The 57,671-nt window shown below is 36.1% G+C and carries 39 protein-coding genes, 2 tRNA genes and 1 pseudogene (1 of these 42 running past the window's edge); 5 read left to right on the top strand and 37 right to left on the bottom strand.

Features of this window, described 5'->3' with window-relative positions:
* The 5 genes from CC92_RS0108290 to CC92_RS0108315 all read right to left on the bottom strand — a co-directional run.
* Positions 1–2,008, bottom strand: the 5' portion of a protein-coding gene (locus CC92_RS0108290) for an RCC1 domain-containing protein (protein ID WP_029503364.1). 317 nt of this gene lie to the left of the window's left edge; 2,008 of the gene's 2,325 nt are visible here — the first part of the coding sequence; the start codon lies at positions 2,006–2,008; its stop codon lies beyond the left edge, outside the window.
* Between the two features lie 2 nt (positions 2,009–2,010).
* Positions 2,011–2,502: an RNA polymerase sigma factor gene (locus tag CC92_RS0108295; RefSeq protein WP_051650760.1), complete on the bottom strand. Its 492-nt coding sequence runs from the start codon at positions 2,500–2,502 to the stop codon at positions 2,011–2,013.
* A 358-nt stretch (positions 2,503–2,860) separates the two neighbouring features.
* Positions 2,861–4,663 carry a glycerophosphodiester phosphodiesterase family protein gene (locus CC92_RS0108305; protein WP_029503361.1) on the bottom strand — a complete coding sequence of 601 codons (1,803 nt, stop codon included), beginning with the start codon at positions 4,661–4,663 and terminating at the stop codon, positions 2,861–2,863.
* 12 nt (positions 4,664–4,675) lie between these two features.
* Positions 4,676–5,416 carry an HAD family hydrolase gene (locus tag CC92_RS0108310; protein WP_029503360.1) on the bottom strand — a complete coding sequence of 247 codons (741 nt, stop codon included), beginning with the start codon at positions 5,414–5,416 and terminating at the stop codon, positions 4,676–4,678.
* Between the two features lie 19 nt (positions 5,417–5,435).
* Positions 5,436–6,308, bottom strand: coding sequence for a patatin-like phospholipase family protein (locus CC92_RS0108315; protein WP_029503358.1), 873 nt, complete (start codon positions 6,306–6,308; stop codon positions 5,436–5,438).
* A gap of 640 nt (positions 6,309–6,948) precedes the next feature.
* On the opposite strand from CC92_RS0108315, the gene CC92_RS0108320 reads away from it, so the two are divergent.
* Complete coding sequence (locus CC92_RS0108320; RefSeq protein WP_029503357.1) at positions 6,949–7,461, top strand: hypothetical protein; 513 nt, start codon at positions 6,949–6,951, stop codon at positions 7,459–7,461.
* Positions 7,462–7,609: 148 nt separating this feature from the next.
* On the opposite strand, the gene CC92_RS0108325 is transcribed toward CC92_RS0108320, so the two are convergent.
* The 11 genes and pseudogenes from CC92_RS0108325 to CC92_RS0108380 all read right to left on the bottom strand — a co-directional run bounded on the left by CC92_RS0108325 (position 7,610) and on the right by CC92_RS0108380 (position 24,635).
* Positions 7,610–7,682 (bottom strand) — tRNA-Thr (locus CC92_RS0108325).
* Positions 7,683–7,713: 31 nt separating this feature from the next.
* Positions 7,714–7,787: transfer RNA gene (locus CC92_RS0108330), tRNA-Pro, on the bottom strand.
* A gap of 201 nt (positions 7,788–7,988) precedes the next feature.
* Entirely contained in the window at positions 7,989–8,858 is an 870-nt protein-coding gene (locus CC92_RS0108335; RefSeq protein WP_029503356.1) for a DegV family protein, read from the bottom strand.
* 30 nt (positions 8,859–8,888) lie between these two features.
* Positions 8,889–9,722: a DegV family protein gene (locus CC92_RS0108340; protein WP_029503355.1), complete on the bottom strand. Its 834-nt coding sequence runs from the start codon at positions 9,720–9,722 to the stop codon at positions 8,889–8,891.
* Positions 9,723–10,256: 534 nt separating this feature from the next.
* A pseudogene (gene tnpA / locus CC92_RS20880) lies at positions 10,257–10,726 on the bottom strand (IS200/IS605 family transposase).
* Between the two features lie 265 nt (positions 10,727–10,991).
* Positions 10,992–12,218 carry a 6-phosphofructokinase gene (locus tag CC92_RS0108350; RefSeq protein ID WP_029503354.1) on the bottom strand — a complete coding sequence of 409 codons (1,227 nt, stop codon included), beginning with the start codon at positions 12,216–12,218 and terminating at the stop codon, positions 10,992–10,994.
* 379 nt (positions 12,219–12,597) lie between these two features.
* Entirely contained in the window at positions 12,598–13,959 is a 1,362-nt protein-coding gene (locus tag CC92_RS0108355) for an NCS2 family permease (protein WP_029503353.1), read from the bottom strand.
* A 577-nt stretch (positions 13,960–14,536) separates the two neighbouring features.
* Complete coding sequence (ilvB, locus tag CC92_RS0108360) at positions 14,537–16,219, bottom strand: biosynthetic-type acetolactate synthase large subunit (protein ID WP_029503352.1); 1,683 nt, start codon at positions 16,217–16,219, stop codon at positions 14,537–14,539.
* A 206-nt stretch (positions 16,220–16,425) separates the two neighbouring features.
* Complete coding sequence (gene ilvD, locus CC92_RS0108365) at positions 16,426–18,099, bottom strand: dihydroxy-acid dehydratase (RefSeq protein WP_029503351.1); 1,674 nt, start codon at positions 18,097–18,099, stop codon at positions 16,426–16,428.
* A gap of 867 nt (positions 18,100–18,966) precedes the next feature.
* Positions 18,967–20,190, bottom strand: a complete 1,224-nt coding sequence (pepT, locus tag CC92_RS0108375; protein WP_029503349.1) for a peptidase T — start codon at positions 20,188–20,190, stop codon at positions 18,967–18,969.
* Positions 20,191–20,750: 560 nt separating this feature from the next.
* Entirely contained in the window at positions 20,751–24,635 is a 3,885-nt protein-coding gene (locus CC92_RS0108380) for a phosphoribosylformylglycinamidine synthase subunit PurQ (protein WP_029503348.1), read from the bottom strand.
* Between the two features lie 383 nt (positions 24,636–25,018).
* Between CC92_RS0108380 and CC92_RS0108385 the strand changes: the two genes are divergently transcribed.
* Both CC92_RS0108385 and CC92_RS0108390 read left to right on the top strand, forming a co-directional pair.
* A complete protein-coding gene (locus CC92_RS0108385; protein ID WP_029503346.1) occupies positions 25,019–25,981 on the top strand; it encodes a phospho-N-acetylmuramoyl-pentapeptide-transferase in 963 nt (320 codons plus the stop codon).
* 229 nt (positions 25,982–26,210) lie between these two features.
* Complete coding sequence (locus tag CC92_RS0108390) at positions 26,211–27,101, top strand: LysR family transcriptional regulator (protein ID WP_029503345.1); 891 nt, start codon at positions 26,211–26,213, stop codon at positions 27,099–27,101.
* Between the two features lie 228 nt (positions 27,102–27,329).
* On the opposite strand, the gene CC92_RS0108395 is transcribed toward CC92_RS0108390, so the two are convergent.
* From CC92_RS0108395 to CC92_RS0108425, 7 genes are all read right to left on the bottom strand, one after another.
* Positions 27,330–27,638: an AzlD domain-containing protein gene (locus CC92_RS0108395; RefSeq protein WP_029503344.1), complete on the bottom strand. Its 309-nt coding sequence runs from the start codon at positions 27,636–27,638 to the stop codon at positions 27,330–27,332.
* Entirely contained in the window at positions 27,635–28,357 is a 723-nt protein-coding gene (locus CC92_RS0108400) for an AzlC family ABC transporter permease (RefSeq protein WP_029503343.1), read from the bottom strand. The genes CC92_RS0108395 and CC92_RS0108400 overlap by 4 nt, the downstream gene beginning before the upstream one ends.
* Positions 28,358–28,376: 19 nt before the next feature.
* On the bottom strand, positions 28,377–29,312 hold the full coding sequence (locus tag CC92_RS0108405) for a M14 family metallopeptidase (RefSeq protein WP_029503341.1): 936 nt from the start codon (positions 29,310–29,312) through the stop codon (positions 28,377–28,379).
* Entirely contained in the window at positions 29,313–30,248 is a 936-nt protein-coding gene (locus tag CC92_RS0108410) for a M14 family metallopeptidase (RefSeq protein WP_029503340.1), read from the bottom strand.
* 409 nt (positions 30,249–30,657) lie between these two features.
* Positions 30,658–31,518, bottom strand: coding sequence for a carbohydrate ABC transporter permease (locus CC92_RS0108415; RefSeq protein ID WP_029503339.1), 861 nt, complete (start codon positions 31,516–31,518; stop codon positions 30,658–30,660).
* Positions 31,511–32,509 carry a carbohydrate ABC transporter permease gene (locus CC92_RS0108420; protein ID WP_029503337.1) on the bottom strand — a complete coding sequence of 333 codons (999 nt, stop codon included), beginning with the start codon at positions 32,507–32,509 and terminating at the stop codon, positions 31,511–31,513. Before CC92_RS0108420 ends, CC92_RS0108415 begins: the two co-directional genes overlap by 8 nt.
* 107 nt (positions 32,510–32,616) lie before the next feature.
* Positions 32,617–34,086, bottom strand: coding sequence for an ABC transporter substrate-binding protein (locus CC92_RS0108425; RefSeq protein WP_029503336.1), 1,470 nt, complete (start codon positions 34,084–34,086; stop codon positions 32,617–32,619).
* A gap of 358 nt (positions 34,087–34,444) precedes the next feature.
* Here CC92_RS0108425 and CC92_RS21570 point away from each other — a divergent pair, with 358 nt between their 5' ends.
* Positions 34,445–35,422 carry a helix-turn-helix domain-containing protein gene (locus tag CC92_RS21570; protein ID WP_051650759.1) on the top strand — a complete coding sequence of 326 codons (978 nt, stop codon included), beginning with the start codon at positions 34,445–34,447 and terminating at the stop codon, positions 35,420–35,422.
* Positions 35,423–35,541: 119 nt separating this feature from the next.
* Here the strand turns inward: CC92_RS21570 and CC92_RS0108435 are convergent, their stop codons facing one another.
* From CC92_RS0108435 to mutY, 9 genes are all read right to left on the bottom strand, one after another.
* Positions 35,542–36,552, bottom strand: coding sequence for a LacI family DNA-binding transcriptional regulator (locus tag CC92_RS0108435; protein ID WP_029503334.1), 1,011 nt, complete (start codon positions 36,550–36,552; stop codon positions 35,542–35,544).
* A 398-nt stretch (positions 36,553–36,950) separates the two neighbouring features.
* On the bottom strand, positions 36,951–37,487 hold the full coding sequence (locus tag CC92_RS0108440) for a cysteine hydrolase family protein (protein ID WP_029503333.1): 537 nt from the start codon (positions 37,485–37,487) through the stop codon (positions 36,951–36,953).
* A gap of 60 nt (positions 37,488–37,547) precedes the next feature.
* Positions 37,548–38,045, bottom strand: a complete 498-nt coding sequence (gene leuD / locus CC92_RS0108445) for a 3-isopropylmalate dehydratase small subunit (RefSeq protein ID WP_029503332.1) — start codon at positions 38,043–38,045, stop codon at positions 37,548–37,550.
* 170 nt (positions 38,046–38,215) lie between these two features.
* The gene (leuC, locus tag CC92_RS0108450; RefSeq protein ID WP_029503331.1) at positions 38,216–39,481 is read right to left on the bottom strand and encodes a 3-isopropylmalate dehydratase large subunit; all 1,266 of its coding nucleotides are present in this window, start codon (positions 39,479–39,481) and stop codon (positions 38,216–38,218) included.
* Positions 39,482–39,493: 12 nt separating this feature from the next.
* Entirely contained in the window at positions 39,494–39,844 is a 351-nt protein-coding gene (locus CC92_RS0108455) for a hypothetical protein (protein WP_029503330.1), read from the bottom strand.
* A gap of 269 nt (positions 39,845–40,113) precedes the next feature.
* Positions 40,114–41,196 (bottom strand): 3-isopropylmalate dehydrogenase, encoded by a 1,083-nt coding sequence (gene leuB / locus CC92_RS0108460; protein ID WP_029503329.1) that lies wholly within the window; start codon positions 41,194–41,196, stop codon positions 40,114–40,116.
* Positions 41,197–41,685: 489 nt separating this feature from the next.
* On the bottom strand, positions 41,686–42,441 hold the full coding sequence (locus CC92_RS0108465) for an HAD family hydrolase (protein ID WP_051650758.1): 756 nt from the start codon (positions 42,439–42,441) through the stop codon (positions 41,686–41,688).
* Positions 42,423–43,346 carry a LysR family transcriptional regulator gene (locus CC92_RS0108470; RefSeq protein WP_029503326.1) on the bottom strand — a complete coding sequence of 308 codons (924 nt, stop codon included), beginning with the start codon at positions 43,344–43,346 and terminating at the stop codon, positions 42,423–42,425. Before CC92_RS0108470 ends, CC92_RS0108465 begins: the two co-directional genes overlap by 19 nt.
* 123 nt (positions 43,347–43,469) lie before the next feature.
* Entirely contained in the window at positions 43,470–44,522 is a 1,053-nt protein-coding gene (gene mutY / locus CC92_RS0108475; protein WP_031420300.1) for an A/G-specific adenine glycosylase, read from the bottom strand.
* Positions 44,523–44,797: 275 nt separating this feature from the next.
* On the opposite strand from mutY, the gene CC92_RS0108480 reads away from it, so the two are divergent.
* Positions 44,798–45,826 carry a hypothetical protein gene (locus tag CC92_RS0108480; protein ID WP_029503324.1) on the top strand — a complete coding sequence of 343 codons (1,029 nt, stop codon included), beginning with the start codon at positions 44,798–44,800 and terminating at the stop codon, positions 45,824–45,826.
* A gap of 221 nt (positions 45,827–46,047) precedes the next feature.
* Here the strand turns inward: CC92_RS0108480 and CC92_RS0108485 are convergent, their stop codons facing one another.
* The 5 genes from CC92_RS0108485 to CC92_RS0108505 all read right to left on the bottom strand — a co-directional run bounded on the left by CC92_RS0108485 (position 46,048) and on the right by CC92_RS0108505 (position 57,180).
* Positions 46,048–48,432: a transglutaminase-like domain-containing protein gene (locus tag CC92_RS0108485; protein WP_029503323.1), complete on the bottom strand. Its 2,385-nt coding sequence runs from the start codon at positions 48,430–48,432 to the stop codon at positions 46,048–46,050.
* Between the two features lie 457 nt (positions 48,433–48,889).
* Complete coding sequence (locus tag CC92_RS0108490) at positions 48,890–50,059, bottom strand: DUF58 domain-containing protein (protein WP_029503322.1); 1,170 nt, start codon at positions 50,057–50,059, stop codon at positions 48,890–48,892.
* A gap of 17 nt (positions 50,060–50,076) precedes the next feature.
* Positions 50,077–51,027 (bottom strand): AAA family ATPase, encoded by a 951-nt coding sequence (locus CC92_RS0108495; RefSeq protein WP_029503321.1) that lies wholly within the window; start codon positions 51,025–51,027, stop codon positions 50,077–50,079.
* A 304-nt stretch (positions 51,028–51,331) separates the two neighbouring features.
* Entirely contained in the window at positions 51,332–54,292 is a 2,961-nt protein-coding gene (locus CC92_RS23345; RefSeq protein ID WP_029503320.1) for a glycoside hydrolase family 9 protein, read from the bottom strand.
* 125 nt (positions 54,293–54,417) lie between these two features.
* Positions 54,418–57,180 carry a glycoside hydrolase family 48 protein gene (locus CC92_RS0108505; RefSeq protein WP_029503319.1) on the bottom strand — a complete coding sequence of 921 codons (2,763 nt, stop codon included), beginning with the start codon at positions 57,178–57,180 and terminating at the stop codon, positions 54,418–54,420.
* Between the last annotated feature and the right edge of the window lie 491 nt (positions 57,181–57,671).

A 57,671-nucleotide genomic window follows, 5' to 3' on the forward strand; every position in this document is an offset into this window, starting at 1 on the left:
GATCCTCTCTATATTCAGATAGTGTAGCCTTACCATTGGTTAATCCAAATTCTTTTATAATTGGCGGAATTCCCATAATCTTATCCTGTTCTGATTGATATGACCGCTCTTCAACACTACATAGCTTCTCCATAATTACTAGAGGTAAGATAGAATACTTATTTATTGTAATCTTTGTTACAGCATCATCTCTGCTTATGATCTGAAGATATCCATTTGGATAGGCATACTGCTTTATTATACTACCATTGCTCCTGGTAATGCTTAAGTTCTCTTTCCCGTAAGCTTTCTGAACTTCTTCCAACGAACTTTGTACTCTGATTTTACCATCTGGTGACAAACCAAAATCAATGTTTATCGTTTCTAACGTGCCACTGTCTGAAAATTCAAGCAAGCTACAAGCATATTGCTTTCCAAAGTATTTATGGCTAATCTCAATTTTATTACTAACGTCGTATGCTTCATATGAAATCTGATTTTCCTTTAGATACTGAATCACATCGAAATAAGTTGTACCTAATGGAAACTCTCCGAGTTCCAGGTTCTTTATTTGACTTTCTTTATTTGATAACGTGGCAGGCACTAAGGTAGCCGATATTTTAATTACTTCTCCGTTCACCGTTTTCTCATAATTACCAAATCCTACTCCACAACCAAAGATGGTTCCATCTTTCTTTTGAATTATCATCTGTGGAAGGGAAAGCCTTGCTTCATTAGGTCTCATTCCATAGGTTATCTTCGTAACCATAGAGTTAAATGCAACCTCACCAAGCCATACCATAGATACCTCGGTTGCCACCTGCTTTGGTATTTCTACAGTGCCCTCTTCAAAGTTTCCTGTGCCTAATACACCTTTACTGTTATCACCCCAAGTCCATAATGTTCCATCCGAGCGTATCGCAGCACATTGGAAACTATCTGTAGTAATATAGATCGCATCCTCAAACATCTTCTTTGGCTTCGATGCTTGGGTACTTTCGTACCAGTCGATTAATCCCATGGAATTCGGTTTTTGGCTAGCATCCTTGGTATTTCCGATTTTCCATACCGTTCCATCCTTCTTAAGAACTAGGATATGGTATTCTCCACATCTTGCATAAGCAACCTCTTTCATTAATAGTACAGGGCTTATCGCACAGACATCCATAGAATGATTGAAATAAGAGCCTACCTTCTTTAACCCCATAAGTCCATCAAAATTAGCACCCATTCCATAAAGACTTCCATCTTCTGTCAAGTAAACTGCAAAATAGTTACTACTAGCATCTACATGGACAACATGTTCTGCAATTTTTACCGGTTCCTTAGTAAAATCAACATATGCCTCCCCGTAATATCCTTGCACACCCTGACCTAGCTGCCCAGCACGATTATCACCTAATCCCCAAAGAATACCTGTTTCATCGATACTATATTGATTTTCTGGTTGAACAACATTGGTAAGGTAGAAATTCTCTAGTTGAAATTCTCCGCTAAGATAAAGGCTTTCCATAGGAACTCTGACAGGAATTTCTATTTCTTTTCCTAAGAAATTATTTTTCCTACTCTCTTCTTTTTCCAGTATGTCAGAGCTTCCTTGTTCTTTCTCCCAATCTTTAGAATAATCCTCTCCTTGGCTATTATCCTTTTGCTCTGTATTCTGTCCTTCTATTTGCTCCTGTTTTTCTTTTATATCTACCGCTGCTTCTTTTTGTTTTTCTAATCTCAGATGGACTCGATAGGTCAATACACCAGCAAAAAATAATAATACTGCGATTGCCACAATACGTGCCCCTAACTTTAGAAAGGATACTCCTTTTCCTTCTCGCATCTTTCGATCTGCTTTCAAATAGATATAATCGCATGTTTCTTCAGCATCGATGTTTTTCTTCTTCTCCATCTGCGAAAGACGTGATAATAGCTCTTGCTTTGATTTTGATTGGTAATTAAGTCCTTCATAGACTGCTTTGATATTTTGTTTAAACTTATTTTCTTCCTGTTCTTCATACGTTTTTACCCCTTTCTTCATCACTACTTCCCTCCTTCCATATGAAATTTAAGTTTCTCCCTGGCCCTTCGTATCTTCGTTGCAACGGTATTACTATTCATCTCCAATATTTTTGCTATTTCAGCTAGTGTATATTCTTCATAGTAATATAGATAAATTATTGTTCGCTCCAACTCCTTTAGTTTCATCAGTTGATGATAAAGTTCCTTTTGCTCCAAGGTATACATGGTCCCGCTGTTATATGGAATATCTTCTGTCAGTTCCGTGATTTTCCGAAACCAACCTGACTTTAAATAATTTTTACAATAATTAATTGTTACTCGAATTAACCATGCTTTTTCATGCTGTGTGGACTCAAACGAGATTGACTTTTCCAATAGTTTTAAGAAAACCTCTTGTGTAATATCCTCTGCAACTGCAATGCTTCGAACGGAATTAAGCGCAATGCGGTAAACCATATCCGAATACTGATGAAAACTTTCCGTTATAGAATGTTTTTCATAGGAACACTCCACAGCCACTCCCCCCAATCTATATGATGATTACAGAATCAAATCTTAGAATTAATCCCTTTAATAATAATACAACGCAGCTACCAATATTTGTTCATTGTAATTTACTTTCAGTAAAATTCTATAACATATACTACGAAATACATGACTGAAATCCTTAACAAGCTATCATCCATTTCCCTATGCATGATATGGAGAAAGAAGTTACTGTTGAGTATGTTAAAATAGGACTGAAAAAGGTTATTCCATCCACCTTTTTCAGTCCTAACTTTGATATCGATATGTCCTTTATTTAATTGAGTTGCTTGGAATAAAACAGCGTTAAGAGCCAACTTTTCCTCATTCTCGTAAGCATAATTACCTACTTATTAATCAGTCGATTAATGAAATCTACAATATTCTCATTTAAACTCTTAGAATATATTAATTCACGAACCATCACAGGATCATCTGTAATAATATTATTAACACCTAAATCAATCATTTTCTGGACATTAGTCTCGTTATTCACTGTCCAAGCATAGATTTCCTTTCCTTGACGATGAATATCATTTACCAATTTACTTGTAATAAAGGAAGCTTCAATGCTATAGACATCCGCATACTCTAAGGTTAGTAAAGAACCATAGGCAACGGTCATTACATATACTGTTTTTATATCAGGTGCATACTCTTTCACTCGTTTTAAACAGTCATAATTCATAGAGGCGACGACACAATCATCTTCTACTCTATTCTCTTTTATTATATCGACAACACTTTTTTCAAAATCAACCTCATGTCCATTTGGCTTGAGTTCAATATTTAAATTTATCTTACCCTTTGTTTCCCTAATTACTTCTTCTAATGTTGATAATCTAACCGTCGAAAAATCACTGTGAAACCAACTTCCAACGTCAATATCTTTAATCTCTTCGTAGGTAACATCCCATATATTTAGATTTTTTCCAGAGATTCGTTTTAAATTAGAGTCATGCATTACTACAATAACCCCATCCTTCGTCTGTTGGACATCAAGTTCGATATAGTCCGCTCGTTGTTCTATTGCACTTTCAAAGGCAGGTAGAGTATTTTCCGGCGCTACACTGGAATTACCACGATGTGCTGATACCTGGGTATGTTCAAATAATTGAACATTCCAATCAAAATCCTTGTCAGTTACAACGGATAAGTAGAATATATTAATCACTGCTGCCACCAATACACCAAATACTAAGACCTTTTTTAGTTTAGGGAAGGTAATAGATGATGAATGATAAGTTGGAATCTCCTCACCTGAATATCTCTTATGTTTATAATATAATGCACTGATAAATGCAAACGAGATTGCTACTGCAAAATTGGCAAATACAATTAATAATAAAAGCAGAGCACCTGCTACGATTGCTAGTGTCATCGAGTAGGCTATTGTTGAATTACTAAATGCTTTAATGACAAGAGTTACTGCACCAATTGAAAGAGAAGTGATGGCTAACACAAGTACGCTTATTGTAATATTCCAGACAATCAGCCCAATTGCATTCTTGCTATAGCGGCCTCGATTCATTCGAAGACTCTCTTTTCTTGCCCTTTTATAATTACAGCCTTCTAATGTAAATACATGAATGCTAAATATCCATCGCATTGCAATCACTGCAAAAAACACCATACACAGAAGAAATAGTATCGATAATACCTGATTCTTATTGATATAATCCATAATAAATTCCGGTACATTGATGCTGGAAATGTAGCCTGATACTAAAGCAAAATTAGTGATTGGTATAATAAATAGAACAAAAAGAATAATTAGCCCATTTCTCCCCCGAAATAAACGAAATGCAGATCGATAACCAGCTTGGAACATCTGTGAGACTGTCATTTTATTATTATAAAAGGAAGCATGAAAACATTGAACCAATGCCGTCATCTCAACTAATGTAAATAATGTCACAGCTAGTAATATGATTAAAACAATAACAATCGTTGTTGGTCTTCTTAAAAAATCAAATAAATTATCATTGGTCAGATACTGTTCTCCAGAAAGCTTTAGGGCAAGATTTAACATACCAAATAATAAAGGAGTGAATACCGTTGACCCTACTAATTTGTAAAATATCTCAAATAGTAGTACTGTTTTAAAGTTCTTTTTTAGTAGCCGAAATGCTAAGGTATATTTATTCACAGGCTTTTCCTTCTAGTTCTCAATAATTTCCGTTATAATACTTTCTATTTCCTTAGGAGAAGTTACCGTATATTCTGGTTTTACTCCCCAAGTGGATGCATCCGAACCACTGTAATTTACTCCAATGGTAATCACTTTTACAGTACTATTACTATTTTTATTTCGTAGCTGTTCTAACAAGCACTTCTCTGCATTCTTAGCAAAAACAACATCTTCTGCATGGTCACCAATATAAATTAGTAGAGAATCTTCATAATCTATTCCTAACTTCGATAAACACTTTAAAAACCCCGCAGGATTTGGCTTTTGTTCTCCAAAACCAACTTCATCCACGCCTATAATTGCCGGAAAAAACGTTGCTAATTCATAGGAAGCTAATGTATTTTCTATACTTTTTGCACCATTTTGAGAGCATATTCCTTGTACTTTCACTGGTAGCCTTGGTATTATGTCAACTAATCCATCAAATAACTCTGGTATGGAATCATCCTGTAACTGATAAGGACTCCAAAGCTTCCCAGCATCTTCAATCTGTTCCATAGTTAGACCATATGCGTGTTCATATAGCTCCTTCCAGTTCTTATACTTATAATTTGCCTTCTGATATTCTTCGATTGATGTCAGCGCTTTTGGCATATTACGTTCAATCTCTGGTATGAAGTGTTTTAATACTTCTTTCGTAACGCGTATATTTTTCTTGGTGCTGTCAACTAACGTGCCATCATAATCCCATAGGATCGCTGCTAATTTCATAATGATTCCCCCATTTTTTCTATATCATATCAAGATAATCCTTCAAGCGATCGAGGTCCTCTTCCATCCGATTTCTTCCTCGCTTATAAAGCTCTTCTAGTTTATCAATATCTTTTTCCAACCTTTTTATCGTAATCGGATGTTGTGGTCGAATCACATAGATTCTTCCTTCCTTTTCTAGTTGTTCTATCTCCTTTTGCATCTCATTATAATGCTGCGGTATTTGGTGTAATTTTTCTAGTAGTTTTGGGTACTTCGAGTAAAGCTTTTCATAAGCATGAAATAGCGATCTTTTCTCTGGGCTTTTTTGATATCCAGCTTCTCTAGTTAAAACCACTATAACTTTTTGATAGCCTTCTTCTAATGCTTTTTGATACGCTATCGGTAAAGCAATACCTCCATCCAAGTAATATTCTTCCTGTATTTTCACCATCTTTGATAGCATTGGCATACTACTTGATGCTCTAGTTGCTAAAAATATTTCATCACAACTCCCGTTCGCACAGCTATCTTTTTCAAAAAACTCTGCTTCTCCTGACTGACAGTTCGTTGCAATAGCTGTAAATCTTTGTTTCGAATTTAAAAACTCTTCTTTATCAAATGGATGTAAATGATCCGTAATATCACTAAATAAAAAATCAAAATTAAAAATTCCACCATGACGAAATAGATTATGAACCCCGAGATACCGTTTATCATTCACATAATTAAGATTAATATCCTTCGTTCTTCCAATCTGCTTTGAGACATAATTTAAACCGCACATCGAACCGGCAGATACTCCATTCACATAGGATAGTTCAATTCCATGTTCCATTAAAACATCTAATACTCCGGCTGTAAACAGGCACCGAAGGGACCCTCCTTCAAGTACTAAAGCTCCTTCTATCATTGTTACCTCCACATGACATAGGTTTTATTTCTAATTATTCCTTTTATTAGTATGATGACCAAAGAGGAAAAGCTAGGATATTTGTGCGATTGCTCGACTTTATATGAAGCGATTTCCTACTTAAATGATAACCTAATAATTTGCCAAGAAATCAACTGATTTAAACTTTTATTATAATCGTATGTTTAGATTAAAAATTTCACCCTGGATATTCTATCGATATACGAAAGTTAGATTAGAAAAGACTTTTCTTTCCATAATCTTCACATACAACCATAATAACATGTTTCAAATCAGTGTCAATGCTAATTACAAAACTAGAAGGAGCAAATAAGTGTCAATAACTTAAATTCAATCTGACTATTTTATATCATCAACTTTATCTTTTCATCATTAATTATTTTTAACCTCTGTTTTTTAAGATTCTTATTTCTACAAAGGTAAAAATGGGAGGAAAGAACAATAGCGATCTTTCTTCGATACATTATTTGTAACATATCGAATAGTTATTATTAAAATATCGAATAGTTATTTTTTTAATATTGATACTATCTAAGTATTACGTTGCAACTTATAATAAAGGAAATTGAATTAATTTTATTAGCACGCATTGTAATATAATAAGCTACAAGGAGGTACTATGAAGTTCATTAAGAATAATAAACTATTTGTTTCTCTGGCTTTCATCCTTTGCATAATCATCCTTATGATATTTACAATACCACAACTTCAAGGCTATCTATATTTCGGAGATCGTATTAATGTGATTGTTCATGTATATATCAACGAGAAGGAAATAAACCTAGATGACACTTCTGTTTTCATGATGCATAAAGGAAATACAGAAGAATTGAGTTTTGATCAAAATACAATTCAAACAAAAGGCGGAGAATATGGAGAATATACTTTTAAAGTTCACATAGATAAAAATCAGACTGGGTTTGATAAGGATATTGAATTATATCTAAGATATATTAATACAAATAAATGGTATATCTCAAGTAGCACCTGTAAGATTTATCTAACTTCTAAAAATGATACTATTTCTGGGAATTCCAGTATTAATGTTCAATATAATGATAAAACCAGCAACCTTTATGAACAACGGTTTGAGGTTATTGAGGATGAGGTATCTATTACTTGGGGTAATTAAATAATGTAAGAAGAAGTTTTACATTAGAGACTAGCACAATTAAAAAAATAGAAACTCCACTATTAGTAAGCATGAAAAAAAGCACCCTCTTAGGTGCTACAACTTTCTTCCAATGGCTACAGCAATTAATTTTACCAGATTTTCAAAAAGCCGTTAATCGGAATCGAACCGATGACCTATTCATTACGAGTGAATCGCACTACCGACTGTGCTATAACGGCATATTATGATATGGGTAACAAAAACCCATCATCGAGGCGACAAGATTCGAACTTGCGGCTTCTACGTCCCGAACGTAGCGCTCTACCAAACTGAGCCACGCCTCGAATTGAGACTACTGTATGTACAAAAGAAGCAGGTCGCTATGATATTATGCTACTATTTTTTAAAATTGTCAAGACCAAGAAAAGAAAATCCTCACAATAAAATAGAGTAAAACCAAGGAAGATTTATCACAAAAATAATACTTTTTGCTCTATCTCCTTGGTTTTTTAATTTGTTATATTATAAAAAAACTTTGTATCTATTTATCGATGCTCACCCATATAACAGATACCGATTGCTCCAGGACCCGAATGAGCTCCAATACTTGGACTTACTGTATTCACAACAATATTGTCGGTATGTAGCTTTTCCTTAATTAGATTCACTAAAAAATTAGCATCTTCTTCGACATCTCCGTGAACAACACAGATTACATTTTTTTCGTCCTTATATTTTCCCATCGTAGATAGCATATTATCCACTAAGGTAGCAAGTGATTTCTTTCTTCCACGTGTAGTTCCATTGGATACAAGCTGACCTTCGTTATTAACCACTAAGATAGGCTTAATATTAATCATAGAGCCTACGATTGCTGTCGCCCTAGAAACTCGACCACCTCTATGAAGATGATATAAATCATCGACCGTAAATTGGACACAGAATTCTAATTTATGTTCTTCAATCCATGCTGCTACTTCATCAATACTCTTTCCCTGTTCTCTCATGGCAACGGCTTTCATGATAACCATGCCTTGACCTAAGGATACATTAAGAGTATCAATTACAATAATCTTAGCACCTTCATTTTCTTCACAAATTTCTTTTGCACCTACCATTACGTTGTTACAGCCACCGCTTAGTGCTGAAGAAAAACTAATATGAAGTACATCATAGCCCTCACTGACATACTTTTGAAAGGTTTCTCGAATTACGGCTGGATTACTTGCCATTGTTGTTGGCATAACCCCTGCACGCATCTTATCATAAAATTCTTTCGCAGATAATAAATGGTCCTCCCCGTAAGTTATGCCTTCTAAATCGTAATAATGTGAGATAATCCCAATGTTTTTTTCTTTAATGTAGGATGGCAATAAATCCGAATTGGAATCTGTTGTAATGACAAACTCTTTCATTTGGTCCCTATCCTTTCCTTTCTCTCCCGATTAGTAACAAACAATGATGCCGCCTTCATTTGCATATAAGCTAGAAATACCGCCCGTGTTTGCTATGAAACATTTTGCAAAAGGAATACACTTCATAATTTCGTCTTTTACATAGATTGCACGTTCAAAATTATTACAGTGTGCGATACCAAGAACACGGTTCTTCGCATCAATCACATCCTCTTCCATATATTTTACCATCTTTAGTAGTGCTTTTTCAATCCCACGAGCCTGATCAATTTTAATTATATTTCCATCGTCAGATCCCATGATAGGTTTTATATTAAGTGCACTGCAAATTACAGCAGTTAAGTTACTTAATCTGCCGTTCTTTCTTAACGTATCTAAGGTCTCTAACACAAATTTTGTCTTCAAATTATCACGAAAATCATTTACTTTTTTTACTACTTCAGAAAAAGATAGCCCTTTTGAGACTAATTCTTGAATCTTCATAGCAATTAATGTCTGTCCCACCGATGCAGATTTTGAGTCAAATACTTCGATGTTTTTATTCGGATGGTCTTCTAAGTAAAGCTTCTTAGCAAGTTCCGCACTGTTATAAGAACCACTCAATCGAGAGGATAAAGTTACCACATAGATATCTTCCGCTTCATCAAAATGAGACATATAACTATCTGGTGACGGACAGGATGATTTCGGACAATTTTTGCTATCATTCATTTTGCGTAAAAAATCAATCTGATTAAATGTCTCGTCGTCAATAATATTTTCTTCTTCTATTTGAATGGACAATGCTACTTTTACAATATGTTCATCCTGCTGTAACTCCTTTGGTAAATCAGTACAACTGTCGCATAAAATTATATAAGACATAATAGTCCTCCTGTCAATTGTAAATATTGTGATGATGTCTTTATCACGTAGTAATTATCTATCGCATAACGTAGTTTTAAATACTATATACAATCATAGCATAGTTTTTTCATTTTGAAAAGTGAAAATTTTATAAATGAAGTACAGTAATTCAAAATAATATACAGCTCCTCTTTCATAAAAAAATGCAAATCATGATGTTCTTACTTCTTGTTTTATTCTGCAGTTTTTTCTAACTACATAAATTAGGAAGAACAAAGTGGCTTCGCCACTCTAGGCTCCCTGAATCAACAAATTCAGAGCGGTGCCACTTTGTCGCGACGAAGCATCAGCGGAGTGAGCATCCCTCGGAGAGTTTTTTAATTAATAGGAGATTACTCGTAGAATAATTTCCTATTAATCAGCACCACCAGTGTGAACTGGTGGTTTGCTCTGCCCCTGTAAGGGGCTATTGCCGGCATGGACCTCAAAGGTCCTTCGAAAGTAAAGGCCCCAACCGCACCACTTTCTCTGGCTAACCCTTACAAGGGTTTATTATTTGCCTTTTATTACTGGCTCACCCGTGAACGGGTCAATAAATTCTTTCAAACTTAGTTGATCTTCTGCTTGGTCATCCATCAACTGGCTTCTGATGTATTCTTCTATTTTCTTTGCATTTTTTCCAACTGTATCTACAAAGTATCCTCTACACCAGAATTTTCTATTTCCATATTTGTATTTAAATTTGAATGTCTATCAAATATCATCAATGAACTTTTTCCCTTCAAATACCCCATGAATTCCGAAACGCTTATATTCGGTGGTATTCTAACTAGCATATGCACGTGATCTTTGCAGCATTCAGCCTCTATAATTTCTACACCTTTCCTTTTACACAATGTACTTAGTATATTTGCAACATCTGCCTTTATACTTCCATAAATTATCTGCCTTCTAAATTTCGGTGCAAAAACAATATGATATTTACATTCCCATGTTGTATGTGATAATGTATTCTTATCCAATTGGATACCTCCTTTGTTATATTTAGTGCGGTTTGAGACCCACACTTATTATAACAAAGGAGTTTTATTATGAAAATGCTAGAAGCCATTGTGATCCACCGGCCTAGCCGGTGGTTTATTAAAGATAGCCCTACAATTAAAAAAGCAATAGAAAGTAGATTCCTGTACTTTCTATTGCTCTATTAAATAGATCTTAACAGAACCTATTATTATTTTTGGTAAAAAAATGAACTCTATTCATTCAATTAACATTATCACTAACGTTTTATTCCTCACAATATAAATGTCTTGGAAGTCCCTCTACCATAATTGGTGTAAGCTCTGCTTGAATTAATGGTCTTGCGTAACTAATAAACTCCTGTGTTACATAATAATTCGGAACATCAATCCATTCCATAGGCACACGTTTTTCAACGTTAGCAATTGCTTTAATATCATAGATATCAGTAGTACATTGATATGGTTCATCACATACTCGCTTTAAGGTAATCATCTTACCAGTCTCACCTTCAAAAGCCGCTTTTACTGCTGCGCCACCGACCTGGAATGCTTCTGAAATATCCGTACGGGATACGATATGAGAAGCACAGCGTTGTAAGGTACTAAATTCAATCGCACGTGCTTTACAACCAAGTTCAGACGATACTAGGTTAGCTAATACACGACCTGTACCAGAAAGCTGTCTATGTCCAAATGCATCCACGCTACCGTTTGCATCTCCAACTTCACAAACATATCTGCCGTCTGCAAGACGAACACCCTCTGAAACAGCAATCACTACAGACTTCTTACGTTTTTGAATTTCATCCACTTTTCGTATAAAGTCTTTTGAATCAAATGGAACCTCCGGAAGAAGAATCATATCCGGTCCTTCGCAGTCTTCACTCTTCGCAAGAGCAGCCGCACCTGTTAACCATCCAGCATTTCTACCCATGATTTCTAATACAGTTACACTCTTAACATCATAAACTAATCCATCACGAATTACCTCTTTGGTAATCGAAGCAATGTATTTTGCTGCGCTACCAAAACCAGGCGTATGATCTGTTGCAGCTAAGTCATTATCAATCGTTTTTGGTACACCCATAAAGCGAATGTGACTACCTGTCATTTCTGCATACTCTGATAATTTTTTGATGGTATCCATAGAGTCATTTCCTCCAATATAGAAGAAATACTCAATGTCTAATTCATGAAGCTTTTGGAAGATGGTCTCATAGACTTCTTTATTCTCTGAAATTTCAGGAAGCTTATATCTGCATGAACCAAGATAAGAGGAAGGTGTACGCTTTAGTAACTCGATGTCCAGATTGTTTTTAATGTGATCGGATAAATCAACAATCTGTCCGTTAAGAAAGCCCTGAATACCATGTTTCATTCCATAAACCTTCTTAGCACCACGATCCTTTGCTGTTTTGTATACCCCCGCCAAACTTGAATTAATAACCGCTGTAGGCCCTCCAGACTGACCAACAATGACATTGCTTCTCATGTAATTGCCTCCTCATTTTTAGTTGCGTCCCATTCCGTGAGACTATAATACGATGTGTGGAATTTGCACTCTATGTACAAATTGCACGTTTTTGCGCAATCGCGCTCACTACGAGATTATATCAGATGGTCTTTTATAATACAACACTAAAAAAAGTGAATTAATTTACTAAAATATAAGCATATCATGCACTTTTTTCTAAAAACTATTCTGAATTTTTCTAATCTATTGTTATATCCAATGACTTTATGTCCCTGTCAATATCATAGACATAGTCGACTACATAACATCGAAATAGGGCTACGGATAGCTGATACGCCGATTCGTAACCCCACTTTATACTAATTAATATAAGAAATATGGAACTCTAAGCTTTCAATTATAAAAATGCTAAAATAACAAAGTTTGCAATGAATAACGCTGTTGCTACCCAAAGTACTGGTGTAACTTCTTTCACTTTTCCCTTCACGCATTTTACAATAATGTAGAAGATAAATCCTGCTGCAATACCATAGGAGATACTATAGCAAAAAGCCATGAATACACCTGCAAAAAACGCTGGAATAGCTTCTTCTAAATCATTCCAATCAACCTGCTTAAATGCAGAAAGCATCATTACACCAACAATAATAAGAGCAGGAGCGGTAGCTGCAAAAGGAATTGCACTGACATATGGAGCAAAGAACGCACTGATAGCAAATAATATCGCTACCACAACACTGGTTAAACCGGTACGTCCACCTGCACTAATACCTGCTGCACTCTCTACGTAAGTAGTTGTATTAGAAGTACCAAAGATAGCACCAATACTAGTTGCTGTTGCATCTGCAAATAAAGCCTTGTCCATCTTAGACTTAAAGCCTGCCCCACTTTCTAGTGCATCCTCATCCTCTTTAGAGAAGATTCCCGTCTTACGTCCTGTTCCAATAAAAGTACCGATAGTATCAAAGGTATCAGATAAACTAAATGCAAAGATTGTCATTAATACAAGAGGGATTCTGCTTGCATCTGCAAATAAATGCTGAATACCATCTTTACCAAAGGCTGCACCAAAGGTTTCTGGTAACTGACTAACAGCCTCACTAAAACTAATAGTATCCGCTGTCTTAGTAACACCAAATGGAATACCAAGTAAGGTAGTTACAATAATACCAATAAAGATAGCACCCTTAACGTTTAGTAACAAAAGAATTACTGTAAGTACAAGTCCAATCACTGTTAAGATAACTGCTGGATTATTAAATTTTGCAATACCTGGAACAAGTGGGTCACCAACAAAGGTAACAAGTCCTGAGTTTACAATTGCAATATATGCTACGAAAATACCAATACCACCACCAATTGCATGCTGTAAGCTTTCTGGTATGGATTTGATAATTAACTTACGAAGTTTTGTTACTGTAATAAAAATGTTAAATAAACCACAGATAAATACCATTGCCAAAGCTTCCTGCCAGCTAAACTTAAGACCAAAGCATACGGTAAATACGAAAAATGCATTTAAGCCCATACCTGGTGCCTGAGCATATGGAACATTAGCCACTAATCCCATAATTAATGTTCCGACGATAGAAGCTAATATGGTTGCTAAAAATACCGCTCCCCATGGCATTCCTGCTTGCTCTAACATAGTCGGGTTTACTGTGATAATGTACGCCATAGCAAAGAATGTAGTAAAGCCTGCAATTACTTCTGTACGTACGGTTGTGTTGTTCTGCTTTAATTTAAAAAAGCGTTCCATAAATACTTCCTCCTATTATAATTTATTCATGGAGCTTAGCTCCTTAACAGGGTAACCCTGTTTGAATCATAACTAAACGCAAGTAAAGCAATGAAACTGACAAAACGTACTCTTCATTGCTAACTATCCACAGCGCCCTATCGCTGTTTCTTATAAAAGTAATAAATATACCCTTTAAATCACACAAAATGTATATTTACACAAGTCGACTTTTCTTAACACACGCTCATTTTACCAATAACAACCTAGCATGTCAAGCACTAAAACACAGGATATTGTAATTATAGGTCAAAATAATACTATAGTTAGTATTTAATCCTAAACCCTAAGATTATTGATTTTGCTGTATTTCCTATAATTATTACAGCTAATCTTATTTATAAGCATGGCTTATATATTCCAATGCTATCCTATTTTATGAAACTACTCTGACAAAAAAGGATAATAAAAAAACTGCATTGTAGAATTTTTTCTACAATGCAGGATGTAATTTTATTCATTAACTTATTATTTATCCTATATTCAATAAATTAGTTAAATGCATTATGAATTCAATTCATTATAAATGTGAAAGAACCTATTTTTCCTTAATATCATCCTCATTAAAGCATTCCTCGATTGCAGCACCTGGAGCAACCATTGGCCAAACTTTATCATCGTTATCTATGATGCAATCTATTACGACTGGTTCGTTTAAGGAGAGTGCCTCTTTTAATACAGGTTCTACTTCTTCTTTTTTTGTAATTCGGAAAGCTTTTGCCCCCATCGCTTCCGCCAGCTTAACAAAATCAACTTTGTCATTCAGAATCGTTTGAGAATAACGCCTTCCATAGAAGAGAGTTTGCCATTGGCGAACCATTCCAAGAACGTGGTTATTAAATATTACCTGTATAATTGGAATATTGTATCGTGTCGCAGTTGCAATCTCGTTCATATTCATACGGAAACAACCATCTCCAGCAATATTAATTACTGTCTTATCTGGCATCCCGACTTTTGCACCAAGACTTGCCCCAAGGCCATATCCCATCGTTCCTAAACCGCCAGAAGTAATTAATGTTCTAGGCTTTCTATATTTGATGTACTGAGCTGCCCACATCTGATGCTGTCCTACTTCAGTTGTAATGATAGCATTCTCCCCTACAAGTTCATCAATTTTTTCCAGGATATATGGACCTGTTAATATATTATTTTGATAAGTTAATGGATGTTTCTTCTTGCTTTCTTCTACTTTATTCATCCATTCTTCATGCGATTGCTGGTCTAATTTCTCATTGATCAAATGAAGCACTGCTTTTATATCTCCAATCAATCGTTTGTCAATGATGACATTCTTGTTAATCTCAACCGGATCGATATCAATATGTATCTTCTTTGCATTTTGTGCAAACCTTGTAGCATTTCCTGTTACTCGGTCGCTAAAACGCGTACCAATCGCGATAAATAAATCACATTCCGTAACACTTAAATTCGAAGTTTTTGTCCCATGCATTCCAAGCATACCTGTATACCTTGGATGGTCTCCAGGAAAAGCACCCTTCCCCATCAAAGAATCAGTCACAGGACAATCTAAGAGCTCTACAAACTCCATCAACTCTCTTTCTGCTCCTGAGATAACAGCACCGCCTCCTACAAATACCATAGGTTTCTTACATCCACGAAGTAAGGTCAGGGTTTCCTCCAAATCTTCACTTGTTACTGTTACATATTCATCAAAGGTGATCTCATCTTTAGAAGCCTTTGTGTACTCACATTTTGCCGCTGTTACATCCTTCGTAATATCAACCAGAACAGGGCCTGGTCTTCCACTCTTTGCTATCTTAAATGCTCGACGAACCGTATCAGCAAGCTTTGTAATATCTTTTACGATAAAATTATGCTTTGTGATTGGCATCGTAATTCCAGCAATATCAACCTCTTGAAAACTATCCTTCCCAAGAAGAGGTACTGGAACATTACCTGTGATTGCAACCATAGGAACAGAATCCATATAAGCGGTAGCAATACCGGTTACTAAATTTGTTGCACCCGGACCTGACGTTGCAAGACATACACCGACTTTACCAGTTGCTCGTGCATAGCCATCCGCAGCATGGGAAGCCCCCTGCTCATGGGAAGTTAAAATATGTTTTATCTCGTCTTGATGACGATAAAGCTCATCATAAATGTTAAGCACCTGACCACCTGGATATCCAAATATAGTGTCAACGCCTTGTTCTTTCAAGCACTCGATTAAAATTTGCGAACCGGTTAATAACATACTGCACCTCTTTCTCTAGTATCATTTTTCTAATTCAAAACAATCGTGTGAAGTTTTAAAATACAAATTTCTAAGTTTATGTCTTTTGTTCACCTAAAAATCCTCTACACACTTACCCCTTTATACTCAAAGTTTTGTGGACATAGTGCAGTCACAAACACTTTATCTAATGAATCTGCTCTCTACCCAAAGCTCTATGCTCTACCTTACTTAGCTCGTGGAACTTCTAATATTGCACCACGATTTCCCGAAGTAACCATGGCAGTATAGCGGGCAAGGTAGCCTGTTGTTATCTTTGGCTCTCTAGGAATCCAATTTGCTCTTCTTCTCTTTAATTCCTCATCTGATACTACAAAGTTTAAGGAATTATTCGTGATATCAATTTTAATTATATCACCTTCCTCTACTAGAGCAATATTACCGCCAACCGCTGCTTCCGGTGATACATGACCTATAGATGCTCCTCTGGATGCACCAGAGAAACGACCATCGGTAATTAATGCTACGGAGGAGCCAAGTCCCATACCAGCGATAGCTGATGTAGGATTTAACATTTCTCTCATACCAGGACCGCCTTTTGGACCTTCATAACGTATGACAACCACATCTCCAGCAACAATTTTTCCGCCTTTAATTGCTTCAATTGCATCCTCTTCACAATCAAAAACTCTTGCAGGCCCTTCATGTACCATCATCTCAGGCGCTACAGCAGAGCGTTTTACGACTGCTGAATCCGGTGCTAGATTTCCCTTTAACACTGCAATTCCACCGGTTTGACTATATGGATTTTCAATTGGACGAATGGTGTCTGGATCTTTATTTACGCAACCTTCAATGTTTTCCTTTATGGTCTTACCCGTACAAGTAATTAAGTCCGTATATAATAATCCCTTCTTATCAAGTTCATTCATTACAGCATAGACACCGCCAGCTTCGTTTAAATCCTCCATATAAGTATGACCAGCCGGTGCAAGGTGACATAGGTTTGGAGTCTTTGCGCTGATTTCATTTGCAATATCTACATTCAGATCAACTCCTGCCTCATGAGCAATTGCTGGTAGATGTAACATACTATTTGTGGAACATCCTAATGCCATGTCAATTGCAAGAGCGTTGAGAAAAGCCTTCTCGGACATAATATCTCTCGGACGTATATTTTTCTCAAGAAGTTCCATAATCTTCATACCTGCATGCTTAGCAAGTCGAATACGTTCAGAGTATACTGCTGGAATTGTACCATTCCCTCTAAGTCCCATTCCTAAGGCTTCGGTTAAACAGTTCATACTGTTTGCTGTATACATGCCAGAGCAGGAACCGCAGGTTGGGCATACTTTATTTTCAAATTCAGTTACTTCCTCTTCTGACATCTTACCCGCAGCATGTGCACCAACTGCTTCAAACATACTACTAAGGCTTCTCTTCTCACCGTGGACACGGCCTGCAAGCATTGGTCCACCACTTACGAATATGGTTGGGATATTTACTCTTGCTGCTGCCATCAGTAAGCCTGGAACATTCTTATCACAGTTAGGAACCATGACTAATGCATCAAAACTGTGTGCCATAGCCATTGCCTCTGTGGAATCTGCAATTAAATCTCTTGTTACTAGAGAATATTTCATTCCGATATGTCCCATAGCAATCCCGTCACAAACTGCAATTGCTGGGAATACGATAGGAGTTCCACCCGCCATCGCAACCCCTAATTTTACGGCTTCCACTATCTTATCGAGATTCATATGTCCTGGTACAATTTCATTATAAGAACTTACTATACCAATAAGTGGCTTTTCTAACTCTTCCTTGGTTAATCCCAAAGCATTAAATAAAGATCTATGAGGTGCCTGCTGCATCCCTTTGGTTACTGCATCACTTTTCATACTTTCACACCTTTCTTTCTTGTAATTTCTTTTTACTAACTTCTTTAAGTAACTTCTTTTTACTAATTTCTTTTACTAAGTTCACTAACTTCTTTTTACTAATTTCTTTTACATAGTTCTTTTTATATATTTCTTTCATTATCTCTTATAACTATTCTCTTCCCTACTTCCTACAAGCATTATTACAATCCCATTCTCTGATCAGTCACTACGTTTTAACTGAAACTTATAAGGACTCAATTGCTATGCTTGAATATAAAACCGATATCTAAAGTATAAAAAAACGCCCGCCATAAGCAAGTATGCTTAGGGCGAACGTAATATCCGTGGTACCACCTAAATTCAGAATTTCTTCTGCTCTCTACGGTACAGGCCACTCTTCATTAAGCAGAACCAATACCGTTTCCTTTTAACGGTGGACATCCGTTGAAGCCTACTAAGTAACTACTGTTCGGTTCAAAGCTCCGAGGCTACTTCCCGGTACATTGGATTTCATTCCTGTACCACATGGCTGTTAGTTTCCTTTCGCCAATGCTACGAATCTCACGAAGACTTTCACCCGCCGTCTTCTCTCTTTGCTTCGATTCCGTAAGTACTCCTCCTCATCAATGCCTTTAAACTATTGATTTATGTATCCAATTGTAACTATTTAACTGTTTAAAATTTCTGATTGTATTGCACTTTAGTCTAGCAGAACTTTAATTTAAAGTCAACTATCTTTTCAATATTATTATTTTATGGTAGCTATAACTTTTATCACTTGTTCAAACCCTCGTTATAACTTAAAAGAGTTAAGAAAGCTACTAATAATTCTACTTTCTTAACTCTTTTTACAATACTTTTCTTACGCCTTTGAAACGTCAGTCTCTATTTGGCATATAATTCAATTATCTTCACTAAAAGTTCAACCACCTTCTCCATCGCATTGATAGAAACATACTCATAGCGACCATGATAGTTTTCGCCACCAGTGCAAAGATTTGGACAAGGAAGTCCCATAAAGGACAAACGGGCTCCATCGGTACCACCGCGAATTGGAACGATATTTGGAGTTATATCTAATACCTCCATAGCCTCTTTCGCACGTTCAATTAAATGCATATGTGGTTCTACTTTTTCTTTCATATTATAATAGTTATCTTTGATCTCTGCGGTAAAGGTATCTTTCCCATACTTCTCATTTAAAAATTCGCAAGCTCTTTTAAATAACTTCTTCTTTTCTTCAAACTTCTCTTTATTGTGATCTCTGATAATATAATGAAGTGTTGCAGCATCCACAGATCCCTCTATCTTATCAAGATGATAAAATCCTTCATAGCCTTCTGTGTATGCAGGGTTTTCAGATACTGGAAGCATCTGATGAAACTCCATACCAAGTAACACAGCATTCTTCATTTTCCCCTTTGCACTACCTGGATGAATGCTGGTTCCTCTTACTTTTAACTTAGCGCCTGCTGCATTGAAGTTCTCGTATTCGATCTCGCCAAGTGTACTTCCATCTACGGTATACGCAAAATCTGCTCCAAAGCCTTCCACATCAAAAAAATCTACTCCGCGACCAACTTCTTCGTCAGGGGTAAAACCAATCTGAATGGTTCCATGTTCGATTTCCGGATGAGTTAACAAGTACTCTACCATTGTCATAATCTCTGCAATACCTGCTTTATCATCGGCACCAAGCAAAGTGGTTCCGTCCGTTACCACCAAGTCTTCGCCCTCATTATTCTTAAGCTTTGGAAATTGTTTTGGTGACATTACAATTCCTAACTCTTCATTTAATACAATATCTCCGCCATCATAGTTCTTCACTACCCTAGGCTTAACATTTTCACCGCTGATAGCTGGAGAAGTATCCATATGCGCAACAAATCCAAGGACAGGTACTTTCTTCGTTGTAGTAGCTGGAATTGTAGCATACACATAACAATGTTCACTCATTCGAACATTCGTAGCACCTAACGCTTTTAATTCCTGTTCTAAGGCCTTTGCAAGTACCCATTGCCTATCGGTACTAGGAACCGATTCTTGATCATCTTCTGATGTTGTGTGATAACTAACATATGTTAAAAAACGTTCTAATACATTAGACATATTAACCTCTATTCTGGCGTCTAATCGCCTTTTTAATTACCGTTCCAATTGGAAACGGAGATACGACTTTTTATGGTGTTTCCATAGACATATTTCCTATAGTATAAGCAAAATCTTTCTCTCCTATGTCTCACCAGTTTGTAATTTAACTTGTATGTAAATTTTACTACATTTTCTTAGTCTTCGCAAGCAAACTGTCGTTATCGAGATAATCCTTTTATACTATAAATTATGGTGATTTACAAGAAGATAAAGCTAAGTCACGAAGCAATTTACTATATTTCTATGATAAAAACTTAAAAAAGCTATTGTAATCGCTACCTCTCCCTTGAAGAAACAGCGTTACAACAGCTTTATGATTACTCTCTACTCTCCACGAACAACCCTAGTATCAGTTCCCTAACTGATACTAGCTTCTTTTTTATATGTTACCTTATATCAAATACTCCTCTTTTGTATCTCCCTATGATTTCTTGCACTTGCAAGTAAAGATACAAAGAAATCATTTACTCATAAATTATTTTTAAGAATTAACTCATTGAAAGGTTATTTAAGTAATATTATTTAAAATAGGAGACACCAGACTCAAATATATTCTGATTCTGATTTCCATAGATATTTAAAGCCACACCGTCTCCACGACGTTCGGAGTGAGCCATCTTACCAAGAACTCGGCCATCTGGACTTGTGATACCTTCAATTGCATAATAGGAACCGTTTGGATTAAAGTCTTCTTCCATCGTTGGATTTCCACTAACATCAACATACTGAGTAGCAATCTGTCCATTAGTAGCAAGTTTTTTTAGCCACTCTTCATTCGCAACAAAGCGTCCTTCTCCATGAGATGCAGGAATGGAGTAAACTCCGCCAAGCTCCGCTTTCATTAACCAAGGAGATTTATTGGATACTACTTTGGTATATACCGATTTCGATATATGGCGTCCAATATTATTCATCGCCAAGGTTGGTGAATCAGCTGTCTGTGGCATAATCTCACCATATGGAACTAGACCAAGTTTAATCACTGCCTGGAACCCATTACAGATACCAAGTACTAAGCCATCTTTTATTTTCAATAGGTCATTGACTGCATCACTAATGCGAACATTTCGGAAAGCTGTAGCGATAAACTTACCAGATCCATCTGGCTCATCACCAGCTGAAAATCCACCTGGGAACATTAAGATCTGCGCTTCCTTAATCGCTTTTTCAAAAGCATCGACAGACTCTTTAATATTTCTCTCGTCTAAGTTCTTAAATACTACTGTATTAACCTCTGCACCAGCTAGCTCGAAAGCACGTAAGCTGTCATATTCACAGTTTGTTCCCGGGAACACCGGTATAAATACTTTAGGCTTTGCTATCTTATTCTTTGCCGTATAAATAGTCTTTGCATCAAATAAAGTACATGGAACCTTCTCTTTTTCCATTTCCCCGACCATATTAGAACGAGTTGGAAATACCTTTTCTAAGGTGTTTGACCATGCAGATAATGCTTCATCTATCGTAATAGACATTTCTTTATAGGTAAAGGTGTGAGACTCAGTAACTGTACCTACCATCTGATACGAAATATTGACTGAATCTATCTTTGCTAAATCTGCTTCACTTATTTCAGCTACAATATCTCCGTAAGCAGGCCCAAATAAATCAGTTTCTGTAAGATTAGCATTAAAGTTTACCCCTAACTGATTTCCAAATGCCATCTTAGACACACTTTCTGCTATACCCTTAGCACCTAGAGCATACGCCGATACAATTACCTTCTCATGAATTAACTTAGTTATAGTCTCATATAGATTTTGTAATTGTTCATATGCTGGCAATTCATAGGCATCTTTTTTTATTGAGAAACGTATTAAACGATTACCAGTCTTCTTTAATTCAGGAGTTACTACCTCGTTAGCTTTCGCAACATCAACAGCAAAGGAAACTAGGGTAGGTGGAACATCAATGTCATTGAAGGTACCTGACATACTATCCTTACCACCAATAGATGGAAGACCTAGCTTCATCTGAGCATCATAAGCACCCAGTAATGCTGTTAATGGTTCCCCCCATCGGCGTGCATCATCACCAAGTCTTCTGAAATACTCCTGGAAGGTAAAACGAATCTTTTTATGGTCACCACCTGCTGCTACGATTTTAGCAACCGACGAGATTACTGCATAAACTGCACCATGGAAAGGACTCCAGCTACTTAGGTATGGATCATAACCATAACTCATCATCGTTACAGTATCGCATGCACCGTGAAGAACCGGAAGCTTTGCAATCATCGTCTGGACAGGTGTTAATTGATATTTCCCACCGTACGGCATTGTCACAGTGGCGGCTCCGATTGAGCTATCAAACATCTCTACTAAACCTTTTTTGGAACAGATATTAAGGTCAGAAAGCATGGATAACCACTGTTCTTTGATTGATTTATTAGCTTTTTCTCTTATTTCTCTCGAATTTTGTGTATTCGAAGTTTCTTCTATGGAAGAGGCAGTTACTAAACTTTCACCACTTATCTTTCCAGTACTTGCAGCTGGATAGAAGGCACCAGATTTAAAGTAATTCTCTTCTTCCTTAGGCATCGTTACAACCGCAGTTGCCTCCTGGTGAGCACCGTTGGTATTTAAAAATTCTCTTGAGATATCTACAATTACCTTACCGCGCCAACGAAGTACTAATCTAGGTTCTTCTGTAACCACTGCTACTTCAACAGCTTCTAGATTTTCCTCTTCTGCAAAAAGAAGCATTTGCTTTACATCTTTTTTATCTACAACGATAGCCATACGTTCCTGAGATTCTGAGATTGCAAGCTCTGTTCCATCTAATCCTGCATACTTCTTAGGAACCTTATCTAAATCAATTATAAGTCCATCTGCTAATTCTCCAATTGCAACGGAAACACCACCAGCACCAAAGTCATTACATTTCTTAATTAGCTTAGAAACCTCTTCTCTACGGAATAATCTTTGTAACTTACGCTCGGTTGGTGCATTTCCTTTCTGTACCTCTGCACCACAAGTGTGAATGGACTCTGTAGTGTGTACCTTGGAAGATCCGGTAGCACCACCACAACCATCACGCCCTGTACGTCCACCCATCAAGATGATGACATCACCTGGATCAGAATTCTCACGGATAACATTCTTTCTTGGTGCAGCACCCATAACAGCGCCAATTTCCATACGTTTTGCTACATAATTTGGATGATAGATTTCATCTACTAAACCAGTTGCTAGACCTATCTGATTTCCATAGGAGCTATAACCTTTGGCAGCTCCTGTTACAATTTTTCTTTGTGGAAGCTTACCCTGTAGCGTATCCTTTATGGATACTGTTGGATCTGCTGCTCCGGTTACTCTCATTGCCTGATACACATAACCACGACCAGATAATGGATCACGAATTGCTCCACCTAGACAGGTTGCGGCTCCACCAAATGGTTCAATTTCTGTTGGATGATTATGCGTTTCATTCTTAAAGAATACCAGCCATTCTTCTGTCTTGCCATCGATTTCAACCGGCACTACAATAGAACAAGCATTGATTTCATCGGAAACTTCCATATCTTCAAGCTTGCCATCTGCCTTCAGCTTCTTCATTGCAAGTAAAGCAATGTCCATTAATGAAATGTACTTATCTTTTCTATCTTTATAAAGAAGTTTTCTATTTGCTTTATAATCTTCATATGCAGTCTTAATTGGATCCTTATAAAAACCTTCTTCAAAGTCTACCTTGGTTAGTTCTGTTAAGAAGGTAGTATGACGACAATGATCTGACCAGTAGGTATCTAATACACGAATTTCGGTAACAGATGGATCTCTCTTTTCTTCCTTAGCAAAATAATTCTGAATATGCTTAAAATCAGCATAGGTCATTGCTAAATTTAGTGATTCATATAAAGAATGAAACTCAGAATCCCCCATGTTTTGAAATCCAGTTAAGTAAGGAACGTCTTCTGGTACCTCAAACTCTGTAATTAAAGTATCTGGTTTTACTTCGTCTGTTTCCCTGGAATCCACAGGATTAATACAATATTGCTTGATACGCTCAAAATCTTCTTCTGCTAAAGTACCACTTAATACATAAGTAGTCGCAGAATGAATGACAGGCTCTTCTTTTTCATTTAACAACTTAACACATTGCTCAGCAGAATCTGCACGTTGGTCAAATTGTCCTGGAAGATACTCCACAGAGAATACTTTATCCTCTTTTTCATATGGAAACTTCTCTTCAAATAATTCATCGATCGGAGGTTCTGAAAACACAGTACCAAGTGCCTTTTGATAGGTTTCCTCACTTACATTCTCTATATCATAACGGATTAAAACACGCACATCTGTTAGTGTCTTAAGCCCTAAATAACTTCTAAGCTCTTCTTTTAGCTCTTTTGCACGCACTGCATAAGGTACTTTTTTCTCTACATATACTCTTTTGACACTTCCCACGTCATTACCTCCGTATATTTTTCTAGGTTTTTGTGTATACTTCATCTTTTTTGGTTATATTTATTATAGCATAGGCGTATTTATAAATGAAATTAATATATATGAAATATTTCATTAGGTGAACTAATAAAGCCAACTAGTAAATTATCAGGATTAAGTTCTGTTTAACTTTCAGTCAATAAGACAGTGCACTAGACAATCTTTCCTGTCTAGTGTACAATATGTATACAATTTTATAGTGTAAAATAAAGTATACCTTAAAATTGTATGACTATTTTATCTAGTCTAAAACGCTATAAACTAGCTCACTCAAACAGTAATTGTAGGTGATGAAGCTAGCATGCGTGGTCTAGAATTTTTGTGGAATACTCGGAGGAAATCATATGCTTTACTCAATTTTTGATAACTTGTCAGGCAAAAGTATAACTTTTGTAGGGTTATTGCTAGCTTTTTTAATTACATGTATCTTACTCAAGGTACTTCAGAACATTCTGCCAAGGGACGGTGGAAGAGCTTACGCGGTAAACGGTGGTCTATCTCAAGGAAAACCTCGCGGTGCAGGACTAGTTTTTATCTTAGTATTCGTTGTAGCTACCTTGCTATTTGTTCCAATCACCAGAGAACTTATTATTTATCTACTCATGATTATTGCTGCTATGATGAGTGGTTATTTAGATGATAGCTCCAAAGCCCCTTGGGGTGAATATAAAAAAGGGTTCATTGACTTAGTCATTGCACTTGTATGTGCCGTTACTTATGTGAATTTTAATGGTAGCACTTTAACATTTTTAACTACTGGATCCTCAATTGAACTCAATCCTGTTCTCTATGTGTTACTTGCAATGCTGTTAATCTGGGTATCAATTAATGTAACCAATTGTACCGATGGAGTAGACGGGCTTAGTGGAAGCATTGGTATCGCTACAATCTTTACTTTCTATCTTGTTTTTGTTTCTATTATAGACAACCAAGATTATGGTTTAATCTCCCTTATCATGATTGCATGTATCCTTGGTTACTTATGGTTTAATGCCTCTCCAAGTAAGTTGTTAATGGGAGATGCTGGCTCCAGAGCAATTGGATTGTTTATTGCGGTGATTGCCCTCAAAACAGGTAGCCCATTACTTTTCATCCCTGCTGCCATTGTATTTATCATTGACGGAGGTCTTGGCTTAGTTAAGGTTGCTCTTCTACGTTTCTTCAAGATTAAGATCCTAGCAAATACAAGAACACCGATTCATGATCATGTTAGAAAAAAATTAGGTTGGTCGGATACACAGACTGTATTTCGTTTTATTATCATCCAAGCTATGGTATCCTTTGTTACCCTTTATATGTTTTTATAGTAAGATTCATAATAATAAACCTATATATTATTACGGATAAGGAATTATTTCAACGTTAATTTAATCCTACTTACAAATATACTGCCAGCAGTGTAAATTTATAAAGTAGGCTTCGATACGTACGTACTATGAATTCTACATCGATGGGAATTATTATTCACATTGGATTTTAAAAGAATAGGTATAGAATTACTACCCTATAACACAGGAACAGAAAGGAGAAGGCGCATTGGATATTAATTACGAGTTATATAAAGTATTCTATTATGTTGCGAAAACACTAAGCTTTAGTGAGGCTGCTGCTGAGTTATTCATCTCACAATCGGCGGTCAGTCAATCGGTAAAAGTATTAGAAAAACGTCTGAATCAGGTTCTCTTTATACGAAGCACAAAAAGAGTAAGTCTTACCAAAGAAGGTGAGATGCTTTTTAAGCACATCGAACCAGCGATTAATTTAATCAGCCGTGGTGAGAACCAAATCTTAAATTCTACTCCAGCCGGTGGCATGCAATTACGAATTGCCGCAAGCGATACGATTTGTCGATATTTCTTAGTGCCTTACCTTAACAAATTTCACAAATCCTATCCCGAGGTACATATCCGTATTATTAACGGTACCTCACTCAAGTGTGCAGAATTACTTGAAACAAATCAAGTGGACTTAATCGTTGCGAATTCCCCGAATTCTGCTCTAAATAATAATTTAAATATTCAGGACATTACCACCTTTCGTGATGTTTTTGTTGCAAAGCCAGATGCCTTTCCACTGGCAAATCGTAAACTTACGCTAGCAGAGCTTCAAAGGTTACCTATCCTTATGTTAACTAAACTCTCTACTACAAGCGCTTTCCTCCATAATTTATTTTTACAGCATTCCTTGGATTTGGTGCCTGCTATCGAACTTAGCAGTAATGATTTATTGATTGACTTAGCGAAAATCGGTCTCGGTATTGCTTTTGTACCAGATTTTTGTATTAATAACATAAGCCCTTCTGAGCTAATTACAATTGAAACAATGGAAGAAATGCCGGAACGAAAATTAGTCGCAGCTTACGATGATACCTTACCATTATCAGAACCTGCACAATTTTTTATTAAATTAATGCTAGACAAGCTATAGAAAGTATTTTCAATAAAAGTATAAACAGATAATAAATCTATACAGGTGGTTTAAGCTAAACAGGTGATCTATGTTTTCGGTTACAATCGAAAACATAGATCACCTGTTTTTCTTATTCATTAAATTTTTCCTATTCATAGAACGATTATTTAAGAACGATTATTTAAGAATGATATAAATATAAACTTTACATCTTGATTTCGATGTCGCTATAATTAGCCTGTTACTTTAGAAAAATAACCCCGTAATGAATACAGTGATTATAGCTCCAGCTGCTACTACCACCAAACTTCTTTTATAATATGCTAAAAGAAACGCTACGATTGTTCCACACACCGCAGTTATTACATTACCTGTAGATTCAAATACATCCGGAAATGTGAGTGCTCCTAATACTGCATAGGGAACGTAATTTAAAAAAGACTTGATACGTGCTGATTTTATTTCTTTACGAAAAACTGCAATTGGCAAGGCTCTTGGTATATAGGTTACGAGCGCCATAATGATTACTGCTAAAAGTGCCTTTTCTATCTTCATACACTTTCCTCCTTCTTATCCTCCATAGGAAATAAAATCGCCCCAATTCCTGCGGAAAGAACAGTCGCTATAACCACCTTAAAGCCGGATGAAATAAAGGAAAAGGCAGGGATATATCGTAAACAGTAATGTATAAAAATGGAGAGCAGTAAAATAACAACTACAGGCTTAGATTTTCTTGCTGGAGGAATAATGATAGCAATAAACATTCCATAAAGAGCAATTCCCATTGCATCTGCCAAACTTTGTGGCAGTGCTGTACATATCATAGCTCCTAGCGCAGTGCCAAGACTCCAGCCGACAATAGGACTACTAATTAATCCAAACATATATGCACTGCTTAACTTTCTCTGCTCCATAGAAGCTACGCTAAATGTCTCATCTGTAATACCAAAAGAAAAAATGAGGCGATTCCATACTCCAATTTTAGAATCTATCTTTTGAGATAGCGATAAAGACATTAGCATATATCGTATGTTAATAATAAATGTGGTGAAACCTATTTCAAATAATCCTGCCCCAGCAAAAATTAAATTCGTTCCTGCAAACTGTCCTGCAGAGGTCAGATTTGACAAAGAAATAAAAATAGCTAACCATACCGGTAATCCACCGTTTACCGCCATAAGCCCAAACGTAAAGGACACTGGCAGATAACCAATTGCAATTGGCAATCCCCGTTTGAAACCATATTGAAGATCTCTCTTACTATCAATATTCATTGTACTATTTTCCTTTGTTTTATTCGTGTAATCTTCTTATTATTTTATATACAATGCAATTTTGTATCACCAAAGGTTTACTATGAGCAAAGAAGATAATTCCATCGCTTGGAGCTATAATTTGTGAGATTACTTCTCCTTCAATCGGATCTACTACTTCTGCTAAGACATCACCAAACTTTACTTCTTCCCCTGGTTTTCTAAGAGGTCGATAGATTCCTGAAACATCTGTTTTAATCGGCATTAATGACTCTTCTTCCACAATACTTGCGATATAACCACTATGACAGTTATACTTGATGATTCCCATGCGTGTCAAGAATCGAAGGACGGAAGATACCGCCTGTCTTGCAGACTTTTCGTCAATACTACTCGTTGCTGGGGTGTATACCGAAAATGCATTCGTTCCATTTACCTGCCAGCAATAGTTTAGAGTTCCTGTATCAAAAGGATGAGGCTTTTTAGTCAGTACATAAGGTAACCCAAATAGATTCGCAAGGCTAGTACTTTGATGACCTGTTTCCATCATTCTAACATGAGGAATAAATTCACCCGGAGTGTGAAAGCTTGCAAACTGAATACCATAACTATATCCTTCCACTGCCTTAAATACTCCACCTGCAATACGTTCCGTAGTTTCACCGCTGTTATCTCCCGGGAACATGCGATTAATATCAGACTTATCCATCGCCCAGAAACGTTTCTCAATGTTAATACTGGATTGGTTCAACGTCGGAATTACCATAATTTCATTGTTATTTAAAATTGCTCCGATTTTTTCTAGTCTAGTCAACTCCTTAACCAACTGAGAACAGATATATAACTGTTGTATCTCATTTCCTCTTGTCGGTCCCACGATACATGCTGCCTTTTCTCCCTTACCAAAACGAAAACCAACTATGTGCATGTCATCACGAAAAGGACTTTTTACCGTATGAATTATTTCCTGAAACATTTACACCCCTCCTAGGATTCTAGCAATTAGGGAACCATCATAAACAACAGGGTATTCCCTTAATGTAAACACGACTCCATCACAAGGAGCTATAATGTGTTGAACAACCGTACCATTAAGACTATCCACAATATTTCCGACTACATCTCCAGCTTTGATATCCATCAGGTGTTCTACACATGGCAAAAAGATTCCGGAAGCTTCGGCATGTATTAAAGTCACTTTATCACGATCGGAGGAGATTACCGAAGTCTTTGGCGTTATCACAGACCCATTCCAAATACCAAGCTTATGCATCAGGCAAAAAATACCCTCTAAGATCTGATCTCCGAACTCCTTTGTAATTCTCATACCAACTCCCATCTCAATACTTAACGTTGGTACCCCATTTTGATTTAGGCTATGATAAAGGCTTGCAGGTTCTACTGTTGGTGAAGAATGAACCCAGATAAAGTCTGTATTTAATAGCTTTGCATATTCTAATAGACTTTCTTCATGCTGCTTATCAAGTCGAACCTGTGGAATTTCTCTTAAAAAGATATTGCTCGCATGCAGATCCACACAAAAATCTGCTCCCTCAAGATCTTCTACAAGCTTTGCAGCTACATATTCGGACATATCACCATCCATATCTCCTGGGAAGCTTCGATTCATATCCAAATCAAAGGTTGGTATTCTTCTTGTAATTGACTCCATCCCCAACGGATTTACACACGGATAGACATCCACAATACCAGTTAAGAATTCATTTTCTTCCCTAATACGGCGGATCAATTCATAACATATGTACTGACCTTCAAGTTCATCACCGTGAACTCCTGTTACAATACAAATTCTTTTTTCATTCCCCTTTTTATTCTCTGGTTCTAAATGATTCTTTTTAATGTGCATCGTTTCTAATACTGGCAGACCTACCGAAACTACTGTTTTTACCATCTTTACACATCCCTTCTGTAGGTATATCTTAACGCTTTAAAGCATTACCTTGTAATAGTATTTATTGAAATTTCATTTCATTGTACTACAATTATACAGTAAAGTAAATCCCTTGAAACCATACTAATTTAGAACAAAGGAAGCAAAAAACCAAAGAAAATATTAGCAACCCCGTAGGGTGAGTATGCATCCCTTCGAAAGTTTTAATATATAGAAAATTACGATGCAATTTCCTATATATAAAAAAAGTCTAAGCATACTAGCTCTATTCCCGCTAACATACCAAGACTCTTTCCTTATTTATTCTTTACAGCATCTAAATCATTTCCTCTTTAATACCATACTAATATATTACATAACTTCTATAATTACGAACACTATTAAAATTTTATTACAACATAATCTTATCTCAACCTTTTACAGCTCCTTGAGTCAAACCATTATAAATCTTATTTTGACAGGTAATAAAAACAATAAGTGCCGGCAACACCGTAATAATAACCCCTGCACAGATAAAATTGTATTGATTACCAAAAGGGCCAGTAAAGGTATAAAGCGAAGAGGATACCACTTTTAATTTTTCTGATTGTAGATATAGATTTGCCATATAGTATTCATTGTAGGTACTAACTCCTTTTAGTATCATACAGGTGACAATGGCTGGTTTTAATAGTGGCAACAGGATACGAAAGAATACCGTATAGTAAGATGCTCCATCCACGATTGCGGATTCATCAAGAGATACAGATATATTCTCAAAAAACTGTAAAAATACATAGATAGATATAACATCTGTTCCCATTAATAGGATCATATAACCAACTAGCGTATTCACTAAATTTAAGCTTGTCATAATGGAAAATACAGTTACCTGAACAGCAACCCCTGGAATAAGAGCTGCAAATAAAAATAAATTTCTTATCAAACCATTTCCCAGAAATTTGAATCGATTGAGTATGTATGCAAGCATTGTTCCTATCAAGATTGAACCCATTAAAACAAACACTAATATAATCATTGAATTAAGAAATGCTCTCCCCATATTTCCCTTCGTCCATGCTGTCACAAAATTTTCAATATAGAACCAATTTTTTGGAAGGGTCGCAACACTCGTTTGATTGTATTCCTGTGTACTTTTAAATGCTGTTATCACACAAGATACAATCGGAAGTAACATCCAAAAAGTTATAAATATCAGACTAAAGTACTTTAAAAAACTAATAATACACTGTTTGACTGAATAGTGCTTTCTTCTTTTCCTATTACTCATAAGTGTTACCTCCTTCCTGTTTTTTCAGGTAACGGTTCATTCTTTTTCTAGTTCCCTTCGATATATCCGAATCATTATCAAATATAAAGTGAAAGATTAATTTCTGGGCAACCGTAACCAGAATAATAATTCCCATTAAGACAATTGCCATTGCGGATGCTAATCCAACTTTCTTTGTATTATGAGCAAGAACATGCATTGTTACAAAGTAGGTTGCCGTTTCTGCAGTACCACCTGTGATAACATAGGAAGGTTCAAAGGCACTTAACGATCCAGAAATCGATAAAATTAAGTTAAGCAAAACTACAGTCCTTATGCTTGGTAGAATAATGTATTTAAACTCTTGCCACTTACTTGCTCCATCAAGTTCAGCAGCTTCGTACATTTCGCTGTCAACGGACATAATAGCACCGATAAATAAAACCATATTCTGTCCCATGTATCTCCACACCGATGTTGCAGCTAATGAGATGTTATTTATCCTTGTATCAGAAAGCCAGCGTGGCAGACTATCAAGGTCAAAGCCAACTGCTTGTAATACAGTATCTAATACAAATCCTCTAGTAAAGAAAAATTTAAAGATAAATCCAACCGCTATACCACAGATTAAATAAGGAAAAAATATTGCACCTTTAAAAAACTTCCCGCCTTTTACCTTAAAACTTAAAATTGTAGCAAAATAAAGAGCTAGAACAAGCTGTATCAGAGATGCCCCCATATAATAGAGACTTAAGTATAACGCGCGAAAACAATCTTCTCTCTTAAAAACATCTATATAATTCTTAAAACCTACCGGTGTTCTTCTTCCAAGATACTTCATCTTATAGAAACTAAATTCAATCATTTTTTCAAAAGGTAAATACGTAAAAGTGATTAAAAGAGTCATCGGAACCAGTAAAAATAAAATGATAATACTCGCCCTCTGCCCCTTTCTACTTTTTAGAAATCTAATTGGATGAATTCTTTTTTGGTTTGATTTTACGTTATCCATAGGGTCCTCCTACTGGAATATGAGCCAAGGGTATCCCTGGCTCACATTCTGAATTCTACCGCAGATTCTCCTGGGTTAAATAGCCCATAAGAACGTCTAAGTTATGATTAATACTTTACTTCTATGCCAAGTGAAGCTTGTGCATCGGACCAAGCTTCATTAAACTCAGCCATAAGTTCCTCTAACGTCTTTGCAGATTCCCCTTTGCTTGCCTTAAATCCTTCCCAGAATACGTACTGAGCCTTCTTACCATCCACATTGATATTCATTTCTGATTCTGCGTTAATTGCGTTAAACGTATCTTCTTCCCCCGCTGCTGCTGGATTATTCACAATAAACTCCACACCCGAGAAAGCGTTTAATACTTCTGGATATGCGCCCGTTTTTAAGATTGGAATACCACCTTCATTATAAGAGAAGTTTGATTGCTCCACTAACCATTTCGTATATATCTTCGCTGCAAACTTTGTTACTTCATCTGCATTTATATTAATCCCATAGCAATAATCAGCACCTGCAGAAGCATATTGTTTTCCATTGATTGTTAACGGAAATGGCATATATCCAATATCCTGTGGGTTAGAATCTGCTTGTTGAAACTGAGTAACAGCCCAAGATCCCATTGCCATTACACCAATTTCACCACGATTGATTCTTCCCTTACAGCCTTCCCAGTCTGTAGTAACAGGATCTTCTTCGCATAAACCACGAGCAGCAATATTATAAATCAAATAATAGGCAGAATAAGCACCTGTAAAATCATCCGTAGGGCCAAATGGATTTTTCTGATATGGTAAAATATTATTGTAGTACTCTGGATCACCATTCGTAGAGCCACCAATATGTGCATTCCACTGTGAAATAGCCCAGTCATCTTTGTAGTTAGAATAGTAAGGGTCCTCAGCTGCACCAGTATCTTTGATTTTTTGTAAACAATCTAAGAATTCGTCTGGGGTCTTTGGAAGACTAGTAATACCAGCAGCTTCAAATACCTTCTTGTTGTAAACAATACCTTGTGCATTTCCAGTAGAGGATAATCCATATACTACATTGTCAAAAGCCTTGTCATCACAGAAATTATAAATGTCTTTCAATACATCATAACTTCCAATCGGCTCAAAATAGGTACCTAAATCTACCTTATCAATCGATGTTGGAATCATACACATGGTTCCCCAATCCTTTTGTGTAAGACGAATATCCATTGTTTCTTTGTAATCCGTAATTCCTTCGTATTCCACCTTAATATTCGGGTAAACTTTATTAAATTCAGCAACATACTCTGCAAATCTTCCATTATCCACCAAATCCGTACGATGTGTTGCGAATTTAATTGTTGCTGTAATGTCAGTGTACTTTCCTAATTCAATTTGATCAAGTGTCATGCTATAATCTGGTGTCTCATCATTCGCAGCTTCACTTTCTGCTTTTGTAGCTTCTGGCTCCTTAGTTGGTGTCTGTGTGTTTTCTTTGTTCGCATCTACGCTAGTATCCTTGTTGTCTTTCTTAGATCCGCATGCTGCTAACGAAAAACATAGTACAAACACCAATGCGATACTAATTAGTTTTCTTTTCATATTACTCTCCTCCTGATTTTTTAAGTTACTATCTCATTTAATAACTTAATTATATTTTATAACAAGTAAGAATAATTATCATTTCAATATTTTGGTATTTATTGTATTATGTTGGTTTTATATTGTATTCTTCACAGTTTTATTCCACTTAATTATGTCTATTTTGTTAATAATGACGGTTATATTAAAAAACTCACTTGACATTATCTAACCTTTCGATTATTATGAGCATAATATAGTTCATTTTTTATATGTTATTAAAGTTATATTCCGTTTTATTAACTTAATTTTTATTTAAATTAGTATCAATAAGTGGCATAAATATCCAATGAATACAAAGGGGAGGAATTGGAAAGATATGAATATTATTAAAACAAGAGAAGCTTTGATATCAACAAGACATGTGAGTTCAAAAGATAAAGTTAGTCCAAAAGCAGACACACTTTTTAATAAGACGAATTCTCAAGCACCCCCATTGGTCATGAGCAAAAATGAGTCTGTCCATTACTTTTTATATGATGAGCCATCTTCGCTTGCAAAGGACTGCTTATTCTACATACAGCTTGCAGAAGAAAACACTGTTCATTTTCCCTGGTCGATGGAGCTTAATAACTTAGATTGTTATTTAATTTTATATAGTATCTCAGGACAAGGTAACTTGATTTTGAATGACGAAACTTATCCACTTAGGCCTCACACATTTTTCTTTCTACACTGTGACCAAGCAATTCGTCTGGAGCTTGCAAACTCTAACTGGACCTATTCAGCTCTTTATCTTAATGGATTATCAATTAAAAAATATTACCACTTATATATGCAAGATGGAGTACCTACTTGCGAAGATGATATTTCTGCAATGTGGAATACGATTCGTAAATTTTACTATCGCAATAACAATCAGTTAGATATTGCAGAGCTACTTCGTTCCCAAGTCATAACAGAACTTTTAACTTCTGCTGTAGTTTTAAAATATCAAAAAACTCATAATGCTGTTCTTATCCCTGAGTACATACTTAAAATGAAGACCATACTAGACGATAGGTTTAAAGAAAATCATACTCTTGACAGCCTATCGAAAGAATTAAACTATAATAAATACAAACTCGCAAAAGATTTTAAATTTTACACAAACTTTTCTCCTATTGATTATTTGATCCATAAGCGAATTGAAGAATCTAAAAAACTCTTAGAGGCTACTATGTTAAGTATTAGTGAAATAGGATTTAAAGTAGGTATCGATAACACACCTCACTTTATTAATCTATTTAAAAAACAACTTGGTATCACACCAAATAAGTATCGAATACAGTCAGGCAAGAGAGAGTTAAAACAGTAAAGAATTCTTTCCTACTGAGGAAATATGGGAATTAAAAAAGCACGCTTCGCAAATTTTTCCTAATCATAAATATAAAAACTCGAATGCTTCAATCGACGCATTCGAGTTTTTGCCATCTCTTATTCCATTTCTTTAACGCTATCCTTCACAATCACTTTACCAACCGTAATCTTAAGACCTGGATTATAGGATGGATCATCAATTTTCTTGATCAAACGTTCGGCACTTGCCTTGGCCATACCATCCATATCAACCTCATAGGTAGTAATTCGAGGAGAAGATATTTCTGATAGTATGTAATTATCGAATCCTACTACTGATACGTCCTCTGGTACCCGCACACCTTTCTCCTTTAACGCTAGAATTAATTCGTATGCAACAGTATCACAGTTACAGACAAATGCACTTGGTAATTTTTCAGGAAGACTTACTTTTACAATCCCGGTTACTATATCACGATCCGGTATCACCATGTCCTCTGTTACCGTAATACCTTCCTCTAGCATCGCACGCGAAAAACCAAAATAACGGTCACTAATACTACTAGTTGCTGAGATTGTTCCAACAAAAAAGATGTCACGATGTCCCATCTTTAGTAGGTAATTTGTCATCATGTACATTCCATAATATCCATCTGAGATAATAGCATCACATCCATAATAAGAATTGTATGCATCCAGGAAAATAACCGCTAAATTTTCTTCTTTGCTTAAACATTGCAGGTATTCCTGTTTTACCTGCCCCATCACAATAAGACCATCTACTTTTGCATCTTTTACAATTCTAGGAAGATTTAATGTGTTTTCATCATCACTTTTTAATATCTCTAATATACCATAATAACCATAGAAGGTAAGCCAGCTAATGACTCGTTCATACATATCCCAGTAAAATGAATACTTTTGATCCACAAATCTACCTGGTATAAGAATACCAATGTTACCGGTACGACCACCCTTCTTCACTGTCCCTGGCGTTTTGGGTCGATACCCCATTTCAATTGCTATTTTCTTTATCGTTTTGCGCAACTCTTCACTAACGCCTTCTTTATCCGCCAAAGCCTTAGATACAGTAACATTACTAACACCCAATCGTTGTGCTATATCAGATAAACGAACTGTTTTTGCCATAATTTATCCTCCAAATCTATAGTTTAAACACCAATCTTAGCCTCACAATATCTAACTCCTATTTCGATCCAATCAATACCATAAGCTTGATTTTTAAGTTAATAGGTAATATTTTACTTAATTATAAATAATTGCTTCTCTATTGTCAATCTAGCATTTTGGTTATAATTGCGCTATTTTGCCATTTTTAATGTTGGTACTTAATAAATTCTAACTATACTGATAGATGAGATAACCTTTCATTGCTTTGCAAAAAATAGGTTACAACATAATTATGGACAGCTAGCTTTTTAAGAGGTTAAATATCTCTATCACATGCCAACTGCCCATTCCTATTTTTTCATCGAAAAACTTTATAACGCATCTCCGATTCTATATGAAAACTCCCTCAAGTAAAATTATCCTTTAATTATTATCTGGCACATCTTCATAGCTTCAAGAGCATTGTAATGTGACTGTTTTGCAACGCCTGCGCAACAGGTAGAATCTACTATCACTGGTATCTCTGGAAATGCTGCTTTTATTATCATAGCATTTGATATAACGCAGATGTCTGTACAAAGACCAACCAGTTCAATCTCTTCTATCGGTTCCTTGGAGACACTCTGTATCTCCTCTAATGCTTTTGCAAGATTAAGGGTCCCAAAACTTTCTTTGTCCAAAATTATTGTGTTTGGTTTATTTGCATATGGTTGCAAGGAAGACTCTATTTCCCAGCCTTTGCTATCTTTCCTACAGTGCTCCACTGGAAGATTCTTTCCCTCCTGAGTATTTAGATATTCCTTCGTATGCGTATCCCTTGTAAAAATAACATTTCCGCTAAAACCTTCTAGCTTGTCTTTCACTCTTGAGACGATAGCTTCCGCTTCTTTACTTCCTAAACTCCCAGTAATAAAGTCATTTTGCATATCAATTACAACCAATACGTTTCCCATAGATTACTCCTAATTTTTACGCTTCTTACATAATTTAGGTTTACTAGTTAGAACCTATACCTACATTGCTTCTTGTTGCTCATTAATATAATTAATAAGACCTTCTGCTTTCATGATCTTTTGCATGAACTCTGGAAATGACTGCCCCTGATAAGATTTCCCTTTGGTAAGATTTGTAATGATTCCATTATCAAAATCTATCTCTACCTCATTACCAGCGTCGATGTCTCTTGCAGCCTCTTCACATTCTATAATTGGAAGCCCTATATTAATGGCATTACGATAAAATATTCTTGCAAAGGTCTCAGCAATTACACAGCTAATACCAGACGCTTTAATCGCAATTGGTGCATGTTCTCTGGAGGAGCCGCAGCCAAAATTTTTATTTGCAACTATAATATCCCCTGGTTTTACTCTATGAACAAATTCCTTATCAATATCTTCCATGCATTTTTTTGCAAGTTCTTTTGGATCAGAAGAATTTAAATACCTAGCAGGGATGATAACATCTGTATCTACATTATCTCCATATTTATGAACTATACCATGTGCTTTCATACTTACCTCTATTCCGGCGCTTTAGCGCCTGCAATTAATATCAAAGTTCCTTAAAACTAGCACCATAACATACCAAATCGAAAATTCGTGCCATATGGCATGAATCACTTTGTGCAGTTTAAGTACACTAACTTTGCCAGACATCAGCATAGGTCAGTTGACACTATACCTTAAGAAAATAGCTCGGAAGCTTCACTAATCTTTCCAGTTACTGCGCTCGCTGCTGCCACCGCAGGACTGCAAAGGTAAACTTCTGATTCCACATGTCCCATACGCCCAACAAAGTTTCGATTGGTTGTGGAAGCAGCACGTTCACCTGCTGCAAGAATACCCATATGTCCTCCAAGGCATGGTCCACATGTTGGAGTGCTTACGACACAACCTGCTTTGATAAAGATCTGAATCAATCCTTCCTCAATTGCTTGTAAGTAAATTGCCTGAGTTGCAGGAAATACGATAGCACGCATCCCTTTTGCTACCTTTCTTCCCTCTAAAACTTTGGCAGCAATTCTTAAATCACCAATTCTTCCATTCGTACAAGATCCAATGACTACCTGATCAATTTTAACTTCACCAGCTTCTTTCACCGTCTTCGTGTTTTCTGGAAGATGAGGAAATGCTACCGTTGGCTCTAACTCTGATAAGTCTATTGTAATAGTTTGCTCATACTCGGCATCTTCATCGGCTTCATAGATCGTATATTCTTTTGATGAATGCTCCTTCATATAAGCAATGGTTAATTCATCTACTGGGAAAATACCATTCTTAGCACCAGCTTCAATCGCCATATTCGCAATTGTAAAACGGTCATCCATCGTTAAATTTTTAATTCCATCTCCAACAAATTCCATAGATTTATACAATGCACCATCTACACCAATCCTACCGATAATATGTAAAATGACGTCTTTTCCACTTACCCATTCCTTAGGTTTTCCTGTTAATACAAACTTAATTGCAGACGGTACTTTAAACCATGCTTTCCCTGTTATCATGCCAGCACCCATATCAGTACTACCAACACCGGTAGAAAATGCTCCAAGTGCACCATAAGTACAAGTATGAGAATCTGCTCCAATACAGGTTTCTCCAGCTACAATAAGCCCTTTTTCTGGAAGAAGGGCATGCTCAATTCCCATCTCACCAACCTCAAAATAGTTTGTAATGTCATGATCTTTTGCATACTCTCTAAGACACTTACAATGTTCGGCTGATTTGATATCTTTATTTGGCGTAAAATGATCTGGTACCAAAGCAATTTTATCTTTGTCAAATACCGTTTTCTTTTTCAATCTTTGTACTTCGTGTATGGCAACTGGCCCTGTAATGTCATTTGCTAACACCAGGTCAAGATTAGCCTCAATCAACTGTCCTGCCTTTACTTCAGGCAGATTTGCATGTGCCGCCAAAATTTTTTGAGTCATTGTCATGCCCATAACTATATCCTCCTATGCTTCTGGTAATGCCAAAATCACATTTACAAACATAAAGTAAAGAATAAAGCATACAAAAGAAACGATAAACCAAAGGACTGGAAACTTTTCTTCCACTTTTTTTACTACCATTCGACTAGCATTGTTAAGTACCTTCTTGAATAACGAAGACATACCGATACCGAAGATAGCAATAAAGACCAAAGGAATTACAAACATCAATGCATTTGCACTAACAACGCATACCTGAAATACAAAGCTTGGCATACCTATCGTTTCCGCATTCGCTCCTCCAAAAAAACTTAGAAAGAAAATAACTGTCATAATAACCAATGCTTTTGAAAAACTCTTAATGTATTTCTCCATTCTGACCTCCAAGTGATAATATCGAATATTGTTATGTATATTATTACAACAATTCGATTTTGAATTCCTAGATATCTTAACATATAATTATGGAAAATGCACTGGTAATCCATGAGTTTACTTTCTTTTAATCTTTACAATATGTGTAATATGAATCAATTTGCTCTGATTTTTAATTGATAAGAGTTTCATTTCTAAATAACTCTACTCTACAAGTTTTAAGTTCATTACTGCACGATATCTTCTCATTATGAACTATAGTTTCACTATTATATCTGTGCTAGGATAGAATCTCCCATTTCCTTCGTTCCTATTAGTTTACATCCTTCTGACATAATATCTGCGGTACGAAGTCCTAAGTTTAATACTTGTTTTACCGCATTTTCAATGCGATCTGCTTCTTTAGTCAGGTCAAAACTATAGCGAAGCATCATAGCCGCAGAAAGAATTGTTGCAATTGGATTTGCAATGTTTTTTCCTGCTATATCTGGAGCAGAACCATGACTTGGTTCATATAAACCAAGTTTTGTTTCACCAAGACTTGCAGATGCTAACATACCGATAGAGCCTGTCACCATACTCGCTTCATCCGAAAGGATGTCGCCAAACATGTTCTCTGTAAGTATCACATCAAACTGTGTTGGATCTTTTACAATCTGCATTGCACAGTTATCCACTAACATATCGGTAAGCGTTACCTCTGGATATTCCATCGCCACTTCTTTTACGACCTGTCTCCAAAGTCTTGAGGTATCTAAAACATTCGCTTTATCTACGCTGCATACTCTCTTATTTCGTTTACTAGCTACTTCAAATGCCCATCTTGCAATACGCTTTATTTCATTTTCATCGTAAGGCATTGTATCAATTGCTTTTCTCACTCCATTTTCCGTCATAGTTTTTCGTTCACCAAAATAAACTCCACCGGTTAGCTCACGAACAACAACAAAATCAAATCCATCTCCAATAATCTCATCCTTTAACGGGCATGCTTGCTTTAATTGTTCAAACAGCACTGCTGGCCGAAGATTACAAAATAATCCTAAGCCCTTTCGAATGGCTAATAACCCAGCCTCTGGTCTTAGATGTGGAGGAAGACTATACCAGTTACTTTGCCCCACATTACCACCTACCGCACCAAGAAGTACAGAATCACTTGCCTTCGCAGTTTCTAGCGCTTCTTTGGTGAGTGGTTCACCAGTTGCATCGATTGAAACACCCCCCATTAATACTTCGGTATAAGCAAACGTATGACCAAATTTCTTTCCGACCTGATCTAATACTTTCTTTGCTTCTGTGATGATCTCAGGACCAATCCCATCTCCCGGAATAACTGCTATTTTGTAATTCATATGTACGCATCCTTTCTCTCTATAAGATGAGCTTTTCAATATGATTTTAAAAGTAAGTTAAAATAAGATATACCTTTTAATTGTCATCATTTTATCATAGTTCTTGATATAATTAAAATACATATTATTAATATTTAGTATAATTTATTGTTATATCAATCCAGTTTTATTCTTAGTTAATCTATCCTATATTAAATGCTAATACATACTAGTAATCATATATCTTCTCTCACTATATAATTACACTTCTCCTCAACATAATACCACATAAATTAAGGAATAACTCATCGTTTCGCACCTCGAATATGCTCTATTGTAGTATGGAATTTCCAACCACAATATACTAGCTCGCCACTTATGTGATTTTCTTTACGAAAGTTCTCTACAATAAAGCAAGGCAAGTGACTAACCACTCTAAAAAAACTAGTGCTCTATCACTTGCCTGATTTAATTTATTATTTTACTTTTTTATACTAAATTCTTCTGTTTTTATTCCACCTGCTTTAAAAAATCGATAAATTGATACCAATCCTCTACTTTACATAAGGATATTTCAGGATGACTTGCCTCATAATCCTCTCGATAATCAAATCCACCCGTTTTATTCGCGCCGGTATACCATACTGGAAATATTCCGGCTTCTGAAGCACCAATGATATCGCAAAGTATATTATCTCCACAATACCATACCTCTTCTGCCTGCAATAAAGCCTTTCGAAGTGCTAACTGAAATAGAAATTTACTTGGCTTTCGAAAAACATATTCACTAGATGCAAGAATAAATTCAAACGTATATTCTGGTAGAACAGAAGCTAAACGACGTCTTAGGGCCTCTCCGCTAAACGATATATTGCTTATCACCCCGACACGAATGTCTTGCTCCTTTAAGTAGTTAAGTACTTCCTTGATCCCATCTGTTGGAACTCCCGGCGCTGCTGTATCCCAGAATAATTGTTCTATTTGATAAGGATCCTCCTTAAACTCTAAACCAAAATACTCATATAAAAACCTCTGATATGGATGATTATGAACCTCTATTTTATATTCATCCATTGTTTCCTTTGTAAATCTACCAATTTCTTTATTTAATTCTCTATCAAAAGCAAGTATCTCTTGTGCTGTTATACCATATGGATTCCTTACAGCCCTTGATAATACAGCTTCTTCTGCTGCCAGTGACTCAAATCCTTCCTCTTTTACTAAGGTTTGCCCATAGTCAAATAGAATCATTTTAGGCTTTCGCATCTCATTTCCTCCATCTTCTGAACAAAATTTCGAACAGATTCCTGGTTTCCTCTCTCCTTCATATAAGCAAAACCTATCTCTCTCTTATCTAGTTTACCTGGTAAAGCAATCTCTACTAAGTCTCCACTATCTATTTCTTTCTGAACAAATTCTCCTATAACACATGCAATACCTAAACCTGTCTTTGCAAACTCAATTAATAAATCCATACTACTAACCTCTAAGATTTGTACTGGTTTTAACTGCCTTTTTGCAAAGTACTCGTCAATAAACATTCTGGTAATATTCTTTTCATCAAGGAGCATAAGGTTACCTTTTTCTAATAATTCACGTCCAGTTAGTTCCCTTTCCTCTCTGATTCTTAAATTATCAAGGTAGACTTTATTCGCAATAAAGATGTCCTGTATCTCTCCAACCTTTTGAAAAATCAGACCCTTCATAGTATCCGATTTTCCTACTAATCCAATATCGAGTTTTCCTTCCTCTAGTAATCCTAAGGTTTGAAGCGTAGACTGACATTGTATCGTAAATCGAATATGCGGATATTCCTCCACAAAATCTTTTAAAAAAGGTAGCAAGATATATTTACATAGCGTCGTACTGACACCGATACGAATATGTCCTATTCCCAGCTGATGAATTCTTTTCATTGCATCTTCCCCTTCTTTCAGGGTTTCAAATGCTGATCTAGTATAGCAATAAAGCTGCTTTCCCTCTTCCGTTAGTTTTACTCCACGTGAATTTCTGGTGAACAACGCAACTGACATACTTTGCTCCAACTTCGCAATTGCCTTACTTATCGCAGGTTGGCTAATATATAGTTCCTTTGCTGCTAAAGATATATTTTCAGTTTTTGCCACCGCATTAAAGATTCGATAAGCAGATAATGAAAAATCTACTTCCATTTCCTAACCTCCCCAGATTGTCCTATGTTTATTGACAGCTTACCATTAAATGCCCCATTTTGGCAACTACAATTTCTTCTCTTACAATCTTTCAGTTAACATTGATTCTTTCAGCGAATTAACTTAAATCAATTCCTTTCGATATGCTTCGAAGGCTGTTGGCAGCGAATAATCCTCACAAATCCTTTGATTATCTACCCATAAAATTTCTGGAAGATTTACATCTTCTTTTCTCTCAACCTTGATATAATACCCAGTCATATGCCACTCTTTATGAGAAAATATGTGTTTTGCTTCTCCAAGTTTTTTTGTTACTAAAGCATGAGTGGCAAATGTTTGAATTGCATTCTCCATCTGACTAAACGTAAGCTTTCCTTCTAGATTAGGAAGTTCCCATAATCCATGAAGGAGACCTTTTTCTGTTCTTTTTCGGATTGCATAGGAGCCGCCACATTCCATAACTAGTACTGTCTTTTCCTCAAGTAGCCTTTCCTTTTTCTTAGGTTTTACTGGAATTTTCATCTCATCCCCATTGTGATATGCTTTACATAGATGCATCACTGGACATTGCTCACAAAGTGGCTTACCATTTGGTAAACAAATAGTTGCTCCTAGCTCCATAAGAGCTTGATTAAAATCCCCTGGGCGATCTTTCGGAATAATTTCTTCAATGTCATCTTCAAGTTCTTTTTTAATCTTTTCCTTTGTAATATCGTCAAAGCTTCCCGCAATCCGCTTCATGACACGTAGTACGTTACCGTCAACAGCTGGAACTGGTAGCTGAAATGCAATCGATCCTATCGCTCCTGAGGTATAAGATCCTATCCCTGGTAGCTTTTTTAACTCTTCTCGATTCGCTGGAAGCTCACCACCATACTGCTCCATTACAACAATGGCTGCTTTTTTAAGGTTTCGGGCTCGATTATAATAGCCTAAGCCTTCCCATAATTTCATTAAACGATCTTCCTCTACCACCGCTAAATCCTTTATGGTTGGTAGTTCCTTAATAAACCGATCAAAATAAGATTTCACAGCTTCTACTCTGGTTTGTTGCAGCATGATTTCTGAAATCCATACAAAGTATGGCTTAGGATTTGATCTCCATTCCAGAATCCTTGCATTTAAGTCGTACCAATGTAATAAATATTCTACTGTTTCTCTATAATCATATTTCATTATTTCCTCGATTCCAGTGCTTTAGCGCCTATCAATTCTTTTATAAACACTCTATAGACTATCCTATTTCTTTAGATAATGTTACACATTAGATCATGATCGTGATCTACACAAGCCTTTGGCTTGGCAGTCTTATTGTATCACATTTTGAACATTATGTTAAAAATTTATAATGGAAATTCAAGAAGTTTAAGAAACATGTAAGAGTTTTGCCTAGATTTTGCCTTATTCCAATATTATGCTATTCTTATCTTTGACCACAAAGGAGGCTTACTATGTTATCTCGTAAACTGATTATACTTTGTTTTTTGACCACTATTCTATGTAGTGGCTGTCAAACAACACAAAGTCCGAACAACACTTCATTGGATACATCTAGTGAGCTGACTCCTACCGTTACAGCTTCTATAACACAAGCTCCTAAGATAACCGTAACTCCTGAAGCCACACCGATCGTAGGGGAAGTATTATTATCCGAAGAAGATGCACTTTCCATAGTTCAGGGACAAATCAATTCAAGAAAATATTCGATATCATTGCTTGATGATAATGTAATAATAAACTCAAAAAATTATTATTCTTTTATCATTACCGAAAACTTAACAGCACTAGAACCTGCAATACTCGTCAATAAGAGTAACGGAGAGCTCTCCTGTTTATCCTCTGATGGAAAGCAAACTCCATTTTCTACCTTTTCCACAAAACCAAGCGAAGAGGAGACCGAATCCAATTGGAATGGCACATTTGTTCGCAAGGATTTACGAGGTGTAACAACCTCCACCATTACCATAATTCAGAATGATTCCTCTTCTTTTGAATTTTATATTCTTTCAGAAAACAGCCTTGGAGAAAACCGCCTCAGTGGTATTGGACATATTGATGGTACAACTGCTAAACATTTTACTGACGATGAAGTAAGCTTAACCTTCTCCCTCGTTGAAAATCAATTACAGTTAGTTGATAATGACTACTTTACTAGAAATTCAAATTCAATTGCTGGAAGTTATACTCTTGATAAGGATACAAAAGAGAACTTAACTATCTCAGAAGAAGAGGCTATTCAAATCATACATTCTTTATCAGATCTTCAAACAGGCTTACCTGCAGACATCAACGATTACCTCATCTTGTCTGACAATATAAAATTAATTATAGAAGACCGTATTTGTTATAGTTATGGTGCTTATGCCAAATTTGATCATAAAAATATTCTAATGACAAATTTTTATGTCACAACAGATGGAAATGCAGTTTATACATATAATTCAATGAAAAATACTTATGAGCGAGTTTACGGAAAATAGGTTTTTTGATTTTTTACTGACACTATGCATTGTCGAATAAAGTGTCTTTCGTTGTAAGAAGGTACAAAAGCGCCAGAATATATCTTGACATAATAAACGGAATATTCCAATAGAGTGTTTTCGCTCTAAGGAATATTCCGTTCCTTTATTTCTCAATCAATGATGAGATGTTTGTATTTTTTTAATTTCCTATTAAATTAATTCCTTCTTTCACTTTTATTTCAAATCTTTCTTTCATGTCGAAGTAAATAAAAACGTAATCTTAAGTAGTTACGATATTTCATCGTTCTCTTATAATATTGATCTAGGTATCTTCGAAAACGCTCAATCGCTTGCTGTTCTCCTAGGGACGGTTCTTCTTCGTTATATCGTATCTTTTGATAGAAATCAATGATATTCTTAACCTCTCTCGTATCCATTGAAATATCCGCTACTAAGCGCTTTATAAAGCTCTGGAATGTCTCCGACTTCTCAATTCCCTTCCCTAAAAACTCATACATGAAAAATACTGCTTTGATATCTTGGTATATTCTTTTTTCTAAACTTGACTTACGATAGCTTCTGTTAAATAGCTGTATTTTTAATATGTAATAAAGAACTAAACCAAACAACATAAGTAGTACTACAATTCCTGCAATCATTGATATACTACGATAAGTCTTTCGGGCAGTCAGATATTCCTTTTCTTCTTGTTCCAATAGCATTTGATAGAGAGATGGGTCATATTGCGGACCTGTACTAGGAACATTAACGGAACTGTTACCTTTGTCTTTTTCTGAAACCCAAGGCTGATACCGATAATCATAAAAAGATGGGGTAGGTTCAAAAGGAATCCAGCCAATCCCTTCGATATAAGCTTCTGGCCAAGCATGAGCGTTCCTATTGTATACATAATAGGTAAAGCGGTCTTCGCCCTCGGATGGAGGTACGCGAAATCCTTGCACATATCTGGTAGGAATACCAAAAGATCGTGCCATCATCGCAAATGCAGTCGCGTAATAAGTACAATAGCCTTCTTTGGATTCAAAAATCAGGTAATCCACTAAATCAAAACCTTCTTGGGGTTGTTTTGGTATTGTAGTATACGAATAATTTGAAAAAAACTTCTCAATCGCTTTGCATTTCTCGTAGTCATTACTACAATCTTTTGTTATTTCATATGCTAAATCAGAAACTCGCTTTGGCAGTGCTTCATAAACATTCAAATAATCTTCATAGATTTGATCTCTACGAAGTTTTAGTAATTCTCCCAACCCTTCAGAAACCTTATAAGTGATAAGATACTTCTTCTTTGCTACATTATCTTTAAATTGTAGAAATGAGGCAGTGTTCTCATTCTGATACTTAAATCTTGCTTGGCTTTCTATAAGCTGATTAAAATAGGGGCTATCAAGGTTCATATTCAAGTACCGAAACGAATAGCTTAACCCTTTTGATTTTATATCTCGGAAACGGAGATTCGCTGTATCACCGGAATAGATGTCCTTACGTCTAATAAGTTCAATATCTAGTACTTTTAAAGGGTAAAATAATGTCTTAGTTGTTATCCCTTCATATGTAACACTATAACTACGAGTAGAAATAACTGAGTTATATTCTTCTGTTAATCCTTCACGGTCGATTGCGAATAATAACTCTAATGCATCCAGTTCTGCTTCCGTATACTCTTCTTTTTTATTTTTTGTTGTATCTTCCCACTTTTCACCATTATATTGATTCTTAACATTACCGTTAAGATATAAATGAAAACTGCTTAAGGAACTGGTTTTTAAGGACATTGCTAACTCATTTGATTCTGAAACACTTCCACCTACCCTACCACTCTCAGAGTATCCAGCGAAATTTAAATTAAATTCTTTCTTTTCTGGATTCATCCATAAATCAAAATTGGTAACAAAATTATCAACGGCATTCGAAACCGCATTGATGCATCGTTTAATAGTTTTCCACTCCATTGGCTTTTCCGAAGCTGGTAGTAATAAGAGAAATATACTAAGTAGTAAGGCACAAGGAATTAGAAATGTCATTGCCATAGATTGAACATTTCTCTCCTTTTTATAAAAAAGAGTCATTCTAATTTCCACTAGCGTAAGGAATAGATAGAGTAGTAGGGCGACTATCCCTAATTTTGATGTCAGTTGCTGAGTGAATCCCAATAGCAGGAGTACACATAATATCACAACCGCTCCAATGATTCGAAATAAAAGCTTTTTTTGTAATAGATATAACGGTATTGAGGATAAGATTAATAGAAGTATCATCGTTACCGAGGAAAATCCTATCGAGTTTGATTTTCCATCACTTAAAGTCTGATCAAACCATGAAGTATAATGTTTTATAAAATCAGAAAAGGATCCTTTATATTGGTTGCATAGGAACACAATAATTACAGTAAGGATTATTATAACAACATAAGGAAGGACGTTTTTTTTATTTTGATCAAAACATCGCAAAATCACAACCCAAAAGAAAACCAGAACTGCTAACATTCCTTCATTGACCAGAAGTCCAAAATAAATATTGCATAAGGATAAAACAGCGATGCATAATAACATAGTTAATAGACAGGGATACCCATGGTTTTTTAATAAAAGCTTTATATTCATTGTAATCTCCATTCTGTCGCAATCCTGCGAATTGGGGAAACAGTACACAAATATGTGTGTAAAAAATCTTGATTTTTCTTATTTAAAATATGCCTCTTAGTAGGCCAGAAGTTTGTTCTGAGGATTACGCAAGCGCAAACTTCTGTGTGAAAGAAAATGAAGATTTCTTTCACACTTGAAAACAAAACTCTTAGTAGGCCGGAAGTTTGTTCCGAGGATTACGCAGGCGCAAACTTCTGTGTGAAAGAAATCGAAGATTTCTTTCACACTTAAAAACAAAACTCTTAGTAGGCCGGAAGTTTGTTCCGAGGATTACGCAGGCACAAACTTCTGTGTGAAAGAAATCGAAGATTTCTTTCACACTTGAAAACAAAACTCTTAGTAGGCCGGAAGTTTGTTCCGAGGATTACGCAGGCACAAACTTCTGTGTGAAAGAAATCGAAGATTTCTTTCACACTTAACCCTCTAAAACTTCTGAGATTTCTTGACTCGGTGTAATTTGCCCAAAATAAATACGTGAGTCCAACTTTACTGTGAGTTTTGAAACATCATCTTCACCAAGGTAAAGGATTGCTACTTCATTTCCCAAAGAAACCATATGATAACTTGCTTTCACAATATCTTCAGAAAATGTATGCGTTAGAATGATAGAAAAAGAGGTATTCTTAAGAAGAATACAACTTTCCATTAATAACGAGCTTATCGAATGATTCGCACGAAAATAAACATCTGTACACAGTTGATAAAATTGATCAAATTCTTGTTTGCCTGAAATATTCATTATCTTTATACCAGCAACATCGTAGATAACTCTCACAGGTGTATTCGAACGATAAAAAAAATCGCTGAGTGCAAGTGCAATTTCAATGATTTTATCTTCAAGAATCACTCTACTTATCTCGTCAGAATCTTTCTTTTCAAAATCCACATATAGATAAACTTCAGTCTTTGGTTCCACGGTATATTTTCTTGTTACTAGTGTTCTTAACTTAGCCGATGCTTTCCAATGTATTCTTTTCGGCTCATCGCCCGGTTCATATCTTCGAATTTCAACATCTGGAACACTCTGCTTTAATACTGGATATAGTTCAAGTGTTTTTCCCTCTGTTTCCTTATAAAGTTTTAAAGAATTCAAGCGGACAATTCTTGGCAATACCTTTGCTTGAATCGCAGATGGTGCATTATAAACAAGATGGAATAAATTCAAGTAATCCGTAACGGTTACCTTATCAATTCCAATACGATACTCTCCACGATAATGACAGCAAATCGTCGTTGATTGTTCAATTTTATCCCCAGGAAGAAGACAATAACTTCGGTCAGAGCTTATATTTTCTACTGTAGAAAAATCACTTTTAAAACTTACATTCACATTAGAAAAAGTCATATAATCTTCATTCGTTAATAAAAACTGATAGGAAATATGCTCTCCTTTAACCATTGTCTTATGCTCTATAAATTGATAGATTCTGAACTGAAAATACACATAGATTAAGTAGAGATAAGAAACAATTGGGATACAAAGACTGAAAAAAAATAGGCCATAGCTTACATATCCTCCATAATAGCTAACAAAGATACCGGTAAGTATTATGAAAAGATACAAAAAGCATCGATTACGTCTCATCCGGTGCACTCCTTCCTTTAGGAAAAGTCTCTAAGAATTGGTATCGTAACCTTCTGTAACAATCCACGAAGAATCTTCTCTGGAGAAACTTTATTTATCTTTGCTTCCATCGAGAGCACAAAACGATGGCACAATACTGGATAGATAACCTCCAATACATCATCTGGTATGACATAATCTCTGCCTTTTAGATATGCTGTTGCAGATGCTGCTTTTATAACAGCAAGAGTAGCTCTTGGGCTCGCACCCAGTATAAAATTCTCATCCTCTCTCGTAACTTTAGTAACATCTATAATAAATGCTAGAACATCCTTATGTATTCGGACCTTTTTCACTTCCTCTTGCATTGCATCAACTTGCTCTCTTGTCATAATCGGTTTTAATTCTGGTAATCTGTGATTGTTATGATAAAGTAATGCCATTCTTAACTCATCTTCTGGTGTTGGGTAACCAATGGATATTTTCATCAAAAATCGATCTAATTGGGCCTCTGGTAAATGATATGTCCCCATAAAATCAATTGGATTCTGTGTTGCAATTACCATAAATGGAGCTTCTAATGGATATATCTTTCCATCCACCGTTACTTGTCTCTCCTCCATTGCTTCCAACAAACTAGCTTGTGTTTTTGGGGAGGTTCGATTAATCTCATCTGCCAGTACGATATGATGCATAATGGCTCCTTTTGAAAACTCAAATGCGCCAGTTTTCATATTATAGACAGATAAACCTGTAACATCACTTGGTAAAGTATCTGGTGTAAACTGTATTCTTCCAAAACTGCAATCGACTGATTTTGCAATCGCATTCGCCAAAGTCGTCTTACCAACCCCCGGAACATCTTCTATTAGTAAATGTCCCCCTGCTAGTAATGTCGTCACCGCATATGTAACCTTGTCTTCTTTTCCAATTAAAACTGAATTTACCTGAGATATCAACTGATTCGCCAACTCTACGTATTGAAACATATTCCACCCCTTCTTATCGTTATCTGAATTTTCCAAAGTAATCCTATTTTTAACAATTATAATGGAAATAGATGTAATTATCAACCATAGTTATTATAGATAAATTATCCTAAATTTTATGTAAAAAAACGAATATGCAAGTTAAGCCTGTCTATGTCAAATCTCCTTAAGTTTCTGTGGATTAAACTCCAAAAAGAAGTCTGACATCACGCTTTATGGCACATGTCAGACTTCTTTTTTTATACTAAGTTATAAACCCCTCTTAAAAACTTTTCTTATAACTTTTCTTATAACTTCTCTCCTATTATGGCTCTATACCCCATACTAATGCATCAGAGATATATACTGTTGTCTTACTCCAATCAGCATAACTCGAGTTACTATCACCAAAAGAATAATCATCTGTTTGTGTATAGTTCGTCCAGTCTACTTTAGAAAATCTTCCTTGAACTTCAACGCTTTGTCCTACGTTCAAAGTTCCAGCACTGGATTTAAATGAAAATTCCAGATAGTAATCCGCATTCGTCTTAGGAGTAGCCATCTTCACAAAGGTACCATTCACATTAGAACTTCCTATGGTAGAATAATCACACCAAAATGCCTGAGCCTTATCCGTATTGATTGTGTAATAATAGCGAATCTTCACATCCGATAAGTTGATTGCAGTACTTCCGGTATTGATTAACTTAATTCTTGGTGCAATTCCATTCGTCGTTGCGGAAGAATTTCCATTGAACATTTGAAGTTTTATATTTCCTGTTGGGGTTACAACAGAAGAATCTTTGATGGTAACTGCTAAAACTGGATCTGTCCCTTTATTCATATCAAATGTAATGGATTGATTTCCTAATGCAAATTGACTTAAATAAGTAGATAGAATCGTTACTGTTGTTCCAGAAACGAGGTAGTCTGTTCCAGCTACCAAACTTGTAGACCCATTCTTAAGTCCAACTAAGGTATTACCATTTAAAGATAACGTAACATCAATATTTGCCTGTTTTCCGCTAGCCTTATCAAAGATTGCTGATATTGGACTAATGGATGCACTTGGTGACGTGTCAACCATCGTTACTTTAAGCGTTGCATCATTACCGCCACTAAATACAAATGTTAATGTGACAGTATTTGCGCTTTGAGCTAAGAAATAATTCTTAGATAACGTCACTACATTACCAGATACGGTATAATCAGTACCTTTGGTTAATACTACAGTTCCATTTTTAATTGCTGTTAACGTATTCCCATTGAAATTAACAGTAACAGGTATATCAGCGGATACTGCTTGATTACGATCAAAGGTTGCTGTAGTCTTATCAAGACTTGCGGAAGGAACACCAGCCTTTGGCTCATTACCAAATACTAAGGTACCATTATCATACAATGGAATATATGTGGTCTTTACTGTAGACCCGGAAGAAACATTGCTGATTTGAGTAAAGGAGTAATCATTCGAATTATCCCATATGTTATTAACATTTTGTGGGCCTGCAATTCTAAATTGTACTTCTTTCTTATAAGCAGACTGTCCTCCTGGATAAATCTTAGTTCCTGAGAAATCTACATTCACATAATAAATATTATTCGCAGCATCCCATGGAAGAAGTGCAGACGTAGTTGCTCCATTATTATAATTTGTAGTTACTGTAAAATCATTCTTGGTATAGCCCTTTGCTACATATTCCGAAATATCAATAAAATACTTAAACGATAATTTATCGGCTACACGAGCAGGCCAACCTGTCTGATTGAAAACCAATGCTTTAATCTCGATAAACGTAGGGCCAGAAGCATTAATACCAGCCTGAATAAATAACTCATCGTTTGTCACTGTTTCTATTGCTTTAAAGTTTGTAATCGGAGTTCCGCCAAAATCTTTATACATCTTAGCCAATACGCCAACAAACCCTGCATTATAATCACAAGCGATTTCATTATTTACATAGTTGCCAATATTATCTTCATAGCTGTCATCTCTACCAGGTCCGCCCACTAATGCACCATAAATGGTGTGTCTGTTGTAATTTGGCTCCATTTGACTATCTGCCCAGGAACTATGAGCAGTTCTATGATGAGGTCTCGTTGGAGGATTTACACCATATCCAACTACATAACTTCTTCCAGCACTACCTAGCGCATAATCTACCTGCTGTTTTGCAAATGCATTGTAGATACTAGCTTTTTGGGCACTACATCCACTCCAGTCAGCATAAACACTTGCTAAAAATGCTGTTGTAGTAGCATATCGTAATGCTCCCCAGGAATCTAGCCAAGCAAGTCCTTTCGGTGTATAAGAAATACGATTTCCATTATACCCTACGGTCCAATAATCCAAATGCATCTCAATATTATTCTTATAAATCTCTTTATTAGTTATTCTTGCTAATAATAAAGCTGCACCATAATGAACATCATCCCAGCTTTGTGCCCACTTATAACTTAACGTAGCAGACTGTGGCTCAGTTCCCCAATAGGAAACATAAGACTCTGCCTTATCTAGGTAAGTAGACTCTCCGCCTGCAAGATAGATCCATGCAGCAGCCCATGATAATTCATCATAAAAGCCGCTATAAGAAGTATAAAAGCCATTTGCTGCGGTATAGCCAGCATCACTTTTCGTTGTTTCTGCAAAATTATATAGCTCTTTTGCATGACGAAGACAGGTTGCAGAGTAGGTTGGATCTTTTGTCTTAAAGACAAGTGCTGTTGCTGCAAGAGCTGCTGCTGCTTCACCTACTACAGAAGAACCAGGGTTACTTAAATCAACCTTATACGATGGCCTGTCCATCTGCATAACTTCAGCAGGTCCCCACCAAGAGTGATCTGTATTACCATTACCAACCTGATAATAAAATACGTTCTTTTCTGGATGACACTTAATTAAATAATCACTAGCCCACTTAATTTCATCTAATAAATAATTTAATTGTCCCGCCTGTGAAAGAGTAGCCTCTTCTTCATATACAGACCATGCTAACATAGCCACTGTATATGCCATTGGGAGATTAAACTTAACATGATCACCAGCATCATACCAACCGCCAGTTAAATCTAAACCAACATCTGCTCCATCCTTTAATCCAGAGTCACCTCTCCAATTATTACGTATCGTACTTGGCAGATCACCGGAACGTTGAAACTCATAAAACATAATTGCTTTCTGAAGAGCTTCTCCGTAATTATAATTTGACTCAGCTGCCTTAGCCTTTGACGGCGCCATGGATATCAGAAGTGTAATCACTAATAAAAGACTTACTATCTTTTTCATAACGATACCTCCATGTCCGCTTTAGCGGACTCAACATCAAAAGTTGAATGTGTCTTTCTCAACTTTATTCCTTTTTGTGCAGGCAATAGAAAGCCAAAAACACTTTCTATTGCCAAAAAAACTTGTTATGGTTCCATACCCCAAGTAAGCTTACCACTTACATAAGCAGGTGACTTATTCCAATCAGCGTAGGAGTTACCGCTGCTATTGAAGGAGAAGTCTCCAGTTTGGGTATAGTTAGACCAATCAGTTTTCGAGAATCTACCTTGAACTTCAATTCCCTGCCCTGCCTGTAATGAACCAGCACCACTTGTAAATCCAATTTCTAGATAATAATCAGCTCCTGTCTTTGGAGTAGCCATCTTAACAAAAGTACCGGTAACATTACCACTTCCAATCGATGACCAATCACACCAGAAATTCTGACTCTTCTCACCATCAATGGTATAGTAATAACGTATCTTTACATCAGAGAGATTAATACTATTAGAACCTGTATTCACAAGTTTAAAACGTGGAGCAATTCCATTCGTTGTTGCGCTGGTATTGCCATTGTACATCTGAATCTTAACATCTCCAACCACCACAACCACCGTTGTATCCACTACGGTTACAATAAAAGGTTTCGTGTATCCACTGCTAAAATTAAAGGTTATTGTAGTATCACCAAGTGGTAAGGTGGATAGGAATTCTTTCTTTAAGACAACTGTATTACCATTTACAGTATAATCAGTATTTAAGGTAAGAGGTGTTGTACCTTTACTTAAGTTAACAAAGGTATAGCCTTGCATAGATAATGTGGTACTAAGATCAGTTTGTTTCCCTGTTGCCTTATCAAAGCTTCCCTGTGTAGGCGTAATATTAGCATAATCAACAGTGCCAGAACCACTCTCATAAAGAAGGGAATAAACACCAATAGCAATTGCTACATCACACTGAGCCCAGAATCTATGGTAAGTAAATTCTGGTGTTTTATTATTCTGATATGCCGCCAGTAATTTTTGATAAGATGGATCCTGTAAATATTTAGAACGAATATCTAAGAATTTAACTCCCGACTTAATCACATCACCATTTGGCATCTTACCACTAAAGGTACTAGGTACATAAATAACCTGTTCAAAGAATCTCTTATAATCTGTACGTAACTCAGGAGCTGCAACACCCTTATCATCACGATATAAGTTCCATACTCGGTCTAATAATTCTTTTGCCAAGTTCTTCGCAGCTACATCGTTTGCAGCCTTACTATAATATAACAACGTATTTGCAAGAGATCCTGTAACACCAAGATCTGTACCATAATCGATAACGGTTACATGAAGGCCTGGATTACCAGTGTAAGTACCAGTCCATGTATCTGGTTGTCCATCCCAATCAATTTTATTAGGAATAGCAAAGGTTCCGTCTGCCCTTAATATAACTACAGACTTAATCCAAGTAACCCATTTATCAAGGATTTGTTTTGCTCTCACATCGTTTGTCTTATAATAATACTCTGCTACACGCTGCATTGACCATGCCTGGAAACCAAACCAAGTATTACTTCCTGGATCTTTATATACAGGGTTTTCTTCATAGCCCATGCCATAGAAAGTAGAGGTACCAGCTGGCCAAGCTTCATAACGGCCATTTCTTGAGTTACTAGCACCACCGGCAATTGCACCTTCGGATGACTGTAACCATTGATAGAATTCAAGCTGTCTATCAAGGCTTGTTGCCCAATCGCTCTGACCATTCGTTGACTTTGGCTTAAATTTAGCATTCTCAGATAAAATCCAAGCTGCCATTGGATTCTGATAACCAAAGTGGTTATGACTAGATCCAATAATCCAAGCCCAATCTGCTGTAGTTCCACCGCCCCAAGCATAATACCAGGATAACAGATAATGAGCTGAATCATATCCTGTACCGGCAGCTGAAGAATTACCAATCTTTCTAAAATATTTATCAAACATTGAATAACGAAGGTAATCACCCATCATCGTAGCTTTTGATAAATAAGTATCAATATTTACGCCGTAATCTTTCGACCATTCATTAGCCCAGTAAGCAGCCTGAACTGCTCTTGCATCTGCATCTGGTGCATTCGTATACTTAAACTGTTTTGAATAAGTACTGTCACCAGTGAATAGGTCTAAGTAACCATTCTTTCCACCGTATTTCATATCATCCCAACATGGCTGAGGAATTGTTTCCCATGTAGACTCTTCTTCTCCACGTTGGAACGTATTGATATAAGACGGTGATGTGGTCCCATCTCCCCTGGAACCATATCCATACCAATTGTCAACATCCAGTAACCAGTGCATACCGTAGATTGTATTCCTTCCATAAGCTGCAACAAGTTCAGTCCAAATCGGATCCTTACCAACTGGTGCATTAGGGTCGAGTACCGCTGGATACTGACTAGGATCCTGATATTCTGGTGCATAAGTTGCAGGCTTACTAGGATTGTACTTACTCATACTGGTTGGTGGCTGATCTGCATCGGTAGGAATCAAATACTTTTCGGTTACATTCCATGCGGTTTGATATCCTGAAAAGTCTCCCGTAAATTTACCATACATTGCTTCAAGCCACATGTAATAGCTTAATGCTTCACTGGTAGTTACATGTCCATAATCTGGAGCTTCTACGATTAATGTTTCGATAGAATGATATGGTACCCCCTTTGAACTAAAATAACCATTCGCTGGGTCTTTAATGTCTGCCCATAAGTCCATAAAACGTTGCTCGTAAGTTCCCCTAGCCTTAGCATCTGCCGAAGTTTCAGCAGTTGCCTGAGCAGAAGCAGTAGTTTCTTTTGCTACCTGAGGTACCAAAGTTACTACCATAGCCGCTGTCATAACAGCAGCAGCTATTCTCTTGTAGATACGTTTTTGCATACAAAACCCTCCTTATTAATTAACTCTCCACGTCAATGACATAAGGTATTTGAACGCATATTCGAATCCCTCCTTCCTTTGCATAAATTTTCAAATTTATTATATCAATTGATTTGAAGGTTCTTAATAGAGTAAAATAAATAGAATTTGCATGGTTTTTGACAAATATCAACGTTTTTCTCTTTTTCATTATGGATAGACTTGTCCACCAAATCGACTAACCTGTTTATAATTCAATATATATTAGATACAATAATATCTATTTTTATACAACACTTCATTTTCTCCCATTTCGTCTGTATTTTAAGTTTTTTTATAAAACTTGTCTATACACTCTGTATACTAACATTATTTCCATTTTATGTCAAATACAACTGAAGATTATTTTTTTGTGCAATATGTACATAAAAATAGTTATTTTTCTTGGATGAGTTATCAATTAATTCTTTTTAACTACGTCACAAGAAAATTTCATAAAAGGGATTTAAATT

The organism is Lachnoclostridium phytofermentans, assembly GCF_000733755.1.
Lineage (GTDB): Bacteria > Bacillota > Clostridia > Lachnospirales > Lachnospiraceae > Lachnoclostridium > Lachnoclostridium phytofermentans_A.

Bases quoted from the DNA above. Each gene is read 5' to 3' on its own strand.
- CC92_RS0108310 (WP_029503360.1), bottom strand. From the start codon at position 5,416: ATGAAATTAGCAGCGATCCTATGGGATTATGATGGCACGTTAGTTGAC.
- CC92_RS0108315 (WP_029503358.1), bottom strand. From the start codon at position 6,308: ATGATAGAAGGAGCTTTAGTACTTGAAGGAGGGTCCCTTCGGTGCCTG.
- CC92_RS0108320 (WP_029503357.1), top strand. From the start codon at position 6,949: ATGAAGTTCATTAAGAATAATAAACTATTTGTTTCTCTGGCTTTCATC.
- CC92_RS0108335 (WP_029503356.1), bottom strand. From the start codon at position 8,858: ATGAAAGAGTTTGTCATTACAACAGATTCCAATTCGGATTTATTGCCA.
- CC92_RS0108340 (WP_029503355.1), bottom strand. From the start codon at position 9,722: ATGTCTTATATAATTTTATGCGACAGTTGTACTGATTTACCAAAGGAG.
- CC92_RS0108350 (WP_029503354.1), bottom strand. From the start codon at position 12,218: ATGAGAAGCAATGTCATTGTTGGTCAGTCTGGAGGGCCTACAGCGGTT.
- CC92_RS0108355 (WP_029503353.1), bottom strand. From the start codon at position 13,959: ATGGAACGCTTTTTTAAATTAAAGCAGAACAACACAACCGTACGTACA.
- ilvB (WP_029503352.1), bottom strand. From the start codon at position 16,219: ATGTTATTAACCGGTTCGCAAATTTTAATCGAGTGCTTGAAAGAACAA.
- ilvD (WP_029503351.1), bottom strand. From the start codon at position 18,099: ATGAAAAGTGATGCAGTAACCAAAGGGATGCAGCAGGCACCTCATAGA.
- pepT (WP_029503349.1), bottom strand. From the start codon at position 20,190: ATGTCTAATGTATTAGAACGTTTTTTAACATATGTTAGTTATCACACA.
- CC92_RS0108385 (WP_029503346.1), top strand. From the start codon at position 25,019: ATGCTTTACTCAATTTTTGATAACTTGTCAGGCAAAAGTATAACTTTT.
- CC92_RS0108395 (WP_029503344.1), bottom strand. From the start codon at position 27,638: ATGAAGATAGAAAAGGCACTTTTAGCAGTAATCATTATGGCGCTCGTA.
- CC92_RS0108400 (WP_029503343.1), bottom strand. From the start codon at position 28,357: ATGAATATTGATAGTAAGAGAGATCTTCAATATGGTTTCAAACGGGGA.
- CC92_RS0108405 (WP_029503341.1), bottom strand. From the start codon at position 29,312: ATGTTTCAGGAAATAATTCATACGGTAAAAAGTCCTTTTCGTGATGAC.
- CC92_RS0108410 (WP_029503340.1), bottom strand. From the start codon at position 30,248: ATGGTAAAAACAGTAGTTTCGGTAGGTCTGCCAGTATTAGAAACGATG.
- CC92_RS0108415 (WP_029503339.1), bottom strand. From the start codon at position 31,518: ATGAGTAATAGGAAAAGAAGAAAGCACTATTCAGTCAAACAGTGTATT.
- CC92_RS0108420 (WP_029503337.1), bottom strand. From the start codon at position 32,509: ATGGATAACGTAAAATCAAACCAAAAAAGAATTCATCCAATTAGATTT.
- CC92_RS0108425 (WP_029503336.1), bottom strand. From the start codon at position 34,086: ATGAAAAGAAAACTAATTAGTATCGCATTGGTGTTTGTACTATGTTTT.
- CC92_RS21570 (WP_051650759.1), top strand. From the start codon at position 34,445: ATGAATATTATTAAAACAAGAGAAGCTTTGATATCAACAAGACATGTG.
- CC92_RS0108435 (WP_029503334.1), bottom strand. From the start codon at position 36,552: ATGGCAAAAACAGTTCGTTTATCTGATATAGCACAACGATTGGGTGTT.
- CC92_RS0108440 (WP_029503333.1), bottom strand. From the start codon at position 37,487: ATGGGAAACGTATTGGTTGTAATTGATATGCAAAATGACTTTATTACT.
- leuD (WP_029503332.1), bottom strand. From the start codon at position 38,045: ATGAAAGCACATGGTATAGTTCATAAATATGGAGATAATGTAGATACA.
- leuC (WP_029503331.1), bottom strand. From the start codon at position 39,481: ATGGGCATGACAATGACTCAAAAAATTTTGGCGGCACATGCAAATCTG.
- CC92_RS0108455 (WP_029503330.1), bottom strand. From the start codon at position 39,844: ATGGAGAAATACATTAAGAGTTTTTCAAAAGCATTGGTTATTATGACA.
- leuB (WP_029503329.1), bottom strand. From the start codon at position 41,196: ATGAATTACAAAATAGCAGTTATTCCGGGAGATGGGATTGGTCCTGAG.
- CC92_RS0108465 (WP_051650758.1), bottom strand. From the start codon at position 42,441: ATGCGAAAGCCTAAAATGATTCTATTTGACTATGGGCAAACCTTAGTA.
- CC92_RS0108470 (WP_029503326.1), bottom strand. From the start codon at position 43,346: ATGGAAGTAGATTTTTCATTATCTGCTTATCGAATCTTTAATGCGGTG.
- mutY (WP_031420300.1), bottom strand. From the start codon at position 44,522: ATGAAATATGATTATAGAGAAACAGTAGAATATTTATTACATTGGTAC.
- CC92_RS0108480 (WP_029503324.1), top strand. From the start codon at position 44,798: ATGTTATCTCGTAAACTGATTATACTTTGTTTTTTGACCACTATTCTA.
- CC92_RS0108485 (WP_029503323.1), bottom strand. From the start codon at position 48,432: ATGAATATAAAGCTTTTATTAAAAAACCATGGGTATCCCTGTCTATTA.
- CC92_RS0108490 (WP_029503322.1), bottom strand. From the start codon at position 50,059: ATGAGACGTAATCGATGCTTTTTGTATCTTTTCATAATACTTACCGGT.
- CC92_RS0108495 (WP_029503321.1), bottom strand. From the start codon at position 51,027: ATGTTTCAATACGTAGAGTTGGCGAATCAGTTGATATCTCAGGTAAAT.
- CC92_RS23345 (WP_029503320.1), bottom strand. From the start codon at position 54,292: ATGAAAAAGATAGTAAGTCTTTTATTAGTGATTACACTTCTGATATCC.
- CC92_RS0108505 (WP_029503319.1), bottom strand. From the start codon at position 57,180: ATGCAAAAACGTATCTACAAGAGAATAGCTGCTGCTGTTATGACAGCG.